Annotated in this window: 42 protein-coding genes and 4 pseudogenes (1 of these 46 running past the window's edge); 25 read left to right on the top strand and 21 right to left on the bottom strand. The window is 61.9% G+C overall.

What is annotated here, in order from left to right; all coding sequences use genetic code 11:
* Positions 1-556 (top strand): annotated as a pseudogene (locus tag ACF8O8_RS06595) (IS110-like element ISPpu11 family transposase); the annotation flags it as partial.
* Positions 557-857: 301 nt separating this feature from the next.
* On the opposite strand, the gene ACF8O8_RS06590 reads toward ACF8O8_RS06595, so the two are convergent.
* Entirely contained in the window at positions 858-2,405 is a 1,548-nt protein-coding gene (locus ACF8O8_RS06590) for an AmpG family muropeptide MFS transporter (RefSeq protein ID WP_350298613.1), read from the bottom strand.
* 43 nt (positions 2,406-2,448) lie between these two features.
* A complete protein-coding gene (locus ACF8O8_RS06585) occupies positions 2,449-2,802 on the bottom strand; it encodes an MGMT family protein (RefSeq protein ID WP_010952470.1) in 354 nt (117 codons plus the stop codon).
* Between the two features lie 164 nt (positions 2,803-2,966).
* On the opposite strand from ACF8O8_RS06585, the gene ACF8O8_RS06580 reads away from it, so the two are divergent.
* The 5 genes from ACF8O8_RS06580 (at position 2,967) to groL (ending at position 7,546) form a co-directional block, all read left to right on the top strand.
* On the top strand, positions 2,967-3,977 hold the full coding sequence (locus ACF8O8_RS06580; RefSeq protein ID WP_049587343.1) for a DUF481 domain-containing protein: 1,011 nt from the start codon (positions 2,967-2,969) through the stop codon (positions 3,975-3,977).
* An 82-nt stretch (positions 3,978-4,059) separates the two neighbouring features.
* On the top strand, positions 4,060-4,791 hold the full coding sequence (locus ACF8O8_RS06575; RefSeq protein WP_049587345.1) for a HugZ family protein: 732 nt from the start codon (positions 4,060-4,062) through the stop codon (positions 4,789-4,791).
* Between the two features lie 65 nt (positions 4,792-4,856).
* Complete coding sequence (locus ACF8O8_RS06570; RefSeq protein WP_003251903.1) at positions 4,857-5,318, top strand: FxsA family protein; 462 nt, start codon at positions 4,857-4,859, stop codon at positions 5,316-5,318.
* Positions 5,319-5,562: 244 nt separating this feature from the next.
* A complete protein-coding gene (locus ACF8O8_RS06565) occupies positions 5,563-5,856 on the top strand; it encodes a co-chaperone GroES (protein ID WP_003251905.1) in 294 nt (97 codons plus the stop codon).
* Between the two features lie 49 nt (positions 5,857-5,905).
* A complete protein-coding gene (groL, locus tag ACF8O8_RS06560) occupies positions 5,906-7,546 on the top strand; it encodes a chaperonin GroEL (protein WP_010952474.1) in 1,641 nt (546 codons plus the stop codon).
* Between the two features lie 127 nt (positions 7,547-7,673).
* Here the strand turns inward: groL and pyk are convergent, their stop codons facing one another.
* Complete coding sequence (gene pyk, locus ACF8O8_RS06555) at positions 7,674-9,128, bottom strand: pyruvate kinase (protein WP_003251912.1); 1,455 nt, start codon at positions 9,126-9,128, stop codon at positions 7,674-7,676.
* A gap of 180 nt (positions 9,129-9,308) precedes the next feature.
* Here pyk and ACF8O8_RS06550 point away from each other — a divergent pair, with 180 nt between their 5' ends.
* From ACF8O8_RS06550 to sbcB, 3 genes are all read left to right on the top strand, one after another.
* On the top strand, positions 9,309-9,695 hold the full coding sequence (locus ACF8O8_RS06550) for a hypothetical protein (protein WP_003251914.1): 387 nt from the start codon (positions 9,309-9,311) through the stop codon (positions 9,693-9,695).
* A 123-nt stretch (positions 9,696-9,818) separates the two neighbouring features.
* Positions 9,819-10,178 carry a PilZ domain-containing protein gene (locus ACF8O8_RS06545; protein WP_012053641.1) on the top strand — a complete coding sequence of 120 codons (360 nt, stop codon included), beginning with the start codon at positions 9,819-9,821 and terminating at the stop codon, positions 10,176-10,178.
* A gap of 57 nt (positions 10,179-10,235) precedes the next feature.
* On the top strand, positions 10,236-11,669 hold the full coding sequence (gene sbcB / locus ACF8O8_RS06540; RefSeq protein ID WP_010952477.1) for an exodeoxyribonuclease I: 1,434 nt from the start codon (positions 10,236-10,238) through the stop codon (positions 11,667-11,669).
* A gap of 73 nt (positions 11,670-11,742) precedes the next feature.
* On the opposite strand, the gene mvaT is transcribed toward sbcB, so the two are convergent.
* On the bottom strand, positions 11,743-12,120 hold the full coding sequence (gene mvaT, locus ACF8O8_RS06535) for a histone-like nucleoid-structuring protein MvaT (protein WP_010952478.1): 378 nt from the start codon (positions 12,118-12,120) through the stop codon (positions 11,743-11,745).
* A gap of 283 nt (positions 12,121-12,403) precedes the next feature.
* On the opposite strand from mvaT, the gene purU reads away from it, so the two are divergent.
* Positions 12,404-13,255, top strand: coding sequence for a formyltetrahydrofolate deformylase (purU, locus tag ACF8O8_RS06530; RefSeq protein WP_003251921.1), 852 nt, complete (start codon positions 12,404-12,406; stop codon positions 13,253-13,255).
* 231 nt (positions 13,256-13,486) lie between these two features.
* On the opposite strand, the gene ACF8O8_RS06525 is transcribed toward purU, so the two are convergent.
* The 5 genes and pseudogenes from ACF8O8_RS06525 to ACF8O8_RS06505 form a co-directional block, all read right to left on the bottom strand.
* The gene (locus ACF8O8_RS06525) at positions 13,487-14,479 is read right to left on the bottom strand and encodes a lysylphosphatidylglycerol synthase transmembrane domain-containing protein (protein WP_392509407.1); all 993 of its coding nucleotides are present in this window, start codon (positions 14,477-14,479) and stop codon (positions 13,487-13,489) included.
* Positions 14,476-15,240 (bottom strand): DUF2334 domain-containing protein, encoded by a 765-nt coding sequence (locus tag ACF8O8_RS06520; RefSeq protein WP_392509406.1) that lies wholly within the window; start codon positions 15,238-15,240, stop codon positions 14,476-14,478. Before ACF8O8_RS06520 ends, ACF8O8_RS06525 begins: the two co-directional genes overlap by 4 nt.
* Positions 15,233-16,354, bottom strand: coding sequence for a glycosyltransferase family 1 protein (locus tag ACF8O8_RS06515; RefSeq protein ID WP_010952481.1), 1,122 nt, complete (start codon positions 16,352-16,354; stop codon positions 15,233-15,235). The genes ACF8O8_RS06520 and ACF8O8_RS06515 overlap by 8 nt, the downstream gene beginning before the upstream one ends.
* Before the next feature lie 168 nt (positions 16,355-16,522).
* A pseudogene (locus ACF8O8_RS06510) lies at positions 16,523-17,119 on the bottom strand (methyl-accepting chemotaxis protein); the annotation flags it as partial.
* A 261-nt stretch (positions 17,120-17,380) separates the two neighbouring features.
* Positions 17,381-18,397, bottom strand: a pseudogene (locus ACF8O8_RS06505) (cache domain-containing protein); the annotation flags it as partial.
* Positions 18,398-18,565: 168 nt separating this feature from the next.
* Between ACF8O8_RS06505 and ACF8O8_RS06500 the strand changes: the two are divergent.
* Positions 18,566-20,041 (top strand): helicase HerA-like domain-containing protein, encoded by a 1,476-nt coding sequence (locus ACF8O8_RS06500; RefSeq protein WP_392509405.1) that lies wholly within the window; start codon positions 18,566-18,568, stop codon positions 20,039-20,041.
* Positions 20,042-20,162: 121 nt separating this feature from the next.
* Here ACF8O8_RS06500 and ACF8O8_RS06495 read toward each other — a convergent pair whose 3' ends face one another.
* Together ACF8O8_RS06495 and ACF8O8_RS06490 are read right to left on the bottom strand one after the other, a co-directional pair.
* A complete protein-coding gene (locus tag ACF8O8_RS06495; RefSeq protein WP_003251935.1) occupies positions 20,163-21,635 on the bottom strand; it encodes an inorganic phosphate transporter in 1,473 nt (490 codons plus the stop codon).
* A 312-nt stretch (positions 21,636-21,947) separates the two neighbouring features.
* The gene (locus ACF8O8_RS06490; protein ID WP_392509404.1) at positions 21,948-22,148 is read right to left on the bottom strand and encodes a hypothetical protein; all 201 of its coding nucleotides are present in this window, start codon (positions 22,146-22,148) and stop codon (positions 21,948-21,950) included.
* A gap of 479 nt (positions 22,149-22,627) precedes the next feature.
* Here ACF8O8_RS06490 and pcaR point away from each other — a divergent pair, with 479 nt between their 5' ends.
* From pcaR to pcaC, 8 genes and pseudogenes are all read left to right on the top strand, one after another.
* Positions 22,628-23,503 (top strand): pca regulon transcriptional regulator PcaR, encoded by an 876-nt coding sequence (gene pcaR, locus ACF8O8_RS06485; protein ID WP_003251938.1) that lies wholly within the window; start codon positions 22,628-22,630, stop codon positions 23,501-23,503.
* 320 nt (positions 23,504-23,823) lie between these two features.
* Positions 23,824-25,170 (top strand): MFS transporter, encoded by a 1,347-nt coding sequence (locus ACF8O8_RS06480; RefSeq protein ID WP_020192010.1) that lies wholly within the window; start codon positions 23,824-23,826, stop codon positions 25,168-25,170.
* Between the two features lie 231 nt (positions 25,171-25,401).
* A pseudogene (locus ACF8O8_RS06475) lies at positions 25,402-25,497 on the top strand (CoA-transferase subunit beta); the annotation flags it as partial.
* Positions 25,494-26,699: a 3-oxoadipyl-CoA thiolase gene (gene pcaF / locus ACF8O8_RS06470; protein ID WP_392509409.1), complete on the top strand. Its 1,206-nt coding sequence runs from the start codon at positions 25,494-25,496 to the stop codon at positions 26,697-26,699. The pseudogene ACF8O8_RS06475 and the gene pcaF, both read left to right, overlap by 4 nt.
* Positions 26,700-26,886: 187 nt before the next feature.
* Entirely contained in the window at positions 26,887-28,176 is a 1,290-nt protein-coding gene (locus ACF8O8_RS06465) for an MFS family transporter (RefSeq protein ID WP_010952486.1), read from the top strand.
* 9 nt (positions 28,177-28,185) lie between these two features.
* Entirely contained in the window at positions 28,186-29,538 is a 1,353-nt protein-coding gene (locus tag ACF8O8_RS06460) for a 3-carboxy-cis,cis-muconate cycloisomerase (RefSeq protein ID WP_010952487.1), read from the top strand.
* An 11-nt stretch (positions 29,539-29,549) separates the two neighbouring features.
* Entirely contained in the window at positions 29,550-30,341 is a 792-nt protein-coding gene (gene pcaD / locus ACF8O8_RS06455; protein WP_350298620.1) for a 3-oxoadipate enol-lactonase, read from the top strand.
* Between the two features lie 10 nt (positions 30,342-30,351).
* Entirely contained in the window at positions 30,352-30,744 is a 393-nt protein-coding gene (gene pcaC / locus ACF8O8_RS06450; protein WP_010952489.1) for a 4-carboxymuconolactone decarboxylase, read from the top strand.
* A gap of 52 nt (positions 30,745-30,796) precedes the next feature.
* Here pcaC and ACF8O8_RS06445 read toward each other — a convergent pair whose 3' ends face one another.
* The 5 genes from ACF8O8_RS06445 to ttgA all read right to left on the bottom strand — a co-directional run bounded on the left by ACF8O8_RS06445 (position 30,797) and on the right by ttgA (position 38,861).
* On the bottom strand, positions 30,797-31,321 hold the full coding sequence (locus tag ACF8O8_RS06445) for a DUF962 domain-containing protein (protein ID WP_010952490.1): 525 nt from the start codon (positions 31,319-31,321) through the stop codon (positions 30,797-30,799).
* Between the two features lie 209 nt (positions 31,322-31,530).
* On the bottom strand, positions 31,531-32,787 hold the full coding sequence (locus ACF8O8_RS06440) for an OprD family porin (protein ID WP_064491136.1): 1,257 nt from the start codon (positions 32,785-32,787) through the stop codon (positions 31,531-31,533).
* A 312-nt stretch (positions 32,788-33,099) separates the two neighbouring features.
* A complete protein-coding gene (locus ACF8O8_RS06435) occupies positions 33,100-34,554 on the bottom strand; it encodes an AdeC/AdeK/OprM family multidrug efflux complex outer membrane factor (RefSeq protein WP_010952492.1) in 1,455 nt (484 codons plus the stop codon).
* Entirely contained in the window at positions 34,551-37,703 is a 3,153-nt protein-coding gene (gene ttgB / locus ACF8O8_RS06430) for a multidrug efflux RND transporter permease subunit TtgB (RefSeq protein ID WP_274145010.1), read from the bottom strand. The genes ACF8O8_RS06435 and ttgB overlap by 4 nt, the downstream gene beginning before the upstream one ends.
* Positions 37,704-37,706: 3 nt before the next feature.
* Positions 37,707-38,861: a toluene efflux RND transporter periplasmic adaptor subunit TtgA gene (ttgA, locus tag ACF8O8_RS06425; RefSeq protein WP_003251957.1), complete on the bottom strand. Its 1,155-nt coding sequence runs from the start codon at positions 38,859-38,861 to the stop codon at positions 37,707-37,709.
* Positions 38,862-39,118: 257 nt separating this feature from the next.
* On the opposite strand from ttgA, the gene ttgR reads away from it, so the two are divergent.
* Positions 39,119-39,751 carry an efflux transport transcriptional regulator TtgR gene (ttgR, locus tag ACF8O8_RS06420; protein WP_010952495.1) on the top strand — a complete coding sequence of 211 codons (633 nt, stop codon included), beginning with the start codon at positions 39,119-39,121 and terminating at the stop codon, positions 39,749-39,751.
* A 116-nt stretch (positions 39,752-39,867) separates the two neighbouring features.
* Here ttgR and ACF8O8_RS06415 read toward each other — a convergent pair whose 3' ends face one another.
* Positions 39,868-41,319, bottom strand: a complete 1,452-nt coding sequence (locus ACF8O8_RS06415; protein WP_392509403.1) for an MDR family MFS transporter — start codon at positions 41,317-41,319, stop codon at positions 39,868-39,870.
* A 382-nt stretch (positions 41,320-41,701) separates the two neighbouring features.
* Here ACF8O8_RS06415 and ACF8O8_RS06410 point away from each other — a divergent pair, with 382 nt between their 5' ends.
* Positions 41,702-42,571 (top strand): oxaloacetate decarboxylase, encoded by an 870-nt coding sequence (locus tag ACF8O8_RS06410; protein ID WP_003251963.1) that lies wholly within the window; start codon positions 41,702-41,704, stop codon positions 42,569-42,571.
* 232 nt (positions 42,572-42,803) lie between these two features.
* Here the strand turns inward: ACF8O8_RS06410 and ACF8O8_RS06405 are convergent, their stop codons facing one another.
* A complete protein-coding gene (locus ACF8O8_RS06405) occupies positions 42,804-43,712 on the bottom strand; it encodes a LysR family transcriptional regulator (protein ID WP_392509402.1) in 909 nt (302 codons plus the stop codon).
* Between the two features lie 183 nt (positions 43,713-43,895).
* Here ACF8O8_RS06405 and ACF8O8_RS06400 point away from each other — a divergent pair, with 183 nt between their 5' ends.
* Positions 43,896-44,510 carry an NAD(P)-dependent oxidoreductase gene (locus tag ACF8O8_RS06400; protein ID WP_064491132.1) on the top strand — a complete coding sequence of 205 codons (615 nt, stop codon included), beginning with the start codon at positions 43,896-43,898 and terminating at the stop codon, positions 44,508-44,510.
* A 19-nt stretch (positions 44,511-44,529) separates the two neighbouring features.
* Here ACF8O8_RS06400 and ACF8O8_RS06395 read toward each other — a convergent pair whose 3' ends face one another.
* Positions 44,530-45,405, bottom strand: a complete 876-nt coding sequence (locus tag ACF8O8_RS06395) for a LysR substrate-binding domain-containing protein (protein ID WP_014592244.1) — start codon at positions 45,403-45,405, stop codon at positions 44,530-44,532.
* A gap of 114 nt (positions 45,406-45,519) precedes the next feature.
* Between ACF8O8_RS06395 and ACF8O8_RS06390 the strand changes: the two genes are divergently transcribed.
* Positions 45,520-47,157, top strand: a complete 1,638-nt coding sequence (locus ACF8O8_RS06390; protein ID WP_392509401.1) for a 5-guanidino-2-oxopentanoate decarboxylase — start codon at positions 45,520-45,522, stop codon at positions 47,155-47,157.
* A 123-nt stretch (positions 47,158-47,280) separates the two neighbouring features.
* On the opposite strand, the gene ACF8O8_RS06385 is transcribed toward ACF8O8_RS06390, so the two are convergent.
* A complete protein-coding gene (locus tag ACF8O8_RS06385) occupies positions 47,281-48,201 on the bottom strand; it encodes an AraC family transcriptional regulator (RefSeq protein ID WP_010952503.1) in 921 nt (306 codons plus the stop codon).
* A gap of 202 nt (positions 48,202-48,403) precedes the next feature.
* Between ACF8O8_RS06385 and ACF8O8_RS06380 the strand changes: the two genes are divergently transcribed.
* Positions 48,404-48,697: a putative quinol monooxygenase gene (locus tag ACF8O8_RS06380; protein WP_010952504.1), complete on the top strand. Its 294-nt coding sequence runs from the start codon at positions 48,404-48,406 to the stop codon at positions 48,695-48,697.
* Positions 48,698-48,713: 16 nt separating this feature from the next.
* Positions 48,714-48,980 (top strand): hypothetical protein, encoded by a 267-nt coding sequence (locus ACF8O8_RS06375; RefSeq protein ID WP_010952505.1) that lies wholly within the window; start codon positions 48,714-48,716, stop codon positions 48,978-48,980.
* Here the strand turns inward: ACF8O8_RS06375 and ACF8O8_RS06370 are convergent, their stop codons facing one another.
* A protein-coding gene (locus ACF8O8_RS06370; protein WP_010952506.1) for a flavin reductase family protein crosses the window boundary here: on the bottom strand, positions 48,981-49,570 show its 3' portion. 16 nt of this gene lie beyond the right edge of the window; only the last 590 of its 606 coding nucleotides appear in the window; its start codon lies beyond the right edge, outside the window; the stop codon is at positions 48,981-48,983.

Here is a 49,570-nt window from a genome sequence, read left to right as displayed (position 1 = left end):
TGAGGATGCTTCCTTGCCTCTACCCGACCTGTTGCGCGAGTTGCTCGATGAGTTGCTGATGGACTGGTTGTCTCTAGGTGAACGCATAACGGCGCTGAGCCGCCGGCTCGAAGCGACTGCCCAAGAGGATAAAGTCGCTCAGCGGCTGATCACCATTCGCGGCGTCGGCCCTATCATTGCCACGGCGATCGTGGCGAAACAGACCGACCCCAGCCGCTTCGCCAGTGGCCGAATGTATTCCGCCTTCTTCGGTATCGTGCCCGATCAGCACAGCAGCGGAAACAAAATCAGATTGGGCAAGATGAGCAAGCGCGGTGACGGCTACATACGCAGCCTGATGATCCAGGGCGCGCATTCCGTCTTGAGCCAGCTAAGGCCTGATTCCGATCAGCCAGATGATCGCCGCCTCTTGCGCTGGCTATCCCGCCTTGGGCGCAAGGAGGCGGCGATCAGGCTGGCTAATCGAAATCTGCGGATTATCTGGGCCCTGTTACAAAGCGATCAGGTTTACCAACGCAAACCGAACGAAAAACCGGAGGCGGCTATGAGCCTCTGACCAACCGGGTAATGCCACCGGGGCGCTAGGCGCTCCAACCCCTGCTAGTGAACATTGACCCTAGGTAAGACCGTCGCAGACCGATGCCTCCGCTCCTACAGGCCTGATAGTGGCCTCAATGTAAACGGCACACTGCGAGCTCACCACGATGTTGGCCAGAAGCAAAAAGCTTCCTCGAACAGGCCTGATACATAGATGCAACCGGGTTCCTATGTTCAAAAAAGCAGCTAGACAGTGTGGGCGAGTCCATACATAGGAGCGGGTTTACCCGCGAAGAGGCCAGCACAGGCAATACAAAGCTTCAGGGCCGCTCAGCCACCGAGTGGTCGTCCGCCACCGGCGTCCCCCGCCCGGCTTCCTGATGCCACTGCAGGGCGATCAGGATCAGCGTAGGCACCCCCAGCAGCGCCGTGATCAGGAAGAAGTCGTGGTAGCCGAACTTCTCCACAATAACGCCCGAATACCCGCCAATCAGCCGCGGCAACAGCAGCATGATCGAACTGAGCAGCGCGTACTGGGTCGCCGAGAACTTCAGGTTGGTCAGGCTTGACAGGTAGGCGACAAAGGCCGAGGTAGCCATGCCGGAGCTGAAGTTGTCCAGTGAGATGGTCACCACCAGCATTTCCAGGTTCGGCCCCATGTCAGCCAGCATCAGGAACAGGATGTTGGTGCCGGCAGAGGCTACGCCGCCGATGAACAGGATGGGCATGATGCCGAAGCGTACGATCAGCAGGCCGCCAACCCCGGCGCCGACCAGGGTCATGATCAGGCCGAAGATCTTGCTGACGCTGGCAATCTGGTCCTTGGTGAAGCCCATGTCGATATAGAACACGTTGGCCATCACCCCCATCACCGTGTCCGACATGCGATAGGTGGCGATCAGGCCTAGCAGCAGCAGAGCCTGCCAGCGGTAGCGGGTGATGAAGTCGTTGATCGGGGTCAGCACGGGGGCCAGGCCGCGACGGCCGAGGCTCGACAGGCAGGCCCAGGACAGCAGCACGTAGAGGATCAGGCGCAGGAAGGCGCGGTCTTCCAGCAGCAGGTCGAGCGGCGTGGCATCACCGGAGATCACGCTGGACCAACCGGTATTGAACATCTGGGTGAAGCTGGCCGGTACCGAGACCAGCAGGATGATCAGCACGAACACCGAGGCCATCTGGTGCACCAGCCCGTAGCGCGCTGCCGATAGCTGGGTGCGCATGGGCACTGATGGTTCGCGCATGACCAACGTGGTGAACAGGGCGGGCAGCATCATCACCCCGAACATCACGTACGTGCCGGCCCAGGCCTTGTGCAGGTAGCTGAAGCCGGTAGAGCCGAACCACTCGGCGAAGAACAGGGCACCGGCCGTGGCGAGCAAGGCAGCCACCCGGTAGCCGGCCATGTAACTGGCTGCGAGCGCGGCCTGGCGCTGGTCATCAGCGATTTCCAGGCGGTAGGCGTCGACAGCGATGTCCTGGGTAGCCGAGGCGAAGGCCACCAGTACGGCCATGGCGATCAGCCAGGAGAGATGCTGTTGCGGGTCGCACAGGCTCATGCCGACCAGCCCGATCACCACCAGTGCTTGCGACAACAGCAGCCACGAACGCCGGCGCCCGAGGCCGCCAAGCAGCGGCAAGCGCCATTGGTCGAGCAGCGGTGACCAGACCCACTTGAAGGCGTAGGCCAAGCCAATCAGGCTGGCATAACCGATGGTTTCACGGGCAACGCCGGCTTCGCGCAACCATACCGACAGGGTCGAGAACACCAGCATGTAGGGTAGGCCGGCGGCGAAACCGAGTAGCAAAAGTACCAATGTTGACGGGCTGGCATAGGCAGCAAGCGCAGCGCGCCAGGTTTTACGGGGCATGGGCCAACATCTGCCTCAAGTTTTCGAAAACAAAGCGCGCACTCTAACCGCTGTGCTCCATTGGGCGCCAGCCATGGCGCGTCATATCCACACGATTGTTGCTTACATTCACACCTTCTGCGCGTAACCGCGCCCGTTGTTCATCGCCCGACGGGGTGCCCAGCGCCAGGCTCAGCCGGCCACCTGCACCAAGCACCCGGTGCCAAGGCAGGCGTGTGTCTGCAGGCAACTGCCCCAGGGTGCGCCCAACCCAGCGCGCCGCACGGCCAAGCCCGGCCAGTTCGGCCAGTTGGCCATAGCTCACGACCTTGCCGGGTGGCACTTGGCCCAGTACTGAATACAGCGCCGTTCGTCGGCCCTCGGCCGAATCGAGGGCGTGCTCATATCCATCAGACATCTCGCCCGCCTTGGGCTGCAGATGAAACCGGACCGGTGGTCTGGTAAATGAGAGTTGAACTCAACGGCATACTCCCGGTCTGTCCTTGCTCTGGTCGTGGGTATCTGGATAATGCCCGGCTTTTTCGTCAAATCGAACCCATAGTCCGCAAACAAAGCCCGTTTATGAATTCTAGATCCTTGTTGTGCCTTCTTGCTGTTTCCCTGTGTGCCTCTCCGGTGTGGGCCGACACTGTGTGGATGAAGAACGGTGATCGGCTAAGTGGCAAGATCAAGGTATTCGACGGCGGCAAGCTGCTGCTGGAAACCCCTTATGGCGGGTCCATCGCCCTGGACTGGAAACAGGTCCAGACGCTGGAAAGCGACCAGGAGATGCTGGTCAAGCAGGACGCCTACAGCGGAGAGAAAGCCAAGTCGCTCAAGGCGGCAGAGGCAGGCAAGGTTACCTTGGCCAATGGCGATTCACCGAAGACGGTGGCGCTGGCCAGCATCGAGCAGATCATGAAGCCCAAGCCGCTGGTCGAGGATTTCGTGTGGAAAGGTAATGTCGACGTGGCGCTGGACTACAAGCGCGCCGAGAACGACACCGACGATTATGACGTGGGCTTCAAGACCACTGCCCGCCATGGCCGCTGGCGGCACAACGCCGAGGGTGAGTACAACCGCGAGACCAAGGACGACGTCACCACCACCAACAACTGGAGCGCCGAGTACGCGCTGGACCGCTTCATTACCGATAAGTGGTTCTGGCAGGGGCGTGCGGAGTACAAGCGCGATCACATCGAAGACCTGGCCCGCCAGCGCACCGTGGGTACCGGCCCGGGTTACCAGTTCTGGGACGATGAGCTGGGTGCGTTCTCGCTGGGCTCACTGATCAACCGCACTGATTTCGAGTACCGGGACGGCGGCAAGGATAATTTCTATTCTGCGGCCGTGAAGTGGGATTACACCCGCTACCTGATCGGCAAGAACGTGCAGCTGTTCACCAACGGCGAGTTCGCCAAGCCGCTGGGTGGCGTGGCCGACTACTCGCTGGATGCCGAGGTTGGCCTGCGCTACAAGGTCACCGAGTGGGCCTCGCTGAACCTCAAGGCGGAGAAGGATATCATCACGGGCACGCGTGAGAGTGACCTGGACAAGACACGCTATACCGCGGGCTTTGGCGTTACCTGGTAAGGCGTCTGGATGCAGGTCAGTGGCACAGGCAGCTGATAATGCTTATCTTGTCCCCAACCCGTCCGCCAGGAGCCGCCCTCAAGTGAGTACCAACGCCATTCGCCCCGCCCGGGAACTGCTGCTCAAGGAATACCGCGGCGTGCTTTCGACACATTCCAGGTCGATGCCTGGCTACCCCTTCGGTTCGGTCGTGCCGTACTGCCTGGACGCCCAGGGCAACCCGCTGATCCTGATCAGCCGCATTGCCCAGCACACCCACAACCTGCAGAAGGACCCCAAGTGTTCGCTGCTGGTGGGGGAGCGCGAGGCTGAGGATGTGCAGGCGGTAGGGCGCCTGACGGTAATGGCCGAAGCGCACAAGCTGGTCGAAGAGGCCGTCATCGAGGCCGCCGCCGAACGCTATTACCGCTATTTCCCGGACGCGGCCAACTATCACAAGGCCCACGACTTCGATTTCTGGGTGCTGCAACCGGTGCGCCACCGCTACATCGGCGGCTTTGGTGCGATCCACTGGCTTGACCATGTCACCTTGGCCAACCCGTTCGCGGGCAAGGCCGAGGGGAGCATGATCGAACACATGAACAGCGATCACGCCAGTGCCATTGCCCACTACGTCGAATTGACCGGGTTGCCACAGCACGTACCAGCGCAGATGGTTGGGGTAGACAGCGAAGGCATGCACCTGCGCATCGGCCAGGCAGTGCACTGGCTGCCTTTCCCCACTACTTGCAACACGCCGACACAAGTCCGCGAGGCCTTGGTTTTGCTGGCTCGCGCCGACCATTGGCCGCTTGTGATGCAAGCCGAGGGTTGAAATCCGGAGCGCAGGCATCCATTTGAGGTCTTATTGGAAGGTTATCTTCCGTCGAGGAACCCTTGATGCGTGCTTTTCTACTGCTGTTTCTGATTTTTCCTGTGCTGGAGCTGTTCGTCTTCGTGAAGGTCAGCGCGGCTATCGGTTTCTTCCCGGCGTTGCTGCTGATCATCGCCGGCTCCGCCCTGGGCGTATTGGTCATGCGGGTGGCCGGCCTGGCGACTGCATTGCGCGCCCGTGAAAGCCTGCAGCGCGGTGAATTGCCCGCCGAGGACATGTTCCAGGGCATGATGCTGGCCGTGGGCGGTGGCCTGTTGTTGCTGCCCGGTTTCATCAGCGACGTGCTGGGTGTGCTGTGCCTGCTGCCATTCACCCGCCGCCTGGCGGCGCGCAAGATGCGCGAGCGTGCCGAGGCCCAGGCCATGCGCCAGCGTGCATTCCAGGATGACCCCTTCCAGGCGCAGCCGCGTGATGGCGGCCACCGCCCGAACGTGATCGAAGGCGAGTACGAGCGCCGCGACAAGTAAGAAGGACCGGGGCCGCGCAAGCGGCCCCGGTTTTTTTTTGGCCTGATGAAAAATTTTCTATCTCGAGCCTTGTAATCGGATGTGGCGGCCTCATGTATGTGGTCACCGCAAGGTTTCTGGTGGCAACACCAGACATTACACAGGTGGTTCGCTCACAGCGGGCCACCCCCGGCAACGCCGGACAGCATCAAAACCGCCGGTGTCGAACCGGCCGATGAAAACCACAATTTGGGAGAGATCGACAATGAAACTTCGTCCTCTGCATGACCGCGTAGTCATCCGTCGCAGCGAAGAAGAATCGAAAACCGCTGGCGGTATCGTCCTGCCGGGTTCGGCCGCTGAAAAACCAAACCGCGGCGAAGTTGTAGCCGTCGGCACCGGTCGCGTCCTGGACAACGGCGAAGTTCGCGCGCTGGCCGTGAAAGTGGGTGACAAAGTGGTTTTCGGCCCGTACTCGGGCAGCAACACCGTGAAAGTCGATGGCGAAGACCTGCTGGTCATGGCCGAGAACGAAATCCTCGCCGTTGTCGAAGGCTGATTTCCCCCGACTTCCCGTTACTCCAAAGTTTTTCAAGGATTAAACGATCATGGCTGCTAAAGACGTAAAATTTGGTGATTCCGCTCGTAAGAAAATGCTGGTTGGTGTCAACGTTCTGGCTGACGCGGTAAAAGCGACCCTGGGCCCGAAAGGCCGTAACGTGGTACTGGCCAAGAGCTTCGGCGCGCCGACCATCACCAAGGACGGCGTTTCCGTCGCCAAAGAAATCGAGCTGAAAGACGCTTTCGAAAACATGGGCGCCCAGCTGGTCAAGGAAGTTGCTTCCAAGGCCAACGACGCTGCCGGTGACGGCACCACCACCGCTACCGTTCTGGCTCAGGCCATCGTCAACGAAGGCCTGAAAGCCGTCGCTGCCGGCATGAACCCGATGGACCTGAAGCGCGGTATCGACAAGGCCACTGCTGCCGTCGTTGCCGAACTGAAGAACCTGTCCAAGCCATGCGCCGACTCCAAGGCCATCGCCCAGGTAGGTACCATCTCTGCCAACTCCGACAACTCCATCGGTGAAATCATCGCCGAAGCCATGGAAAAAGTCGGTAAAGAAGGCGTGATCACCGTTGAAGAAGGCTCGGGCCTGGAAAACGAACTGTCCGTCGTAGAAGGCATGCAGTTCGACCGCGGCTACCTGTCGCCGTACTTCGTCAACAAGCCGGACACCATGGTTGCCGAGCTGGAAGGCCCGCTGCTGCTGCTGGTCGACAAGAAAATCTCCAACATCCGTGAGCTGCTGCCAGTTCTGGAAGCCGTTGCCAAGGCCGGCCGCCCACTGCTGATCGTTGCCGAAGACGTTGAAGGTGAAGCGCTGGCTACCCTGGTAGTCAACAACATGCGCGGCATCGTGAAGGTTGCTGCAGTCAAGGCTCCGGGCTTCGGCGATCGCCGCAAGGCCATGCTGCAGGACATCGCTGTCCTGACTGGCGGCCAGGTCATCTCCGAAGAAATCGGCCTGTCCCTGGAAACCGCTACCCTGGAGCACCTGGGTAACGCCAAGCGCGTCATCCTGTCCAAGGAAAACACCACCATCATCGACGGTGCTGGCGCTGACACCGAGATCGAAGCACGCGTCAAGCAGATCCGTGCCCAGATCGAAGAAACTTCCTCGGACTACGACCGTGAGAAGCTGCAAGAGCGTCTGGCCAAGCTGGCTGGCGGTGTTGCCGTGATCAAGGTCGGTGCCGGCACCGAAGTTGAAATGAAAGAGAAGAAAGCCCGCGTTGAAGACGCCCTGCACGCTACCCGTGCAGCCGTTGAAGAAGGCGTGGTGCCTGGCGGTGGTGTTGCCCTGGTTCGCGCCCTGGCAGCCATCATCGACCTGAAAGGCGACAACGAAGACCAGAACGTCGGTATCGCGCTGCTGCGTCGCGCTGTTGAATCCCCGCTGCGCCAGATCACTGCCAACGCCGGTGATGAGCCAAGCGTGGTTGCTGACAAGGTCAAGCAGGGTTCGGGCAACTTTGGCTACAACGCCGCTACCGGTGAATACGGCGACATGATCGAGATGGGTATCCTGGACCCAGCCAAGGTCACTCGCTCGGCGCTGCAAGCTGCTGCTTCGATCGGCGGTCTGATGATCACCACCGAAGCCATGGTTGCCGACCTGCCGGAAGACAAGCCAGCTGCTGGCATGCCTGACATGGGCGGCATGGGTGGCATGGGCGGCATGATGTAAGCCAGCCTTACTCCCCGCACCATAAAAAAGCCCCGGTTCGCGAGAACCGGGGCTTTTTTTATTGCTGTGTCGGGGCCTCTTCGCAGCACAAGGCTGCGCTTGAGCCTTGTGCTGTGAAACGAGTGGATCAACCGACCAGCGGATCACCGACGTGCAGGATCTTCATGCCATTGGTGCCACCGATGGTGTGGTAGCTGTCACCCTTGGTCAGGATCACCCAGTCACCTTGCTCCACCAGGCCACGTTTGAGCAGTTCGTCGACCGCCGCCTGGCTCACCTTATCGGCCGGCAGCGCGGCCGGGTCGAAGGCAATCGGGTACACGCCACGGAACATCGAGGCGCGCGCCTGGGTGGCGCGGTGCGGCGACAGGGCGAAGATCGGTACATGCGAACGCAGGCGCGACATGATCAGCGGGGTGTAGCCGCTTTCGGTCAGGGCGATGATCGCCTTTACGCCCGGGAAGTGGTTGGCAGTGTACATGGCCGCCAAGGCGATGCTTTCGTCGCAGCGCTGGAAGGTGGTGTGCAGGCGATGGCTGGACTTCTGGCTGGTCGGGTGCTTTTCGGCACCCAGGCAGATGCGTGCCATGGCCTGGACAGCTTCGATCGGGTAGGAACCGGCGGCGCTTTCGGCCGACAGCATCACCGCATCGGTGTTGTCCAGCACGGCGTTGGCCACGTCGGACACTTCCGCGCGGGTCGGCATCGGGTTCTGGATCATCGACTCCATCATCTGGGTCGCCACGATCACGGCCTTGTTGTTGCGGCGGGCGTGCTGGATGATCTTCTTCTGGATAGCGATCAGCTCGGCGTCGCCGATTTCCACGCCCAGGTCACCACGGGCAACCATCACAGCGTCGGAGGCGGCGATCAGCTTGTCGAGGGTCTCGTCATCGGCCACCGCTTCGGCGCGTTCGATCTTGGCTACCAGCCAGGCGCTGCCGCCGGCTTCGTCACGCAGCTTGCGCGCGTATTCCATATCGCTGGCGTCACGCGGGAAGGATACGGCCAGGTAGTCCAGGTCCATTTCCGCAGCCAGTTTGATGTCGGCCTTGTCTTTTTCGGTCAGGGCCGGTGCGGTCAGGCCGCCACCTTTACGGTTAATGCCTTTGTGGTCCGACAGTGGGCCACCGATGATCACCACGCAGTGCAGGGCATCTGCAGTGGCGGTTTCGACGCGCATGACCACGCGGCCATCGTCGAGCAGCAGTTCGTCACCAACGCCGCAGTCCTTGACCAGGTCGGGGTAGTCGATACCGACGATGTCCTGGTTGCCTTCGGTCAGCGGGTGGGCGGTGGAGAAGGTGAACTTGTCACCGATCTTCAGTTCGATGCGCTTGTTGGCGAACTTGGCGATGCGGATCTTCGGACCCTGCAGGTCGCCCAGCAGTGCAACATGGCGGCCGTTCTTGGCGGCGATGTCACGGATCAGGCGCGCGCGGGCCTTGTGCTCGTCCGGCGTGCCGTGGGAGAAGTTCAGACGTGCCACGTCCAGGCCGGCGAGGATCAGTTGTTCGATCACTTCCGGCGAGTTGCTGGCGGGGCCAAGGGTGGCGACGATTTTGGTGCGGCGGATGCTCATGCACAGACTCCTATAGTGAAGCGCAGCGAAAGGCTACTCCTGAATCTCGCTGTAGTCATTGTTCCGTTGCACTACCTGCAACCAAGGCAGGGTGGCATTTGAACGGGGCAGGGTATCCTTGCAAAAGGGTGTGAAGATTTGCAGGCAAACGCCGATACACTGGCATCAAAGGAGATCCCCATGCGAGCCCTGATCGTTTTAGCCTTGGCCGCCAGCGCCGTCGGCTGTACCCGCTGGTCCATGGACCACCATCTGAACAATGCCTACCGCGCCTACGACCGCGGCGATTGCGCACGGGTCATGCTCGAACTGTCGCAGGTTGATCGCACCAGCCGTGCCCGGCCGTTCATCCACCCCGAAGTGTCACTGCTGCGCGGCCAGTGCCTGGAGCGCCAGGCGTTGTACGTGGACGCGGCGCAAACCTATCAGTACCTTATCCAGCAGTACCCGGGCAACGAATATGCCTATCGCGCCCGGGCGCGCCTGCAGACCCTGGAAAAACTCGGTCATTTGCGCGGTGCAGAAACGGCCGTGGCCAACCCGGTGACGACCGTACCTTGGCGCTAACACAAAGGTGTGGTTTATTTCACGAGATTTGCTGCGCGTGCTGCGCTAATCTGTAACTCAGCTGTTACAACAACCGCCAGTACCTTGTATTCCTGGCATCAGGTACGGAATACACTCGCGATCATGTTCAACAAGCGCCACATCGAACGTCATCAACTACCTTGTGTCCTCAAGGTGTTCAACCGCTTTACCGGTCAGGAGATCGGCCAGCTAGGCAATGCCTCTGAAAATGGGTTGATGGTCATCAGCCAGCTGCCCGTGTTGGTCGGGCCTGATTACGAGCTGCAACTGCGTATGCCCCTGCCTGGCGGCGGGCACCAGTTCGTCAACCTCACGGCCAGTTGCCTGTGGTGCCGCGAGGACCAGACGCCTGGGCACTACGATTCGGGCTTTATGCTGCTGCAGTCTCCGCGCGAGTACGATGATTTCGTACGTTCGTTGCGCGACTATTTCAGTTTCCGCCCCGCCAACGCTCCCGTCTGAACGTTCATTTTTCAGAATCGCGCTAGAATCGGGTCGACCTTGACACAGGACGACCCCGTGACCTCCAGCATTTTCTGGCACGACTATGAAACCACCGGCATCAACCCGCGCTGTGATCGGCCGCTGCAGGTGGCCGGCCTGCGCACTGACTTCGACCTCAACGAAATCGACGAGCCAATCAGCCTTTATTGCCGACCGTCGGACGACATCCTGCCGCACCCGGCGGCCTGCCTGGTGACAGGCATTACGCCGCAACTGCTGGCGGAGCAGGGCCTGTGCGAAGCCGAGTTCATGACTCGCGTGCACGCCCAGCTGGCGCAACCGGGCACCTGTGGTGCCGGCTACAACACCCTGCGCTTCGACGATGAAGTGACCCGCTACAGCCTTTACCGCAACTTTTTCGACCCCTATGCCCGTGAATGGCAGGGAGGCAATAGCCGCTGGGACCTGATCGACATTGTGCGCACCGCCTATGCCCTGCGCCCGGAAGGCATTGAATGGCCGCAGCAGGACGGGCGCACCAGCCTGCGTCTGGAGCTGCTGAGCAAGGCCAATGGCATTGACCACGGTCATGCCCACGAAGCGCTTTCCGACGTGCGGGCAACCATTGCCTTGGCTCGCCTGATTCGGCAGAAACAACCCAAGTTGTATGACTGGCTGTTTCAACTGCGCAGCAAGCATAAAGTGATGGAGCAGATCCGTCTGTTGCAGCCACTGGTGCATATATCCGGGCGTTTTTCGGCGGCGCGCAATTACCTGGGGGTCGTATTGCCACTGGCCTGGCACCCGCGTAATCGCAATGCACTGATTGTCTGCGACCTGCATCAGGAAACCCTACCGTTACTGCGGGAAAGTGCTGAAGTTTTGCGTCAGCGCTTGTACACCCGGCATGATGAATTGGCCGAAGGTGAATTACCGGTACCGCTCAAATTGGTGCAGATCAATCGTTGCCCGGTAGTGGCGCCGCTGTCGGTATTGCGCCCGGTCGATCAACAACGATTGGGCCTGGACTTGACGTTGTTACAATCGCGCGGCGAACAATTGGCCAATCAACAGGCGCAATGGCAAGAAAAGCTGGAGCACATCTATGGCAAGGACGAGTTCGCCCCGAGCGAGGACCCGGAACAGCAGTTGTATGAGGGTTTTATAGGTGACCGCGACCGGCGCTTATGCGAGCAAGTTCGTGCGCTGGAACCGGCGCAGTTGAGCCATGGCCAGTGGATGTTCGATGATCCGCGTTTGCCGGAGCTGTTGTTCCGCTACCGGGCACGTAACTTCCCTGAAACCTTGACCGGCGAAGAGCGGCAACGTTGGTATGGCTTCTGCCAACAGCGCCTGAGCGAACCGCAGTGGGGGGCGCCGAATACCTTGGGCGACTTCGAAAAGGCGCGCCAGCAAGCCTGGGAGGGCGCCGACGAGGCAGGCAGGCGCGTGTTGGAGGCCTGGCAACTGCATGCTCGACAATTGCAGGAACGCTATTCAATCGGCTGATGGCAGATAAACAAAAACGCCGGCAATGTGCCGGCGTTTTTGTTGTGCGAAGCAAGAGGGCGTATGCGGATAATCAGTCCAGCAGGGTTGCCCAGCTTTCAACCACGTCGCCGCCCCAAGTGGCTTTCCACTCTTTCAGGGTCTTGTGGTTGCCGCCTTTGGTTTCGATCACTTCACCGTTGTGCGGGTTCTTGTATTGCTTGACCTTGCGTGCGCGCTTGGTGACGGTAGTCTTGACCGAACCACGAGGTGCCTTGCTCAGTTTCGACTCTGGATCGAGCAGGGCAATCACGTCGCGCAGCGACTTGGAGTACTCGCCCATCAGTGTGCGCAGTTTGCCTTCGAACTCCAGTTCTTTCTTCAGCTTGTCATCCTGCGACAGATTGGCCAGGCGGGCCTGAAGTTCCTTGATGGCTTCTTCGGTGGCGCGGTACTCGTTGATCAGGGACATGGAGTGTTCCTTAATGCGTGTTCAGAAATGTGTGGGGCAATAATAGACAGCCCATACTCGCAAGTAAACATAAGATTGGGCAATTAACTGTTAATTAAGCTGTGACAGCATTTCTCTACGTGAACAAAATTTTACATATGCCCCGTGCGTTTCCTCTTGTCTGTCAGGCAGCGCCCGTGTGGCGTTTCGGGCTTGCATATGCCATCGCGGTAACGATCAATACTGCGTTTTTTCTGGCGGACCGCTAGAATAGGCGCCTTTGCGAAGTTCTGGAGTCTCATTCATGCGCACCTATCGTCTGGTGATCGCCTGCCCCGACCGTGTAGGCATCGTGGCGAAAGTCAGTAATTTCCTGGCCTTGTACAATGGCTGGATCAACGAAGCCAGCCACCACTCCGATGAGCAGAGCGGTTGGTTCTTCATGCGTCATGAAATCCGCGCTGAATCGCTGCCGTTCGGTATCGAAGCCTTCCGTGAGGCGTTTGCGCCGATCGCCGAAGAGTTCTCCATGACCTGGCGCATTACCGACTCGGCTCAGAAAAAACGCGTGGTATTGATGGCCAGCCGTGAGTCGCACTGCCTGGCAGACTTGCTGCACCGCTGGCACACCGATGAGCTGGACTGCGAGATCCCTTGCGTGATTTCCAACCACAACGACCTGCGCAGCATGGTCGAGTGGCACGGTATTCCGTTCTTCCATGTACCGGTCGACCCCAAAGACAAGGCCCCGGCCTTTGCCGAAGTGTCGCGCCTGGTGCAGGAGCATGCCGCCGACGTCGTGGTGCTGGCCCGCTACATGCAGATCCTGCCGCCACAACTGTGCCGGGACTATGCCGAGAAGGTGATCAACATCCATCACAGCTTCCTGCCGTCGTTCGTCGGCGCCAAGCCTTACCACCAGGCCGCCCTGCGTGGGGTGAAGCTGATCGGCGCGACGTGCCACTACGTCACCGAAGAGCTGGATGCCGGCCCGATCATCGAGCAGGATGTGGTGCGTGTCAGCCATGCCGACAGCATCGAGGACATGGTCCGCTTCGGCCGTGATGTGGAGAAGATGGTGCTGGCCCGTGGCCTGCGTTATCACCTGGAGGACCGCGTGCTGGTGCATGGTAACAAGACTGTGGTGTTCGACTGACACCGTCCGGCTTGCTGTGAGATTCCGGGCTGCTGCGCAGCCCTGTCACGACAGGGGCGCAGAGCGCCCCGGCAATCCTGGGTGAAACGGCAATGACCAAGCAACGCAACAACCCCGTCGCCTCACCTCCACCGATCCTTGGCGAAGGCTGCCTGGCCCGCTACGACCCTGAAGCCCTGGATGACACGGATGGCACCGACTTCCCCGGCGCCGCCGAACTCTGGCAACAGCTCAACCCGCCTGACGCCGCCAGCGCTCCAGCAACGGACGTCCCAGCAGGCACACAAACACCGGCCCCCCAGCCAGCAGATAAAAGTAATACGTAACCGCCCGCCATATCAGGATTGCCGCAGCTGCGGTCGAGCTGCCCACCAAGGGTGTCAACAGGCTGGCCGACGTCAGTTCGGCGGCCCCGGCGCCGCCAGGCAGCAGACTGAATTGGCCGGCGCTGAGCGACAGCATCTGCACCAGGAAGCTGGGAATCCAGTGCAGGTCTACCCCCAAGCCCCGCAGCACCAGGTACAAGACGCTGTAGCGCAGTCCCCAGTGGATGCAGGTCAGGGTGAACACCAGGCTCAGCCTGCGCTTGGGCAGGCGCCAGGTCTGCGCCAGTGCTGCAACGAAGTGCAGCAGTTTGCGCGCCCAGCGACGTTTGCGCGGCTGGCCCATCCCCATGCGCTGCAACAGCCTGCCGTTCATGCGCATTATCGGGCGCCGGTAGCGCAGCAGCCCGATCACCCCGGCCAACGCTGAGCACAGCAGTAACGCACTGCCAAGCAACATGCTTTCCTGGCTGCGGCCCAGGCTGTGGAACAGCGCGTAGCCGGCAATCGCCAGCATTGCGCAGAAGAAGAACACCAGGTCGTTCAACTGGTCCATGGCAAAAACGGCGCCGCTGCGCGCCGGGCGGATGCGGTCTCGCGCCAGCAGGGCCATCAGGGTCAGCGGCCCACCACTGCCGCCAGGGGTGGTGCAGATGGCAAACTCGGTGGCCATGACCACGCCGAGGCTGCGAGCATGGCTCAACTGTTTTGCCTGCTCACCCAGCAACAGGCGCAGGCGCAGCGTATTGATGACCCAGCACAACAGAATCATGCCCAGCAGCATGAGCAGCAGGTGCGGGTCGAACCGGCTCAGCCTCGGCAGCAGCTCGCTACCACCCAGCAACGCTGGCACCAGCGCTGCCCCCAGCAATGCCAGCGCCAGCCAGGCCCAGCGCTTCATGCTGCCCCCTGGCGCTCCAGCCAGGCAGACTTGGTCAGCGGTTCGCGGCCATCCTTCAACAGTCTCTCCAGCGTGCGCAACCAATAGTCACGGGATGAGCGATGGCGCATGTCTACAGGGTGCAGTCCCAAGCGCAACGTGCTCGCGCCCCGCCAGCGCTGGCATTGCCAGTCGCACAGCGTGCGGGACAGTTTGCGACGCCATGCGCTCCGGGCGCTCCAGACCAGGCCTGGCGCATCAATCGCCGTAAAGTCTGGCAAGCGGTACAGATGCTGAGGTGTACTGGTGTATTTCAGTGGCAGGCGGCACAGCGCTTGCCGCGTGCCCTGGCTCATGAGCCAGGCCGGTGCGACAAAGCCTGCCACAGGCCAACCTTGGCTCTCGAACTGCGCCAGGCCCTCCTGTAGCCGAGTAAGCGCTTCGTTCTCATCAAGGCTGTAGAACTCGCCTTCATGGGTATAAATGCGCCGCATGAAGTAGTCGACGGGGCTGCGCGGTACGGGGCCTTCGTCAGCATGGGCATAGCCGTGAAGCGCCAGTTCGTCGCCTTTGGCAAGGCGTTCGTCCAGCAGACGGCAGAACGAAGGTGACTGGTGCAGCGGATTGCGTCGATGGAAGTCCGGGACCACCAGCCATGTCATTGGCACGTGGCCCAGCGCGTCCACGGCCCCTACGAACGGTTCATAGTCCGGCCAGGTTTCCGGGGCAACATCATGCAACACCAGCATAAGGCTGCGTTGGCTGGCGGAAGGCTCAAGCATGGGCGCGCACCTGCGGCTGGTGGCCGAGCACGGCCTGGTAGTGCTGGAGCAGGCCAGCTACCACGTTATCCCATGAATAATGTTGCTCTACATGGTGGCGGGCCTGCACGCCGAGCTCGCGGATACCTGCTTCGAATGCCTCGCGCACGGCGGATGCCATGGCCCGGCCATCGTTGGGCGTGCACAGGCGGCCACACTGTTCGTTGATGATTTCAGGGAACGCACCGGCGCGCACGGCCACCACGGGTGTGGCGCTGGCCATGGCTTCGAGAATGACCAGGCCGAATGTTTCCTGGTCGCCAGCATGCACCAGCAAATCGGCGCTGGCGATCAGCCGGGCCACCTCTGCAGCCGGGCAGAAGTGATCGATGACGCTGACATTGTGCGGCACGCTGGCCGGCATGTTCGAGCCCACCAGTAACAGATGGTAGGGGTCGCCAAGTTGCTGCATGCAGTCAAGCAGCACCGGCAGGTTCTTTTCCCGCGAGCCGCGGCCGGCAAAGATCAACAGGCGGCTGGTGTCGGCAATGCCCAGTTCGGCACGTACATGTGGGTCGCGCCGGGAGGGGTGGAAAGTGGCAAGGTCAACGCCCAGCGGCTGCACATGGACATCGCGCACGCCCAAGCGGCGTAGTTTGTCGGCCATCACCTGGCTGGGGGCCAGTACCCGATCAAAATTGCCGTAGAGCTTGCTGACGTAGGCCTCGACATTGGGTGCGAACCAGTTGCCCATGCGGTTGCTGACCAGTAGCGGCAGGTCGGAATGGTAGAAACCGATCACGGGCACGTCGAGCTGGCGCCGCGCCTCCAGCGCCGCCCAGGCGGTCAGGTAGGGGTCGCCAACTTCGATCAGGTCCGGTTTGAGCGTGCGCAGTGTATTGCACCAGGGGGCCAGGCGTACCGGAAAGCGGTAACCCTTGCCAAACGGCAAGGGCGGCGCAGGTACCTGATAGATGCCATCGCCGTGTTGGGCGCTGGCACCGGGAATCAACAGGCTGTGGCGTACGCCTTGAATGGCGTCGAGACGGTGATGTTTGGCATCAAGATAGGTACGTACGCCACCGCTGGCCGGGGCGTAGAACATGGTGATGTCGGCGATGTGCACGATCAGCATCCCTCCGGGATCGTCTTCGGGTCTGTCATCCGGCGTTGAATTGCCGGCGATGAAATGCCTAAAGGTGGACCTATCAGAAGGATAGTTTGTTCGATCGGTTTGAGAGGAGGGGAGTGCGTAATGCCTGGCGCAGCGCAGAGGCTGCGCCAGGCGAATGTGTAGCCTCTATCAGATGCGGAAGCTGCCCACCAGGTGCTTCAGGCGGCCAGCCTGCTGCTCGAGGTCGGAGCAGGCGCGCAGGGTCGCTTGCAGGTTCTCCACGCCTTCCTGGTTGAGCATGTTGATCTCGTTGATGTCCATGTTGATCGCCTCGACCACGGCGGTCTGCTCTTCGGTGGCAGTGGCCACCGACTGGTTCATGCCGTCGATCTCGCCAATGCGCACGGTAACGCTGTCCAGTCGCTCACCCGCCTGGTTGGCAATCTGCATGCTGTCCTGGCTGTGGCGCTGGCTCTGCTCCATGGTGTCGACCGACTCGCGGGCACCGACTTGCAGCTCTTCGATCATGGTCTGCACTTGCTGCGCCGACTCCTGGGTGCGGTGCGCCAGATTGCGCACCTCATCGGCGACCACGGCAAAGCCACGCCCGGCCTCACCGGCGCGGGCCGCTTCGATGGCGGCGTTCAGCGCCAGCAGGTTGGTTTGCTGGGAAATGCTGGTGATCACTTCCAGGATCTGGCCGATATTCACGGTCTTGCTGTTCAGTGTTTCGATGTGCGCGCTGGAGGTGACGATCAGGTCGGACAGGCGGTTCATCGCGGCAATGTTGCGCTCGACCACTTGCTGGCCTTCTTCGGCCAGCAGGCGCGCTGAGCTTGCGTGCTGCGAAGCCTGGGCGGCGTTGCCGGCGATTTCCTGAGCCGCAGCGCCCAGTTCGTTGATGGCGGCTGCGACACTGTTGGTGCGGTTGGACTGCTCGTCGGAGTTGGTCATCGACGAGTTCGAAGCGCTGATCACCCGCAGGGCCACTTCGTTGACCTGCTCGGTGGCTGAGGACACTTCGCGAATGCTGCTGTGAATGCGTTCGACGAAGCGGTTGAAGGCGTTGCCGAGGACACCGAATTCGTCGTGGCTGTGGATGTGCAGGCGCTTGGTCAGGTCGCCCTCACCTTCGGCGATGTCTTCCATGGCGCGGGTCATGGTGTGCAGCGGTTGCATCAACACGCGGATCAGCAGGCCGAGCAGGCCGATGATGATCACCACTGCCACTACCGTGGCGATCACCGCAGAGGTGCGGAAGGTGCTGAGCATCGAGAAGGCCTTGTCCTTGTCCACCGACAGGCCGATGTACCAGTTCGCCGACGGCAGGCCGGTAATCGGGCTGAAGGTCAGCAGGCGGGTCTGGCCATCGCTTTGCACTTCGGTCAGCTCGCCGGTCAGTTTCGGCGTGTGCTGCGGGAACAGGTCCGACAGCGACTTCATGACCAGATCCTTATCCGGGTGCACCAGGATCTTGCCCTGGTCGTTGACCAGGAAGGCGTATCCCATGCCGCCGAAGTTCAGCGAGTTGATGATCTGCACCAGGCCGTCCAGGGCCAGGTCGCCGCCGACCACGCCAACGCTGCTGGAGACCTTGCTGAGGATGCCGATGACCATCTTGTTGGTGGTCATGTCGATGTAGGGTTCGGTCAGCGTCGCGCCGCTGGCGTTCATGCCGTCCTTGTACCAAGGGCGGGTGCGCGGGTCGTAGCCGTCGGGCATCTTCGCGTCCGGGCGCACGCTGAAACCGCCGTCGACTTTGCCCAGGTAGACCGTGAGGAAGCTGGATATCAGCGCATTCTGACCCATCAGGGTTTCGGCGTTGGCCGGGTCCTGGGCAATGTTCTGCGCCAGGTTTTCCACCAGTTTTATCCGGCCCTCGAACAGGTTGCGAATGTTGGTCGACGTGGAGGCGCCCATTTCAGCCAGATAGTTTTCCAGGTCCTCGCGGATCGCATTACGCTGGAGGTAATCGTTGTAGAGGGTGAAAAGGCTGAAGGCGAGTATCACGATCAGTGATGCCGCCAAAAGAATCTTGTGGCTGAAACGAAGGCTTTTGTTCATGGCGTAATCGGTTCCGCTAAGGTTTTATATCAGGCGTTCGCACGAGTGGAGCCGTAGGTTGTGCAACATCCCGAAAAGTCCCTTTTCGGCTGTTCCTCTCTATTAAGGCGAATAACACCCACAGGTATCGGCCGAATTAAGCTAAAGCTTGAGCAGAGGATTAAAGAGATGTCGGAATTTTCGACCATCGTTGTAGGCGCGGGCCCGGATGGCCAGCCAGTCGGGCAAGCAATGCGCCTGGCCAACCGCCACGGTCTGGTGGCTGGCGCAACCGGTACTGGCAAGACCGTCACCCTGCAGCGCCTGGCGGAGGTGTTCAGCGACGCAGGGGTGGCGGTGTTCGCCGCGGATGTCAAAGGCGACCTTTGTGGCCTGGGTGCTGCCGGTGCGCCACAGGGCAAGGTGGCTGAGCGCATCGCCGGCATGCCGTGGCTGGGGCATACGCCCAGGGCTTACCCGGTGAGCTTGTGGGATGTCGCCGGGCAGTCTGGCCACCCGCTGCGCACCACCCTCAGTGAAATGGGGCCGTTGTTGCTGGGCAACTTGCTGGAACTGACCGACAGCCAGCAGGCGGCGCTTTATGCAGCATTCAAGGTGGCCGACCGCGAAGGCCTGCTGCTGCTGGACCTCAAAGACCTCAAGGCCCTGCTGGCGCATCTGAAGGACAACCCACAGCTGCTCGGCGAAGACAGCGCGCTGATGACCACGGCCTCCACCCAGGCTTTGTTGCGCCGGCTCGCTACCTTGGAGCAGCAGGGCGCCGAGGCACTGTTCGGCGAGCCGGCATTGCAACTGGAGGACCTGCTGCGCCCTGATCCGGATGGACGTGGACGTATCCACCTGCTCGATGCCAGCCGATTGGTGCACGAGGCACCCAAGGTGTACGCGACGTTCCTGTTGTGGCTGCTGGCCGAACTGTTCGAGCAGTTGCCCGAGCGCGGTGATGCCGACAAGCCGGTGCTGGCGCTGTTCTTCGATGAAGCACACTTGCTGTTCAACGGCACGCCAAAGGCGCTGCAGGACCGTCTCGAGCAAGTGGTCCGGTTGATCCGCTCCAAGGGGGTGGGGGTCTATTTCGTTACCCAGTCGCCGGGTGACTTGCCCGACGCGGTACTGGCCCAGTTGGGCTTGCGCATTCAGCACGGCTTGCGGGCGTTCACGGCCAAGGAGCAGAAGTCGCTGCGGGCGGTAGCCGATGGTTTTCGTCCCAACCCAACATTCGAAACCCTGGCGGTGCTTACCGAACTGGGTATTGGCGAGGCGCTGGTGGGGACGTTGGAAGAAAAGGGCACTCCGGCGATCGTGCAGAGGGTGCTGGTTGCACCGCCGCAGTCGCGTATCGGGCCACTGGGTGCGGCTGAGCGCAGTGCGCTGATTGCGGCTTCGCCATTGGCCGGGCGCTATGACAAACCGGTGGACCGTGAGTCAGCCTATGAAATGCTGAGCCAGCGTAAGGGCGAGCCGGTGGAACCGGCGCCGCAACCGAAGGCGGATGAAGAGAGTTTTGCCGACAAGGCGGGTGAGTTCTTGCAGAGTGCAGCGGGGCAGGCGATCAAGTCGGCAGTGCGCCAGGCCGCTAACCAGTTGGGGCGGCAGTTGGTGCGCGGGTTGATGGGGTCGTTGTTAGGGGGCAAGAAAAGGTAGTCTTCCTGCGCCGCGCCATACCCTTGGTAGCACAAGCCCGCTCCGGCAAAGAACAAGGTGGCGTAGGCATAACGGCTATGAAAAAGGCGCCCGAGGGCGCCTTCATTCATTGCGGTGTCACTCAGCCAATGGCTTTGGACGCCAGCCAGAACAGGCCGGCCGCCAGGCCCATCGAGGCAGGCAGGGTCAGGACCCATGCCAGCAGGATGGTTTTCACAGTGCCGCCTTGCAGGCCACTTTTGTTGGCGACCATGGTGCCGGCCACGCCGGACGACAGCACGTGGGTGGTCGACACCGGCAGGGCGAATACGTTGGCCATGCCGATGGCGCAGGCTGCGGTGATCTGTGCCGACATGCCTTGGGCATAGGTCATGCCTTGTTTGCCAATCTTCTCGCCCACCGTCAACACCACGCGCTTCCAGCCAACCATGGTACCCAGGCCAAGGGCCAGTGCGACGGCCACGATCACCCAGAACGGGGCGTATTCGGTGGTGGCGGTGAGGTCTTTGCGCAGTTTTTCAAGGTCGGACTTTTCACGGGCGTCCAGGCCTGGCAGCTTGCCAACCTTCTTCGCCGTGTCATCCAGGCACAACAGATAGCGGCGCACTTCAACGCGCTTCTCGGCATCGAGGCTGTGGTAGTCCGTCACGCCCTTCAGCGAGGTCTGCAGCGCAGCAATGGTCGGCTCGGTCTGCTGCGGGTTGCAACTGAACTGCTCCGGCAGGTCGCTGGCCTTGGCCTTGCCCAGTGCCAGGAACTCGCCCAGGGTGGCGGCGTTACGCTGGTAGAACTGGCTCATGTGCAGGGTGGCGTCGCGAGTACGTTCGATCTGGTAGGTGGTGCTGTTCAGGTCGAGTACGAACTTGGCCGGGACAATACCGATCAGCACCAGCATGATCAGGCCGATGCCTTTCTGGCCGTCGTTGGAGCCGTGCACGAAGCTCACGCCCATGGCGGAAACCACCAGGACCAGACGGTTCCAGAAGGGCGGGTGCTTCTTGTCGTCGAGCTTGCGGCGCTGTTCCGGGGTTTTGTGCATCTTCGACAGCGGGCGCCACCATTTCAGGCCGATCAGCACCAGGGCAGCAACGGCGAAGCCGGCCATTGGCGAGACCACCAGCGACATGGCGATATCGATCGCTTTCTGCCAGTTGACGCCGTCGCCCAGCGGAATGTCGTTGATCAGGGCGTTGGCCAGGCCAACACCGAGGATGGAGCCGATCAGCGTGTGCGAACTGGAGGCGGGGATGCCAAAGTACCAGGTGCCCAGGTTCCAGGTGATGGCCGCAGCCAGCAACGAGAAGACCATGGCCAGGCCGTGGCCGGTGTTCACATTGATCAGCAGCTCTACCGGCAACAGGTGCACGATGGCATAGGCCACCCCTACGCCGCCGAGCAGAACGCCAAGGAAGTTGAACACGCCGGAGAAGAACACGGCGAGGTGCGGCGGCATGGCTTTGGTATAGATGACGGTAGCTACCGCGTTGGCGGTGTCATGAAAGCCATTGATGAACTCGAAGGCGAGTACGAAGGTCAAGGCGAGCAGCAGGCTCACCAACACCCAGGCATCCAGTCCGCTGAATAAATCGATCATGAAGGTTGTCTGGCGGGTCTTAGGGGGGCGGGATTATGCCAGAAAACCTTGGCAATCGATGCACCTGTAACAGGCAGATGACAGTCTTCATGGTGCAAGCGTGTCATGCAGAGGGGGGCGGTACGGGAGGTAAATAGCGGCTAAAAATCACAAAGTAGGGCGAAAAAAGGCCGAAATCTTGAGAAAAATCCATTCCGCAAAAATTCAAACGACTGTATGAAATTTGTGTGATTCCATTTCATCATCGGCCAGACAGTAAAGATCGAGCTCGCCCGGGTAGGCCGGGCGACGACGCGCAGAGGGCCCCGAGGCTCAGGGATTGTCGCTGCGCAGTTCTTTTTCGATGCGTTCCAGTTCCTGGCTGAAGGCCTGGTCGCGAACGCTGGCACGCTTGCGCCAGGGTTTGCGTTCCGGATCCGGTTGTGCGGCGTATGTGGTGACTTCGCCACCATAAACATCCTTGTAACGTTCAGCCTGGCGCTTGAGTTCCGCGCGCAGTTCATCTTTCGTCACGTGCAGTACCTGAAATAAGTGTAATGACTGTTGTCATGCATTGTGCAACATGCATTTTGCCTTGCTGGCCGCAACGGCTTGATAAAGCGGAAGGTTCAACGACCACGGTAAGCGGAGGGCCTGCGCAATCGATTATAGCAACCGATAATTCGCCGAACATCGATAATTTACGCAACCCCGACATCATCTGGCGTAAGTAGCAGATTGTGCCCGCGAACAGTTGGGACCTTTCGTACAAAGTTTGAAAGGAATGGCGGATAGAAGTTCGTTGCAATGTCAGGGCGGGCCGTAATGAAAAACGGCCTCGCCGAAAGGCGAGGCCGTTGCCTGGGGACTTCTACGGTGGGTACCTGACCAGTCTCTCCAAAGAAGCCACAAGTGGCATGGGAAAGGTATAAGCAAAAGTGTCGGCGGTCAATTGCGATTATCGGCCGTTTGTTCGATAATCGCACGAACCGGTGTTTTTTTTGAGGTGTGCGATGAGTGACGAAACCCTGGGCAACGATTCCGGCAATGCTGAGGTGGCGCGACCTGCTTCGGCTGCCATGGCGCCGCCGATCGTGGCTTCCCCGGCCAAGCGCATCCAGGCCTTTACCGGTGACCCGGACTTCATGACCTCACTGGCACGTGGCCTGGCCGTGATCCAGGCATTCCAGGAGCGCAAGCGCCACCTGACCATCGCCCAGATCAGCCACCGTACCGAAATCCCTCGCGCGGCGGTGCGCCGTTGCCTGCACACGTTGATCAAACTGGGTTACGCCACCACCGACGGGCGTACCTATTCGCTGCTGCCCAAAGTGCTGACCTTGGGGCATGCCTACCTGTCGTCGACGCCGCTGGCAATTTCTGCACAGCCGTACCTGGATCGCATCAGCGACCAGCTGCATGAGGCGGCCAACATGGCCACCCTCGAGGGCGACGACATCCTTTATATAGCCCGTTCGGCCACGGTCGAGCGGCTGATCTCGGTCGATCTGTCGGTGGGCGGGCGCCTGCCGGCCTATTGCACGTCGATGGGGCGCATTCTGCTGGCGGCCATGGATGACACCAGCCTGCGTGAGTACCTGGAACGTGCCGACCTCAAAGCGCGCACCAGCCGCACCCTGAATGACCCCGAATCGTTGTTCGCCTGCATCCAGCAGGTGCGCGCACAGGGCTGGTGTGTGGTAGACCAGGAACTGGAACAGGGGCTGCGATCGATTGCCGTGCCGGTGTATGACGCTTCGGGGCAGGTGTTGGCTGCGCTGAACGTCAGTACCCATGTCGGGCGGGTGACCCGCAGTGAACTGGAGCAGCGGTTCTTGCCGATTTTGCTGGCAGCCAGCCGGGACCTTTGCCACCAGTTGTTTGGTTGAGACCGCAGGGAGCACTTTGCGGCCCCGGATCAGAACAGGCAAAACCGTTTCCTGTGCGATAAACGCACAGTGTCGTGCCGGGTGAATTGCGTCACCTCGGCCGGCTGATTAATGTCTCTCGCAACGGTCGGCTAGCCGACCGAACAAGAAAAACACTAGAGGCACTCACTCATGAATACTGTCACCTCGCTGCTGCGGCCGCACCCGCATGCAGTATCGTTATATCCAGGCTGACCCAGGCCATATACCCCAATCATCGCCCTTGTACCGGATGCCCGCGTGCAATGGCCTGACTGTGCCCCACATTCTGGATAACAATAATGAACCAAGCGCAAACCAACGTCGGCAAAAGCCTCGACGTTCAGTCATTCATCAATCAGCAGCCGCTGTCCCGCTATCAGTGGCGGGTCGTGCTGCTGTGCTTCCTGATCGTCTTCCTCGACGGCCTGGACACCGCTGCCATGGGGTTCATCGCCCCTGCACTGTCGCAAGAGTGGGGGATCGACCGCGCCAGCCTTGGGCCGGTCATGAGTGCCGCGTTGATCGGCATGGTGTTCGGCGCCCTGGGCTCCGGGCCGCTGGCTGACCGTTTCGGCCGCAAAGGCGTGCTGGTGGGGGCGGTGCTGGTGTTCGGTGGCTTCAGCCTGGCCTCGGCCTATGCCACCAACGTCGACCAGTTGCTGGTACTGCGCTTCCTGACTGGCCTGGGCCTGGGTGCAGGCATGCCCAACGCTACCACGCTGTTGTCCGAATACACCCCGGAGCGCCTCAAGTCGCTGCTGGTGACCAGCATGTTCTGTGGCTTCAACCTGGGCATGGCGGGTGGTGGCTTCATTTCCGCCAAGATGATCCCGGCCTACGGCTGGCACAGCCTGCTGGTCATCGGTGGCGTGCTGCCGTTGCTGCTGGCGCTGGTGCTGATGGTCTGGCTGCCGGAGTCGGCGCGGTTCCTGGTGGTGCGCAACCGCGGCACCGACAAGGTGCGCAAGACCTTGTCGCCAATCGCGCCGCAAGTGGTGGCCGAGGCAGGCAGTTTCAGCGTGCCTGAGCAAAAGGCGGTGGCTGCGCGCAACGTGTTCGCGGTGATCTTCTCTGGCACCTATGGCTTGGGCACCGTGTTGCTGTGGCTGACCTATTTCATGGGCCTGGTGATCGTCTACCTCCTGACCAGCTGGCTGCCAACCCTGATGCGTGACAGCGGCGCGAGCATGGAGCAGGCGGCGTTCATCGGCGCGCTGTTCCAGTTTGGCGGCGTGCTAAGTGCAGTCGGCGTGGGTTGGGCCATGGACCGTTTCAATCCGCACAAGGTGATCGGCATTTTCTATCTGCTGGCCGGGGTGTTCGCCTACGCAGTTGGGCAGAGCCTGGGCAACATCACCTTGCTAGCCACGCTGGTGCTCGTTGCCGGTATGTGCGTGAACGGTGCGCAGTCGGCAATGCCATCGCTGGCGGCGCGCTTCTATCCCACCCAGGGCCGGGCCACAGGCGTATCGTGGATGCTGGGTATTGGCCGCTTTGGTGCGATTCTCGGCGCCTGGAGTGGTGCAACGCTGCTGGGCCTGGGCTGGAGCTTCGAGCAGGTGCTGACGGCGTTGCTGGTACCGGCGGCGCTGGCGACCGTGGGAGTGGTCGTCAAGGGGCTGGTCAGCCACGCCGACGCAACCTGAGGGCGAGGGCCGCGTTGCGGCCCATTCACAGCGTAACGCCGCTCCCGCAGGGGCGGCGTTGTGCTGCAATCAGGGCGCACAGTTGCCCTGCGCGTGGGGTGGATAGTCGTGCAACAAATGGTTCGTTAATCGCACAAATAGTCGATTATCGGATTGTAAGGTGCCCACCAGTCTCCTTAATCTGGGTTCATCGAAGCACCCTGACCAGGAGCCTCCAAATGCCACGCGCAGACCATTTCCGAACCCACCCAAATCGAGCTGTCCGCCATGCGTGACCTCGACGCCCGTACCGCCGCTGACCATGGCCAGCTGGCAGGAGAAGCCTGATGCACGACGTATTCATCTGTGATGCCATCCGTACCCCGATCGGCCGCTTCGGCGGCGCCCTGGCCAGCGTGCGGGCCGACGACCTGGCAGCCGTGCCGCTGAAGGCGCTGATCGAGCGCAACCCTGGCGTGCAGTGGGACCAGGTAGACGAAGTGTTCTTCGGCTGCGCCAACCAGGCCGGTGAAGACAACCGCAACGTGGCCCGCATGGCACTGCTGCTGGCCGGCCTGCCGGAAAGCATCCCGGGCGTCACCCTGAACCGTCTGTGCGCGTCGGGCATGGATGCCGTCGGCACCGCGTTCCGCGCCATCGCCAGCGGCGAGATGGATCTGGTGATTGCCGGTGGCGTCGAGTCGATGTCGCGCGCCCCGTTCGTCATGGGCAAGGCTGAAAGCGCCTATTCGCGCAACATGAAGCTGGAAGACACCACTATTGGCTGGCGTTTCATCAACCCGCTGATGAAGAGCCAGTACGGTGTGGATTCCATGCCGGAAACCGCCGACAACGTGGCCGACGACTATCAGGTTTCGCGTGCTGACCAGGACGCTTTCGCCCTGCGCAGCCAGCAGAAGGCTGCCGCCGCACAGGCTGCCGGCTTCTTTGCCGAAGAAATCGTGCCGGTGCGTATCGCTCACAAGAAGGGCGAAATCATCGTCGAACGTGACGAACACCTGCGCCCTGAAACCACGCTGGAGGCGCTGACCAAGCTCAAGCCGGTCAACGGCCCGGACAAGACGGTCACCGCCGGCAATGCCTCGGGCGTGAACGACGGTGCTGCGGCGATGATCCTGGCCTCGGCCGCAGCGGTGAAGAAACACGGCCTGACTCCGCGTGCCCGCGTTCTGGGCATGGCCAGCGGCGGCGTTGCTCCACGTGTCATGGGCATTGGCCCGGTGCCGGCGGTGCGCAAGCTGACCGAGCGTCTGGGGGTTGCGGTAAGCGATTTCGACGTGATCGAGCTTAACGAAGCATTTGCCAGTCAAGGCCTGGCGGTGCTGCGTGAGCTGGGTGTCGCTGACGATGCACCACAGGTAAACCCTAATGGTGGCGCCATTGCCCTGGGCCATCCGCTGGGCATGAGCGGTGCACGCCTGGTGCTGACTGCGCTGCACCAACTGGAGAAGAGTGGTGGGCGTAAAGGCCTGGCGACCATGTGTGTGGGCGTTGGCCAAGGTCTGGCACTGGCCATCGAGCGGGTTTGACCTGTACCGGCCGCTTCGCGGGCAAGCCCGCTCTTACAGGGATCCACGCAATCACCTGTGGGGGCGGGCTTGCCCGCGAAGAGGTCTGTCCTGTGAGACACAAGGCCAATTGCCAGCCAGATAGCGGAACGAGTGTGTTACTAGGTATGTCTAGACTTACCTAGGACCCTCCAGGAGTGAAACCCTCATGACCTCAACCTATTACACCGGCGAAGAACGCAGCAAGCGCATCTTCGCTATTGTCGGTGCCTCGTCAGGCAACCTGGTGGAATGGTTCGACTTCTACGTCTACGCCTTCTGCGCGATCTACTTTGCCCCGGCCTTCTTCCCCTCTGACGACCCCACCGTGCAGTTGCTGAACACGGCAGGTGTATTCGCCGCAGGCTTCCTGATGCGCCCCATTGGTGGCTGGATCTTCGGCCGCCTCGCCGACCGCCACGGTCGCAAGAACTCCCTGATGATCTCGGTGCTGATGATGTGCTTCGGCTCCCTGATGATCGCCTGCCTGCCCACCTATGCCAGCATCGGCACCTGGGCCCCGGCGCTGCTATTGCTGGCCCGCCTGATCCAGGGGCTGTCGGTAGGGGGCGAATACGGCACCACGGCCACCTACATGAGTGAAGTGGCACTGCGTGGGCAGCGCGGCTTCTTTGCTTCGTTCCAGTACGTCACCCTGATCGGCGGCCAGTTGCTGGCGGTATTGGTCGTGGTGATCCTGCAACAGCTGCTGACTGAAGATGAACTGCGGGCCTGGGGCTGGCGCATTCCCTTCGTGGTGGGCGCCATCGCCGCCCTGATCTCGCTGATGCTGCGCCGTTCGCTGCACGAGACCAGTAGCGCCGAAGCCCGCAATGACAAGGATGCAGGTTCGATCGGAGGTTTGTTCCGCAATCACGCAGCGGCGTTCATCACGGTACTGGGCTACACCGCGGGTGGCTCGCTGATTTTCTATACTTTCACCACCTATATGCAGAAGTACCTGGTCAACACCGCGGGCATGACCGCCAAGAACGCCAGCTACGTGATGACCGGGGCGTTGTTCCTGTTCATGGTGGTGCAGCCGTTCTTCGGCATGCTGTCCGACCGTATCGGCCGGCGCAATTCGATGCTGCTGTTCGGCGGCCTCGGTACCCTGTGCACCGTGCCGCTGCTGATGGCGCTGAAAACCGTGACCAGCCCGATCATGGCCTTCGTGCTGATCAGCCTGGCCCTGTGTATCGTGAGTTTCTACACCTCGATCAGCGGTCTGGTGAAGGCCGAGATGTTCCCGCCGCAGGTGCGTGCACTGGGTGTTGGCCTGGCCTACGCGGTGGCCAACGCAGCATTCGGCGGTTCGGCCGAGTATGTGGCCCTGGGCCTGAAAACCCTGGGGATGGAAAACACTTTCTATTGGTACGTGACGGCGATGATGGCGATTGCCTTCCTGTTCAGCCTGCGCCTGCCGAAGCAGGCGGCGTACCTGCACCATGATGATTAAGGACGCTGCATGAGCAACCAACTGTTCGACGCCTATTTCACCGCGCCGGCCATGCGCGAGATTTTCTCCGACCGAGGCCGCCTGCAGGGCATGCTGGATTTCGAAGCCGCGCTTGCCCGAGCCGAAGCCTCTGCCGGTTTGGTCCCGCACAGCGCGGTAGCGGCCATCGAGGCGGCATGCCAGGCCGAGCGCTATGACGTTGGCGCGCTGGCCAATGCCATCGCCACCGCGGGCAACTCGGCCATTCCGCTGGTGAAAGCGTTGGGCAAGGTGATCGCCACCGGCGTGCCAGAGGCTGAGCGCTATGTGCACCTTGGGGCCACCAGCCAGGATGCGATGGATACCGGTCTGGTTCTGCAGCTGCGCGATGCCCTCGATTTGATCGAGGCCGACCTCGGCAAGCTGGCCGATACCCTGTCGCAGCAGGCCTTGAAGCACGCCGATACGCCCTTGGTGGGTCGTACCTGGTTGCAACACGCCACCCCGGTGACCCTGGGCATGAAACTGGCCGGTGTACTGGGTGCTTTGACCCGCCACCGTCAGCGCCTGCAGGAACTGCGCCCGCGCCTTCTGGTCCTGCAGTTCGGCGGTGCCTCGGGCAGCCTGGCGGCGCTGGGCAGCAAGGCGATGCCGGTGGCCGAAGCGCTGGCCGAACAGCTCAAGCTGACCCTGCCCGAGCAGCCCTGGCACACCCAGCGCGACCGCCTGGTGGAGTTTGCCTCGGTATTGGGCCTGGTTGCCGGCAGCCTGGGCAAGTTCGGCCGTGATATCAGCTTGCTGATGCAAACCGAGGCGGGGGAGGTGTTTGAGCCTTCTGCGCCGGGTAAGGGTGGTTCTTCGACCATGCCACACAAGCGCAACCCGGTGGGTGCCGCCGTGTTGATCGGTGCCGCGACCCGCGTGCCGGGCCTGCTGTCGACGCTGTTCGCAGCCATGCCTCAGGAGCACGAACGCAGCCTGGGCCTATGGCATGCCGAGTGGGAAACCCTGCCGGATATCTGCTGCCTGGTCTCTGGCGCCCTGCGCCAGGCTCAAGTGATTGCCGAGGGCATGGAGGTGGATGCCGCGCGCATGCGCCGTAACCTCGACCTGACCCAAGGCCTGGTGCTGGCCGAAGCGGTGAGCATCGTCCTCGCCCAGCGTCTGGGTCGCGACCGTGCCCACCACCTGCTGGAACAATGCTGCCAACGCGCGGTGGCCGAACAGCGGCACCTGCGTGCCGTGCTGGGTGACGAGCCGCAGGTCAGCGCCGAGCTGTCTGGCGAAGAACTCGATCGCCTGCTCGACCCTGCCCATTACCTGGGCCAGGCCCGCGTCTGGGTGGCGCGCGCCGTGTCCGAACATCAACGTTTCACTGCCTGAAGGAGACCGCTGTGGCGCACTTGCAACTGGCCGATGGCGTTTTGAATTACCAGATCGATGGCCCGGATGACGCCCCGGTGCTGGTCCTGTCCAACTCGCTGGGTACCGACCTGGGCATGTGGGACACCCAGATTCCGCTCTGGAGTCAGCACTTCCGGGTGCTGCGCTATGACACCCGTGGTCACGGCGCATCGCTGGTCACTGAAGGCCCTTACAGCATCGAACAGCTGGGCCGCGACGTGCTGGCCCTGCTCGATGGCCTGGACATTCAAAAGGCTCACTTCGTCGGCCTGTCGATGGGCGGCCTGATCGGCCAGTGGCTGGGTATCCATGCAGGTGAGCGCCTGCACAGCCTGACCCTGTGCAACACGGCCGCCAAGATCGCCAACGACGAGGTGTGGAACACCCGTATCGACACGGTACTCAAGGGCGGCCAGCAGGCCATGGTCGACCTGCGCGATGCCTCCATCGCCCGCTGGTTCACGCCAGGCTTTGCCCAGGCACAGCCGGAGCAGGCCCAGCGTATCTGCCAGATGCTGGCGCAAACCAGCCCACAAGGCTACGCAGGCAACTGTGCAGCGGTACGTGACGCGGATTATCGTGAGCAACTGGGCCGCATCCAGGTGCCCGCGCTGATCGTTGCCGGTACGCAAGACGTGGTTACCACCCCTGAGCATGGCCGCTTCATGCAGGCCGGTATCCAAGGTGCCGAGTACGTCGACTTCCCGGCGGCGCACCTGTCCAACGTCGAGATTGGCGAGGCCTTCAGCCGCCGCGTGCTCGATTTCCTGCTGGCTCACTGAGGACAACGCCATGGACGAGAAACAACGTTACGACGCTGGCATGCAAGTGCGCCGCGCAGTGCTGGGTGATGCCCACGTGGACCGCAGCCTGGAGAAGCTCAACGACTTCAATGGCGAGTTCCAGGAAATGATCACCCGCCACGCCTGGGGTGACATCTGGACCCGCCCGGGGCTGCCGCGCCATACCCGCAGCCTGATCACCATCGCCATGCTGATCGGCATGAACCGCAACGACGAGCTGAAGCTGCACCTGCGTGCGGCGGCCAACAATGGCGTGACCCGCGACGAGATCAAGGAAGTGCTGATGCAGAGCGCGATCTACTGCGGCATTCCGGCGGCCAATGCCACGTTCCACCTGGCTGAGTCGGTGTGGGATGAACTTGGCGTAGAGTCTCGCCAGTAAACCGTGATCACGGGCAGGCCCCTGCAACAGGGCGCTTGCCCGCGAATGGCCTTTACACCGATGCCTTTTTTTGCCGCATGGCAATCGGGCCGGCGTTGGCTTCCACGGCGCGCTTCAGGGTCGGGCACAGGCCCAGCATGAACGCAGCTTCCGCCACCACGAACAGTGGCCCGATGATCAGGCCGCTCACGTCGTCGACAAATGCCGGTTTGCGGCCTTCGTAGTAATGGCCGATGAACTGGATGATCCAGCCCACCACGAACGCCCCCAGCCCGGCGCCGAGCCATAGCGTTGTCGACTGCACTGCCAGCGCCTCACCGACCCACAGGCACAGGCCCAGCAACAGCCCCATCACCAGCCCGAAGCGCAGGTCCAGGCGCAAGTAGAACCACACAGATGCCGCCGCTGCCAGCAGGGCAGGGGACAGCCACATGCCAGCTATCTCCCAGCCTGGGCGTGAAAGCAGGATGGTGACTGCCAGCACGATCATGGGGATGCCGACGAAGTGGGTGGCGATGTTGCGTGGATCGCGGTGGTAGTTGGCGTATTGGCTCAGGTGGTCGACGAGGGTTTTCATTGTTGTGCCTCCCTGTTCTGCTTTGTTTCACCTGTACCTGATAGTGATCAGGATAGCCTGCAGTCACCACCATCATCAGCTCAGCGAATGGCGGCAGCTCGCACTGGGCAATTCATGGCAGGGTTTTCATCACGCTGTTGCCAATGATGCCTTCAAAAGGGAGGGCGTCTGGCCTCTTCGCGGGTTTATCCGCGAAGAGGCCAATTGAGTCACAGAAGATTCAGCGGATAACTCACAATCAAGCGGTTCTCATCGAACGCGTTGGTGCTGAAGTCGCGACGCATGGTCGAGTTGCGCCATTTCAGCGACAGGTCCTTGAAGCTGCCCGACTGCACCACATAGGCCAGCTCTGTTTCCCGCGCCCATTCCTTGCCATCGTCCACGCTGCCCACGGTGACGTTGTCACCCTTGATATAGCGGTTCATCAGGGTCAGCCCGGGTACGCCGACGGTGGCGAAGTTGAAGTCATGGCGAACCTGCCAGGAACGCTCCTTGGCATTGTCGAAGCTTGAATTGTAGCTGTCGTTGGCCAGGGTACCGCCACTGGTGCCATTGACCCGCATCCAGGCATCGTCGCCGCTGACCTTCTGCAGGCCAACGTAAAAGGTGTGGCCTTGGTAGCGCGCCGAAAGCAAGGCGGAGGCGGTGCGGTTGTCCAGCTTGCCGGCCCGTTCGGCGCCATCTTCCTTGCCGATGAAGTAGCCCAGGTTGGCGCCCAGCGTCCAGTCGCCCAGCGGCTGGCTGTGCGTCAGGTTGAGGTATTGCTGGCGGTAGATGTCCTTGAGCTGGGCATCCCACAGGCCGATCATGGTGCGCTTGTCGTTGAAGGTGTACTCACCGCCGCCGAAGTTGAAACGGTCGGAGGTGAAGGCGGCTTTACCGTTGAGCGACATGTCTTCCATGCTGGCATCGTTGCGCGGGCTGTTGCCGCGGAACTGGCCGGCGTACAGGGTCAGGCCGGCGATTTCCCTGGAGGTCAGCTGGCCACCGCGGAATGTTTGCGGCAGTGAGCGGCCATCGTCCGAACGCAGGATTGGCAGTACCGGCATCCATTCACCGACTTTCAGCTCGGTTTCGGACAGCTTGGCCTTCAGCGCCACACCCAGCCGGCCAAAGTCATCGGCCGGGCGGCCGTCGTCATGCACGGGCAGCAGATGAGTGTTGGTGGTGCCTTTACCGCCGTCGAGCTTGACCGAGTACAGGCCCAGTACGTCCACGCCGAAACCGACCGTGCCCTGGGTGAAACCGGAGCGGGCATCGAGGATGAAGCTTTGTGTCCATTCCTCGGCCTTGCCCTGTGGGTGGGCCGGATCGACGAAGTTACGGTTGATGTAGAAGTTGCGCAGGTTGAGGGTGGCCTTGGCGTCCTCGATGAAACCACCTTCGTTGGCGGCGAATGCGGGGAGGGCGCAGGACATGGCCAACAGGCCAGGCAGCAGCTGACGTGCGGGTAGCGAAATGCTCATCTGTCGTGGATCTCTTGTTTTTATGGTCGAGCCGGTGCACTGCGGGATCGGGCCTGCAGGTGCGGGTGTTTTTGATGAACTTGAGTAACGTTGCGTGGGGGGATGGTGCGGGGTAGTGCGGGGGTGAGGCAATTCGCCGCAAACGGAACGGGGCGATAATCGAACGGAATGTTCCGGTTGGTTAATAACTCTTCTGGGGCGGCCTCTTCGCGGGTAAACCCGCTCCTACGACGGCTTGCGCCCAGCCGGCACAGGCAGTAAAAACAAAGCCCACCGATAAGGGTGGGCTTTCTGCTTTTGCAACAAGGCCGATCAGCCTTTCGGTGTTTCCACCGATGCCTGCTGGTTGGCCTGCCCTGTCTGCTCGTACCAGCCACCGCCAAGCGCCTTGTACAGGTTGACCTCGCTGGTCAGCTGCGACAGGCGGTCTCCGATCAGCGCTTGCTGGGCACTGAACAGGTTGCGTTGGGCATCGAGGAAGGTCAGGTTGCTGTCAATCCCGATGCGGTAACGGCGTTCGGCCAAGCGGTAGTAGTCCTGGTTCGCCTGCACCAGGTCGCGCTGGGCCTGCAACTGCTCTTCGAAGGTCTTGCGAGCCGCCAGGCCATCGGAGACTTCCTGGAAGGCCGTCTGGATGGTTTTTTCGTACTTGGCGACGTTGATGTCCTTCTGGATTTTCGAGTAGTCCAGGCTGGCTTTCAGGCTACCGGCGTTGAAGATCGGCAGGTTGATCTGCGGCTGGAACAGCCAGGTGCCCTGGCCGCCCGAGAACAGGTGGCCCATGTCGGGGCTCAGGCTGCCGGCGTTCGCGGTCAGGCTGATGCTCGGGAAGAACGCTGCGCGGGCTGCACCAATGTTGGCGTTGGCAGCCTTGAGCAGGTGCTCGGCTTCCTGAATGTCCGGGCGACGCTGAAGGATATCCGATGGCAGGCCGGCCGGTACTTCGGCCAGTTGGTCGGCATCAAGCTCCAGCGGCTTGGCCAGGTCGGCAGGAATGCCGGTGCCCAGCAGCACGGTCAGGCTGTTGACGTCCTGGGCGACCAGGCGCTGGTACTGCGAGTACTTGACCCTGGCGCCTTCCACGGCGGTACGCGCCTGGCTGACGTCCAGGGCCGAGGCCACGCCGACTTCGTTGCTGCGACGGGTGAGGTTGTAGCTTTCCTCGTAGGTCTTCAGCGTTTCTTCGGTCAGCTTGAACAGGGCCTGGTCGGCCTGCCAGGTGTAGTAGGCGTTGGCCACGCTGGCTACCAGGGCGATTTGCGTGGAACGACGCGCCTGCTCGCTGGAGAGGTAGGTTTCCAGGGCCTGCTCGGTCAGGCTGCGCACGCGGCCGAACAGGTCCAGCTCGTAGGCGCTGACGCCCAAGGTGGCCGAGTACTGGCTGGTGATGCCAGATTCGCCCGTTTGCGACATGTTCGCCGGGACACGCTGGCGGCTGCCGCTGCCGGTGGCCGAAACCGCCGGGAACAGGTCGGCGCGCTGAATGCGGTATTGCGCACGGTAGGCGTCGAGGTTCAACGCCGCGACGCGCAGGTCGCGGTTATTGACCAGCGAGGTCTGGATCAGCTGTTGCAGCGCCGGGTCGTGGAAGAACTGGCGCCAGCCCTGTTCAGCAGCGGCAACATCCGCCGATTGCGTCGGCGAGTAAGCAGGGCCTTGCGGCCACTGCGCAGCCACCGGCGCCTCCGGGGTCTGGTAGTCAGGGATCAGCGAGCAGCCGCCAAGAATGAAAGCGGTTACCGCCAGGGACAACAAAGACTTGGTCATTGCCCAGCCTCATAACGTGGATTTTCAGGGGTGACGTCTTTTTCCGGCTCTTTGCTGCCGAACAGCGACGACACTGCGACGAAGAACAGCGGTACCCAGAAGATAGCCAGCACGGTCGCACTGATCATGCCGCCGATCACGCCAGTACCGATGGCGTGCTGGCTGCCGGCGCCGGCGCCGCTGGCGATGGTCAACGGTACCACGCCCAGGATGAACGCCAGCGAGGTCATGATGATCGGGCGCAGACGCATGCGGCACGCCTCGATCGCTGCGTCGTACAGGCTGCGGCCTTGTTCGTGCAGCTCCTTGGCGAATTCCACGATCAGAATGGCGTTTTTCGCCGCAAGACCGATGGTGGTCAACAGGCCAACCAGGAAGTACACGTCGTTGGACAGGCCGCGCAGGCTGGTGGCGATCAGCGCACCGATGATACCCAGCGGTACTACCAGCACCACAGCGATCGGGATCGACCAGCTTTCGTACAGGGCCGCCAGGCACAGGAACACGAACAGCACCGAGAGGGCGAACAGCGCCGGCATCTGCGAGCCGGAGAGTTTTTCCTCGTAGGACATGCCGGTCCAGGAGAAGCCGATACCGCTCGGCAGCTCGCCTGCAATGCGCTCGACCTCGGCCATGGCTTCACCGGTACTGTAGCCAGGCGCCGGTGCACCGAGGATTTCCATCGCTTCGACACCGTTGTAACGCGACAGCTTCGGCGAACCGTAGGTCCATTCGCCTTTGGCGAAGGAGGAGAACGGCACCATCTCCCCTGCGCCGTTGCGCACGTACCATTTTTGCAGGTCTTCCGGGCTCATCCGCGCGCTGGGTTCGCCCTGGATGTACACCTTCTTGACCCGGCCACGGTCGATGAAGTCGTTGACGTAGCTGGCACCCAAGGCAATCGACAGGGTGTTGTTGATGTCGGCAATGGTCACGCCCAGGGCGCTGGCACGTTCGTCATCAATGGTCAGCTGGTACTGCGGTTCATCGTTCAGGCCGTTCGGGCGCACGGCGCTGAGGATCTTGCTCTGCGCAGCTTTGGCCAGGAACTGGTTGCGCGCCTCCATCAACTTCGCGTGGCCGACACCGCCGCGGTCCTGAAGGAACACGTCGAAGCCGGTGGCGTTACCCAGTTCAAGCACCGCTGGCGGGGCGAAGGCGAACACCATCGCATCACGGAAGGTAAAGAAGTGCTGCTGGGCACGCTGGGCCAGGGCGAACACGCTGTTTTCCTTCGAGCGTTCATCCCAGGGTTTGAGCATGATGAAGGCCATGCCCGAGCTCTGGCCGCGGCCTGCGAAGTTGAAACCGTTGACCGTGAACACCGACGATACGGTATCGGCTTCGTCCTTGAGCAGGTATTCACGCATCTGGTCGACCACGACCTGCGTGCGTTCGGCACTGGAGCCGGCCGGGGTCTGCACCTGGGCGAACAGTACGCCCTGGTCTTCTTCTGGCAGGAACGCGGTAGGGATGCGGGCGAACAGCCAGATCATGCCGACCACGATCAGCGCATAGGCCAGCAGGAATGGCACCTTGTTGCGCAAGATGGCGCCTACACTGCGCTCGTAGCCGTTGACGCTGCGGTCGAAGTTGCGGTTGAACCAGCCGAAGAAGCCACCTTTGGCGGTGTGGTGCTCGCCCTTCTTCAGCGGTTTGAGCATGGTTGCGCAGAGCGCCGGGGTGAAGATCAGCGCAACCAGCACCGACAGGCCCATGGCCGAGACGATGGTGATGGAGAACTGCCGGTAGATCACACCCGTGGAGCCGCCAAAGAACGCCATGGGCAGCAGTACGGCCGAGAGCACCAGGGCGATACCCACCAGGGCGCCCTGGATCTGTTCCATCGAGCGTTTGGTCGCTTCCTTGGGCGGCAAGCCTTCCTCGGACATGACCCGCTCGACGTTCTCCACCACGACGATGGCGTCGTCCACCAGCAAGCCGATGGCCAGAACCATGGCGAACATGGTCAGGGTGTTGATGCTGAAGCCCGCGGCGGCAAGGATGCCGAAGGTACCCAGCAATACCACCGGTACGGTCATGGTGGTGATGATGGTGGCGCGGAAGTTCTGCAGGAACAGGTACATCACCAGGAACACCAGCACCACGGCTTCGATCAGGGTGTGGATCACGCCGCTGATCGATTCGGTGACCACTGGGGTGGTGTCATACGGGAATACCGCCTTGACTCCCGGCGGGAAGAACGGTTCCAGGCCTTTGATGGTCTCGCGCAGTGCCTTGGCGGTGTCCAGCGCGTTGGCGCCGGTTGCCAGTTTTACCGCCAGGCCGGAAGCCGGCTTGCCGTTGAACTGGGCGCTGACGGCGTAGTTTTCACCCCCCAGGCCTACTTGGGCGACATCGCCCAGACGCACCTGTGAACCGTCTTTGTTGACCTTGAGCAGGATACTCTCGAACTGCTCGGCGGTTTGCAGGCGGGTCTTGCCGATGATGGTGGCGTTCAGCTGGGTGCCCGGCAGGGCTGGCAGGCCGCCGAGCTGGCCGGAAGACACCTGCACGTTCTGTGCGGCCACAGCGGTCTTGACGTCGACCGGGGTCAGCTGGAACTTGTTCAGCTTGGCCGGATCGAGCCAGATACGCATGGCGTACTGCGCACCGAACACCTGGAAGTCACCTACACCCGCGGTACGCGAGATCGGGTCCTGCATGTTCGAGACGATATAGTTGGCCAGGTCGTCCTTGGTCATGCTGCCGTCTTCGGAGACCAGGCCGATCACCAGCAGGAAGTTCTTCACTGCTTTGGTGACGCGGATACCTTGCTGCTGCACTTCCTGCGGCAGCAGCGGGGTGGCCAGGTTCAGCTTGTTCTGTACCTGTACCTGCGCGGTGTCGGGGTTGGTGCCCTGTTCGAAGGTGGCGGTAATGGTCATGCTGCCGTCGGAGTTACTTTCCGACGACACATAACGCAGGTTGTCGATACCGTTGAGCTGCTGCTCGATCACCTGCACCACGGTGTCCTGCACGGTTTGCGCCGAGGCGCCCGGGTAGGTCACGGCGATGGCGATGGCTGGCGGCGCGATACTGGGGTACTGGTTGATCGGCAGCTTCAGGATGGACAAGGCCCCGACCAGCATGATCACCAAGGCGATCACCCAGGCGAAGATCGGGCGATCGATAAAGAACTTCGACATGGTTTACTCCGCTTTGGCGTCTGCTTTCGCCGCGTTGGCCTGATCAGGACCGGCCGGCTTCTTGACGTTGGTGGCATCGCTGACCTTCACCTCGACGCCTGGGCGCACGTACTGCAGCCCTTCGGTGATCAGGCGGTCACCCGGGTTGAGGCCTTCCTCGATCAGCCAGTCGCTACCCAAGGTACGGCTGGCCTTGAGCTGGCGCAGTTCGACCTTGTTCTCCTGGTTGACCACCAGGGCGGTGGGTGCGCCCTTGAGGTCGCGGGTCACGCCTTGTTGCGGTGCCAGGATGGCGTTGGCGTTGACCCCGGCCTTGAGCCGCGCATGCACGAACATGCCTGGCAGCAGGGTGTGATCGGGGTTGGGGAACAGGGCGCGCAGGGTCACCGAGCCGGTGGTCTCGTCCACCGCGACTTCGGAGAATTCCAGGCGACCTTCCTGCTTGAACAGGCTGCCGTCTTCCAGTACCAGCTGAACCGAGGCGGCGTTGTCGCCGGCCTTCTTCAGCTGGCCGCTTTCCAGGTCACGGCGCAGCTTGAGCAGCTCGGCGGTGGACTGGGTAACGTCGACATAAATAGGATCGAGCTGCTGGATGGTGGCCATGGCGTCGGTCTGGCCATTGCTCACCAGTGCACCCTCGGTGAACGAAGAGCGACCGATACGGCCGCTGATTGGCGCCAGAACCTTGGTGTAGCGCAGGTCGATCTGTGCGCTCTTGAGCGAAGCCTCAGCCTGCAATCGTTTGGCATTGGCGTCGTCGTATTCCTGTTTGGAGACGGCCTGTTCGTCAATCAGTTGCTTGTAACGTTCGGCCAGTGAGCGTGTAGCCAGCAGGTTGGCCTTGGCATTGGCCAGGGTGGCTTCGTACACGGCAGGGTCGATCTGATACAACTGCTGGCCTTCCTTGACCTCACTGCCTTCCTTGAACAGGCGCTTGAGGATGATGCCGTTGACCTGCGGGCGCACTTCGGCGACGCGGTAGGCACTGGTTCGCCCCGGCAATTCCGAGGTGAGGGTGAAGGCTTGCGGCTGGATGGTCACGACGCCGACCTGAGGAGCCTGCGCCGCTGGCGCTGCTTCTTCTTTCTTACAGCCACTGAGCAGGGTTGCCAGGGCGACGGCGGAAACCAGAGCGGTAACGGCTGGCTTGAATTGCATGAGGATCCTCGGGTCGCTGGAGCAGGGAGACGCTCAAGAGTAATGGAAGAGATCTTGATCTGGAAAAAATGCTATCCGGTGGATAAATAGCTTGCTAAGGAATATACTTACATTCATGGTTGTTTGTAAATACTGCTGGGTGGTACTCAGGTACAGCCTCAGCGCTTGATTAGCTTATCCGAGAGGCCCCGGCAGAGGTGCCCCCGGAGCGTTCCCCGCACGCGCTGCGCGTTCGGGCCAGATGAGGTTGTACTGCCATGGTCCGTCGAACCAAAGAAGAAGCCCAGGAAACCCGTGCCCAGATCATCGAGGCGGCGGAAAGGGCCTTCTACAAGCGCGGGGTTGCGCGAACCACCCTGGCCGACATCGCCGAACTGGCGGGTGTGACGCGGGGGGCGATCTACTGGCACTTCAACAACAAGGCCGAGCTGGTGCAGGCGTTGCTCGACAGCCTGCACGAGACCCATGACCATTTGGCGCGCGCGAGCGAAAGCGAGGATGAACTCGACCCGCTTGGCTGCATGCGCAAGCTGCTGTTGCAAGTGTTTAACGAGCTGGTGCTCGATGCCCGAACCCGTCGTATCAATGAAATCCTGCATCACAAGTGCGAGTTCACCGATGACATGTGTGAAATTCGCCAGCAGCGCCAGAGTGCGGTGCTGGATTGCCACAAGGGCATCACCCTGGCGCTGGCCAATGCCGTACGCCGGGGCCAGTTGCCTGGCGAGCTGGATGTCGAGCGCGCGGCGGTGGCCATGTTTGCCTATGTCGATGGCCTGATCGGGCGCTGGCTATTGCTGCCTGACAGTGTCGATCTGTTGGGTGATGTCGAAAAATGGGTCGACACCGGGCTGGATATGCTGCGCTTGAGCCCGGCTCTGCGCAAATGACACTTTGTTAAGGATTGTGAGGGAGTGTTTCCCCTTTGTGTTAAGGGGGTATTAAGGGCATGGCCGCCCGCGGCTGTTCGCAGCACAAGGCGGCTCTTGCAGCGAGTGCGTAGCCTTCAGCGGCCGCGCAATTGCCGGTCGGGCAAGGCCAGTGCCGCAAGCAGTCCCAGCACCGCGACGACCGCACTCCCCATCAGCAGCTGCCGGAACGTTTCCAGCAACCGCCCCTGCGTCCCCGGGTCCACCTCTGCGGCCTTCAAGCTCCCCAGCAACGGATTACCCGACAGTTCGAAACCACCCTGATGCAGCAGTGCCAGCAACAAGCTGGACATGCACGCCACGCCCATGGCTCCACCCAACGAACGGAACAGGTTGGTGGTGCTGGTGGCCACGCCGATGTCCTTGCTGGCCACCGCGCTTTGTGTGCCCACCAGTGAGGTCGGGAATTGCAGCCCGCAGGCTATGCCGGTCAGCAGCATGAATAGCGCACTGAGCAACGCTGATTGCGGCGGGGTCAGTGCCATCGCGAAAATGGCCACTGGCATCAGCAGTGCACCGGCCAGGATCTGTGGCTTGTAGCGCCCGGTCCGGCTGGTCATGCGGCCTCCTGTGAAGGCGCCCATGGGCAGCCCCATGGCCAGCGGCAGCAGATGCAGGGCGGCGCTGTCGGCACCGGCGCCGGTAATGCCCTGGTAACGCAGGGGCATGAGCATGGTCAGCGAAATGGACTGGAAGCTGGCGAAGAAGATCACCGCCCAGCACAGCACTGCCACACGGTTGCCGAACAGGCTGAGCGGCAGCAGCGGCTCCGGGCAGCGGCGTTCGTGGGCGATGAATAGCGCCAGGCCCAGCAGGGCGCAGCCGAACAGCGCCAGCACGGCCGGGTCGGCCCAGGCGTGGCCCTGGCCCACCAAGGTGATGCCCAGCAGCAGGCTGCCAAGGCCGAGAATCAACAGCATGGCGCCAAGGTAGTCCACCTGTGCCTCACGACGCTGCACTGGCATGTCGCCGAGCGCACGGCGAATGGCCCACAAGGCGACCAGCCCCAGCGGCAGGTTGATCCAGAACACCCAGCGCCACGACAGGTACTCGGTCAACCAGCCGCCCAGCACTGGCCCGGCCACGCTGGCCGCGGCGTACATGCTGCTGAAGTAGCCCTGGTAGCGGCCGCGTTCGCGCGGGGGCACGAAGTCGCCAATGATTGCCTGGCTCACCGAGACCATCCCGCCTGCGCCGATACCCTGCAGTACCCGGGCCAGCACCAATTGCGGCATGTCCTGGGCCATGGCGCAGGCAATGGAGGCCAGGGTGAACAGGCTGATACCGGTGAGGATCATCCGGCGCCGGCCGTAAAGGTCGCCCAGTTTGCCGTAGATCGGCACGGCCACGGTCATGGCCACCATATAACCGGAGATGACCCAGGCCAGCAGGCCGACATCGCTGAACTGCGCCGAGATGGCGGGCAGCGAGACAGCGACGATGGTCTGGTCCAGTGCGCCGAGGAAGATGGCCAGCATCAGGGCGGTGAGCACGTTGCGCAGGGCGGTGGGGGGCAGGGCGGCGGTCACGGGAATACCTTGTTTTGTCTATGGCGGCCCCTTCGCGGGCAAGCCTGCTCTCACAGAAGCCCTCGGATTGTAACCTGAGTTAGGTAGCTTCCTATGTACTATCTGCATCCCCTATGCAAGATCGGCATTGGCGCATTCATCCAGTGCTGCATGGCTGCGTGATATCGTTGGTATGCCACAGAGGCTGAAATCCGGGGCTTGCACCAGGTTGGTGCAGCATATTGCCGCAGGTTTTTCAGTCCGCTGTCTCCCACACCTTTTATTCCTCTGCCTGCATGTCGAGCATGACCGCCCAGATGGCGACGGTTGGAACAGGTCAGGTAGACCCGATTACAGGGGTCGGTAGTTACCGTTCAAATTTCAACTTTTTTGCGGAGTGATCATGCCCAAGGCTTCCCACCAAGATCTGCGTTTTGCCTTCCGCGAGCTGCTCGCTTCAGGTTCCTGTTTCCACACTGCCTCGGTGTTCGACCCAATGTCGGCACGCATTGCCGCAGACCTGGGCTTCGAAGTCGGTATCCTCGGCGGTTCGGTCGCTTCGTTGCAGGTACTGGCTGCTCCGGACTTCGCTCTGATCACCCTCAGCGAGTTCGTCGAGCAGGCCACCCGCATTGGTCGGGTCGCGCAACTGCCGGTACTGGCCGACGCCGACCACGGCTATGGCAACGCACTGAACGTGATGCGCACGGTGATCGAACTGGAGCGCGCCGGTGTGGCCGCACTGACCATCGAGGACACCCTGCTGCCTGCCCAGTTCGGGCGCAAGTCCACTGACCTGATCCCGGTCGAGGAGGGCGTTGGCAAGATCCGCGCGGCGCTGGAGGCACGAGTCGATTCGTCCCTGTCGATCATTGCCCGTACCAACGCGGGCGTACTCAGCACCGAAGAAATCATCGTGCGTACCCAGAGCTACCAGAAGGCGGGCGCTGATGGCATCTGCATGGTCGGGGTCAAGGACTTCGAGCAGCTTGAGCAGATTGCCGAGCACCTGACCGTGCCGCTGATGCTGGTCACCTATGGCAACCCGAACCTGCGCGATGACGAGCGCCTGGCGCGTTTGGGCGTGCGCATCGTGGTCGATGGCCATGCGGCTTACTTTGCCGCGATCAAGGCCACTTACGACTGCCTGCGGCTGCAGCGTGGTCGGCAGAACAAGTCGGAAAACCTCAGTGCCACCGAGCTCTCGCACACCTACACCCAGCCAGAAGACTACATTCGCTGGGCCAAGGAATACATGAGCGTCGAAGAGTGATCGGCAGGGCGCCGTTCATTCAACGGACGGCGCTCAAGGTTGCACTGTGAGGCACGCAATGTGCCTGCTCGCAGCTATTGGCGACGCTGGGCTGGCTGCGTAGCAGTTCGGCGCGCCAGCAGGCTGAGCCATACAGCGCTGTAACTGCGGTAAGGGCCATGACAAGGGCGACTCTTCTTGACTTGATGCCCATGGTGCTCACCTCCTGTGACAGCGATAGGGGTGTACGCCACTAGTATAGATCCCGATCCCACTCCGGCTCGTCCTTGAAACGCTGTACCAGGAAATCCAGCATGCTGCGCAAGGTCGCCGGCATGTGTTTGCGCGACGTATACACCGCATTAAGGTTCAGTTCACGCGGTTTGGCCTCGGGCAGCAGACGCACCAGTTCACCCCGGCGTATGGCGTCTGCGGCCTGGAAGGTTGGCAGCATGGCGATACCTGCGCCAGCCAGCGCGGCCCTCTGCAGGGTCATCACCTCATTGGCACTGATGTTTCCCGATACGGGGACGGCGACCTGCTGGCCGGCTACCGCGAAATGCCACAAGCTGTGTCCGAAATAGGCATGGGTCAGGCAGTTGTGCAGGCTCAGTTCCTCAACCCGTTGCGGCGTGCCTCGCTCATTCAGGTAGGCCGGTGCCGCGCACACGACCGAGCGGCACACGCTCAGGCGCCGGGCGATGAGGCTGGGGTCCACGTCATTGCTGGTGCGAATGGCCAGGTCGATGCGCTCGTCCACCAGGTTGACAGTGCGGTCGAGCATCTGCAGTTCTACCTTCACGTCAGGGTAGCGCCGCACATAGGCGGCCACTGCATCCACCAGCTGTGCCTGGCCGAATGAGGTACTGACGCTGATACGCAGCGCCCCCCTTGGCGCGTCTTCCGGCTGCTGCACGGCGGCCTGCAGGTCGCCGGCCAGTTCCAGCAGTTGCCGGCAGCGAGGCAGGGTTTCCTGGCCGGCTGCCGTGAGGCTGAGCTTGCGCGTGGTTCGCTGCATCAGCCGCGTGCCAACCCAGTCTTCCAACTCTGCCAGGTAGCGCGACACGACCGGCCGCGATAATTGCAGATAATCCGCCGCCGCCGACTGGCTGCCCAGGTCGATGACTGTGACGAATACACGCATGGCGTTGAGGCGATCCATGATTTGCCCGATTTCAGAAACAAACTATGTCTGAGCATCGCATTTTTTGTGACGAATCGGGTAACTAAGCTGTGCGCATTGTTTGCCGGAAGGCGTTATCCGAAGCCGGCAGACGAGAGCCCTGGCGCTGGCGGCGAAGGTCGCCAAGGGCAGTCATTTCGTTCAACTGATGGAGAGTATTTCATGAGCAAGATCGCAATCATCGGTGCCACTGGCCGCGCTGGCAGCCAGTTGCTGGAAGAGGCCCTGCGCCGTGGTCACCGTGTACTGGCCATTGCCCGCGACCCTTCCACGCTTGAAGGGCGGGAGGGTGTGACCGTCAAGTCGCTGGATGCCACGGATAGCGCGGCCCTGCAAGCAGCCGTCGCAGGTATGGACGCTGTGTTGAGTGCCGCGCATTTCTCGACAATGCAGCCGCACGCCATCATCGAGCCGGTGAAGCGCGCCGGGGTCAAGCGCCTGCTGGTGGTGGGTGGCGCCGGTAGCTTGTTGCTGCCGTCAGGGCATCGGGTGATCGACAGCCCGGATTTCCCGGAGGCGTATAAAGCCGAGGCCAGTGCCGGCGTGCGTTTTCTGGAGGCGCTGCGGCGCGAGCCGAACCTGGACTGGACCTTCCTCTCGCCTTCGGCTGAGTTCGTTGAGGGTGAGCGCAGAGGTCACTATGCGCTGGGCAAGGATCATCTGTTGATCGGTGCGGACGGCAAGAGCTGGATCACGTTTGCCGACTATGCGATTGCCATGCTGGATGAGCTGGAGAAGCCGAAACACTCGCGGCAACGGTTTACAGTCGGCTATTGAGTCGCCTGCGAAAGGGCCGTCACAGGCTGGCCTGGCCTTCCAGCCAGTCCAGCAGTTCCAGCAGCCCGGGCGGCAAGCTCCTGGCCTGGCTCACCAGGTAATACCCCTTGCCTGTCAGCACCTTCAGCGCAAACGGCATGCACAACCGCCCACCGCGCAGGTCATCGCCAATCAGCGACCAGTCACCGATCGCCACCCCAGTCCCCTGCGAGGCCATGGCCATCGCCATGTCGAGTGTCTCGAAATGCTGTTTGGGTCCATGCGTGGCCAGCGTCACTCCAGCCGCCTGCAACCACAACCGCCAGTCGTGTTCATCCCGCGAGGGATGCAGCAGCATGTGCCTGGCCAGGTCTTCCACCTGCTGCAACGGCACTGGCCCTTCTCGCAGTGACGGTGCGCACACCGGGGTCAGCTGCTCATCGAACAGCTTGCGCACCTGCAGCCCGTGGTTCGGCGCATCGCCATAGACCACTGCCGCATCGAAGCCCTCACGACGCAAATCCACCCCGTGCTGCACGGTCGTGGTCAGCTCCACCGGTACGTCCGGGCGCAGTGCCTGCCACTCCATCAGGCGCGGCAGCAGCCAACGCATCACGCAGGTGGGGGCCTTGAGCTGCAGGGTGGTGCTGTGCTCGCCCACCTCGCGCACCCCTTGTTCGATCAGGGCGAACACCTGCTGCACCCGCGGCAACCAGTCCAGGCCTTCACGGGTCAGGCTCAACCCACGCGCCTCGCGCTTGAACAGGGCATAACCGAGGTGTTCTTCGAGGGCTGCAATCTGGCGGCTGACAGCGCCCTGGGTGATGTGCAACTGCTGCCCGGCGCGGGTGAAGTTGCAGTGCTGGGCGGTGACCAGAAACGTGTGCAGGGCAGGCAGGGGCGGGAGACGTTTCATTGCAGTAAGCCATGATCAAAGGACATGGCTAGTATGTGTTTTTTTACATTGTGGCGATAGCCGTGGCTTGGGTCCAATAAGGGCATACCCTAACAAGATTCATGGTGATCCCTGATGGCAACCTGCGGCGAAGTACTGGTCAAACTCCTTGAAGGCTATGGCGTCGATCATGTCTTCGGCATCCCCGGTGTGCATACCGTGGAGCTCTATCGTGGCCTGGCGGGCTCTTCCATTCGCCACATCACCCCGCGTCATGAGCAAGGTGCCGGGTTCATGGCTGACGGCTATGCGCGCACCCGCGGCAAACCCGGGGTATGCTTCATCATCACTGGCCCGGGCATGACCAATATCACCACTGCCATGGGCCAGGCCTATGCCGACTCGATCCCGATGCTGGTGATTTCCAGCGTGCAGTCCCGTGACCAACTGGGCGGTGGCCGTGGCAAGTTGCACGAGCTGCCCAACCAAACCGCGCTGGTATCGGGGGTGGCGGCGTATTCCCACACCTTGATGAGTGCAGCCGACTTGCCGCAGGTGCTGGCCCGGGCATTTGCCGTGTTCGACAGTGCCCGGCCACGCCCGGTGCATATCGAAATCCCGCTCGATGTGCTGGTTGAGCCGGCCGACTTCCTGCTGCCGGGACGCCCTGTACGGGGTAGTCGGGCAGGGGCTGCACCGCAGGCCGTGGCGCAGATGGCTGAACGACTGGCCAGTGCACGTCGGCCGCTGATTCTGGCCGGTGGCGGGGCGTTGGCTGCGGGCGCTGCGTTGGCACGCCTGGCCGAACACCTTCAGGCCCCGGTGGCGTTGACCATCAATGCCAAAGGCTTGCTGCCAGCCAGCCACCCATTGCAGATCGGCTCGACCCAGTCGTTACCCGCCACACGGGCGCTGGTGGCCGAGGCCGACGTGGTGCTGGCGATCGGCACCGAACTGGCCGAAACCGATTATGACGTGACCTTCAAGGGTGGCTTCGAGATCCCGGGCAGTCTGCTGCGCATTGACATCGACCCGGACCAGACCGTGCGTAATTATCTGCCGGAGCTGGCGCTGGTGGCCGATGCCAAGCTGGCAGCCGAAGCGCTGCTCGGTGCCTTGCAAGCTCAGCCGCAGCCAGTGCACGAAAGCACTTGGGGCGTGGCCCGCGTGGCCGACCTGCGCAAGGTCCTGGCGGCAGACTGGGACCAGCCCACCCTGAGCCAGACGCGTTTGCTGAGCGCCATACTGGAGCGCCTGCCTAATGCGATTCTGGTGGGTGACTCGACCCAACCTGTGTACACCGGCAACCTGACACTCGACATGGAGCAGCCACGCCGCTGGTTCAACGCCTCGACCGGTTACGGTACCTTGGGTTACGCGTTGCCAGCAGCCATGGGCGCCTGGTTGGGCAGTGCCGAGCAAGCCGTCGAACGCGCTCCGGCGGTGTGCCTGATTGGTGATGGTGGTTTGCAGTTCACCCTGCCGGAACTGGCCAGTGCAGTGGAGGCGCAGGTACCGCTGATCGTGCTGCTGTGGAATAACCAGGGGTACGAGGAAATCAAGAAATACATGGTCAATCGGGCGATCGAGCCAGTCGGGGTGGATATCCATACCCCGGATTTCATCGGCGTGGCGCGGGCGTTGGGCGCAACAGCAGAGAACGTGGCCGATATCGCCCAATTGCAGGCCGCGCTCGGGCAAGCGGTGGAGCGCAAGGGGCCGACCTTGATTCAGGTGGACCAGAATCAGTGGCAGGCCGCGGTATTGGGTTGAAGCATTGCGATTGCCTGTATCGGCCTCTCGCGCCTGCAGGCAGCGCGCAATTTTCGCATCTGTGCAAAAACCTGTAGGAGCGGGTTTACCCGCGAAAGCGCCGGTGCAGGCGAATGTCGAGCTTCAGACCGCAGTAGCCCGCAACCGAGCCACATCGCGAATCGGCGGCGCGCCGTAAAGCCGGCTGTATTCACGGCTGAACTGCGACGGGCTTTCATAACCCACCCGATAAGCCGCCACCGCCGCCTCCAGCCCGTCGTTCAACATCAGCCGCCGCGCCTCCTGCAGGCGCAGCTGCTTCTGGTACTGAAGCGGGCTCATCGAGGTCACGGCCTTGAAGCGGTGGTGCAAGGTCGAGGTGCTGAGGTTGACCTCACGGGCCAGGTCCTCGATACGCAGCGGCTGTTGGAAGTTGTTGTTGAGCCAAGTGATGGCCTGGCAAACCCGGTGGGTCTGGCTGTTGGCCAAGGCAATTTCATACAGCCGGTAACCCTGCGGCCCACGCAGCAGGCGGTAGAGAATCTCGCGGCGGAACAGCGGCGCCAGCATTGCGATGTCGCGGGGGGTGTCCAGCAGCCGCAGCAACCGCAGCAGGGCATCGAGTAACGCGGCATCTGTCCTTTCCACATACAAACCACGGCCGGAAGGTCGATTGGGTACCAGCATTGGCCCGCTCTCGGCGATCAGTTGGCTGATCTCCGCCGGGTCCAGGTCCATGCGCAGGCCCAGGCTTGGGTTCTCGGGGCTGGCATCCAGCCTCACGGCGCTGAGTGGCAAGGTCACCGAAACGACCATGTAATGCAGTGGGTCGTAGGCGTACTGCTCGTCACCCAGGAACAGGCTTTTGCTGCCCTGGGCAAGGATGCACAGGGCAGGCTGCGCCAGGGTGGGTACAGAACGTACATTTTCGGTGTAACGCACCAGGTACAGGTCATCGATGGCCGATGCTGGACCAAAGGGCTCGCCCGCATGGCGGTTGATCAGCTCGGCCAGCTCCAGGCGCTGCAGTTCCAGGGTCGGTTCGGTGGACGTGGCGGTGGTCATGATGGCTTTCCTCTGATGACCGACGCAGCATAGGTTTGGGCAAAGACGGGCGCTAGTCGAAAGCTGCATGTGGATTGCCTGATCCTGCCGCGCTGCAGGATCAGGCAATCGACATGCAGTAATGGCCTAACGCGCCGCGCGGGTGAGCGCCTAACCTTGGCAGCCTGGCTTTTCCGTCCGCCTGCTTCAAGGAGATTGTGCAATGACCCTTAAACAACCGGTCACCCACCTTGCTTTCATCCGTGCCAGCAGCGGGCGCTCGGCAGAGCTGGGCGCGCGCCTGCGTGACCTGCTCGAGCCCTCGCTGCGTACACCGGGTTGCCTGAGTTTTACCGTGCAGCGTTCTCAGGCTGATGCTGACCTGTGGTTGCTCAGCGGAAGCTGGCAGGACCAGCAGGCGATGAGTGGTTACTTTGCTTCGCCGACACTGGAGGTGTTCGGTGAGCTGGTGCAGGCTCAGGTGGTCAGCAGCCTGGACTTGCATACCTTCGACTGAGCGTGGATGAGGTAAAGTGACGCTCTTGTTCAACAACCCGGACAGCAACATGGCACGTAGGGAATTCACTCATTTCGAAGCGGTATCGGCGATGGTGCCGGTGGAAGGTGGCGGCTATCACGCGGCCATCGCGGTCAAAGCCTTGGGCATGGGCGGCGCGCCGCGCTTTCACAAGGTTCTCGACGGGCAGGTGTTCAAGGGCGCCGTGGCCGCCGACGAGGCGGCCACCGCCGAGCTGCAACGCCTGCAGGGCGTCAGCGAAGAGGGTGAGCTGGTCTGGTGATCAGGCCGGCGGCCGGGCCATCTTGAACAGGTTGCCCAGCTCGAAATAATCCGCCGGGCCACCCCCACGCAGGATCGGCTCGGCGGCAGCGGTATCGTAGATGCCGTTGTTCAACAGGTGCTCGGCAATGTGCACCGCCACCACTTCTCCAAGGATCAGCCAGCTGGGCACCTGTTCCTGGTCGGCCCGCTTGAGCTGGACGATCTGGCTGACCTTGCACTCGAAGGCTACCGGCGTTTCACCCACGCGCGGCACCTTGACGATGCTAGACGGTGCGGCAGTGAGGCCGCTCAATTCGAATTCGTTCACTTCGGCAGCGACCGGTGCGCAGCTCAGGTTCATTTGCTCGGCCAGTGGGCGGGTGGCCAGGTTCCAGACGAACTCACCGGTCTGCTCGATGTTGTTCAGGCTGTCTTTGCGCCCGACGCTGCAGAAACCGATGATCGGCGGGATGTAGTTGAACGCATTGAAGAAGCTGTAAGGCGCCAGGTTCAGGCGGCCTTCGCGGTCCTGAGAGGAGATCCAGCCGATCGGGCGGGGACCGACGATGGCATTGAACGGGTCGTGCGGCAGGCCGTGGCCTTTGGCGG

Origin of the sequence: Pseudomonas sp. TYF_14 (assembly GCF_043105275.1) — a bacterium.
Lineage (GTDB): Bacteria > Pseudomonadota > Gammaproteobacteria > Pseudomonadales > Pseudomonadaceae > Aquipseudomonas > Aquipseudomonas alloputida.
This window is presented reverse-complemented; position numbering and strand designations above follow the sequence as displayed.

Coding starts and splice junctions, on each gene's coding strand:
- ACF8O8_RS06590 (WP_350298613.1), bottom strand. CDS start 2,405: ATGCCCCGTAAAACCTGGCGCGCTGCGCTTGCTGCCTATGCCAGCCCG.
- ACF8O8_RS06585 (WP_010952470.1), bottom strand. CDS start 2,802: ATGTCTGATGGATATGAGCACGCCCTCGATTCGGCCGAGGGCCGACGA.
- ACF8O8_RS06580 (WP_049587343.1), top strand. CDS start 2,967: ATGAATTCTAGATCCTTGTTGTGCCTTCTTGCTGTTTCCCTGTGTGCC.
- ACF8O8_RS06570 (WP_003251903.1), top strand. CDS start 4,857: ATGCGTGCTTTTCTACTGCTGTTTCTGATTTTTCCTGTGCTGGAGCTG.
- ACF8O8_RS06565 (WP_003251905.1), top strand. CDS start 5,563: ATGAAACTTCGTCCTCTGCATGACCGCGTAGTCATCCGTCGCAGCGAA.
- groL (WP_010952474.1), top strand. CDS start 5,906: ATGGCTGCTAAAGACGTAAAATTTGGTGATTCCGCTCGTAAGAAAATG.
- pyk (WP_003251912.1), bottom strand. CDS start 9,128: ATGAGCATCCGCCGCACCAAAATCGTCGCCACCCTTGGCCCCGCCAGC.
- ACF8O8_RS06550 (WP_003251914.1), top strand. CDS start 9,309: ATGCGAGCCCTGATCGTTTTAGCCTTGGCCGCCAGCGCCGTCGGCTGT.
- ACF8O8_RS06545 (WP_012053641.1), top strand. CDS start 9,819: ATGTTCAACAAGCGCCACATCGAACGTCATCAACTACCTTGTGTCCTC.
- mvaT (WP_010952478.1), bottom strand. CDS start 12,120: ATGTCCCTGATCAACGAGTACCGCGCCACCGAAGAAGCCATCAAGGAA.
- purU (WP_003251921.1), top strand. CDS start 12,404: ATGCGCACCTATCGTCTGGTGATCGCCTGCCCCGACCGTGTAGGCATC.
- ACF8O8_RS06525 (WP_392509407.1), bottom strand. CDS start 14,479: ATGAAGCGCTGGGCCTGGCTGGCGCTGGCATTGCTGGGGGCAGCGCTG.
- ACF8O8_RS06520 (WP_392509406.1), bottom strand. CDS start 15,240: ATGCTTGAGCCTTCCGCCAGCCAACGCAGCCTTATGCTGGTGTTGCAT.
- ACF8O8_RS06515 (WP_010952481.1), bottom strand. CDS start 16,354: ATGCTGATCGTGCACATCGCCGACATCACCATGTTCTACGCCCCGGCC.
- ACF8O8_RS06500 (WP_392509405.1), top strand. CDS start 18,566: ATGTCGGAATTTTCGACCATCGTTGTAGGCGCGGGCCCGGATGGCCAG.
- ACF8O8_RS06495 (WP_003251935.1), bottom strand. CDS start 21,635: ATGATCGATTTATTCAGCGGACTGGATGCCTGGGTGTTGGTGAGCCTG.
- pcaR (WP_003251938.1), top strand. CDS start 22,628: ATGAGTGACGAAACCCTGGGCAACGATTCCGGCAATGCTGAGGTGGCG.
- ACF8O8_RS06480 (WP_020192010.1), top strand. CDS start 23,824: ATGAACCAAGCGCAAACCAACGTCGGCAAAAGCCTCGACGTTCAGTCA.
- ACF8O8_RS06465 (WP_010952486.1), top strand. CDS start 26,887: ATGACCTCAACCTATTACACCGGCGAAGAACGCAGCAAGCGCATCTTC.
- ACF8O8_RS06460 (WP_010952487.1), top strand. CDS start 28,186: ATGAGCAACCAACTGTTCGACGCCTATTTCACCGCGCCGGCCATGCGC.
- pcaC (WP_010952489.1), top strand. CDS start 30,352: ATGGACGAGAAACAACGTTACGACGCTGGCATGCAAGTGCGCCGCGCA.
- ACF8O8_RS06445 (WP_010952490.1), bottom strand. CDS start 31,321: ATGAAAACCCTCGTCGACCACCTGAGCCAATACGCCAACTACCACCGC.
- ACF8O8_RS06440 (WP_064491136.1), bottom strand. CDS start 32,787: ATGAGCATTTCGCTACCCGCACGTCAGCTGCTGCCTGGCCTGTTGGCC.
- ACF8O8_RS06435 (WP_010952492.1), bottom strand. CDS start 34,554: ATGACCAAGTCTTTGTTGTCCCTGGCGGTAACCGCTTTCATTCTTGGC.
- ttgB (WP_274145010.1), bottom strand. CDS start 37,703: ATGTCGAAGTTCTTTATCGATCGCCCGATCTTCGCCTGGGTGATCGCC.
- ttgA (WP_003251957.1), bottom strand. CDS start 38,861: ATGCAATTCAAGCCAGCCGTTACCGCTCTGGTTTCCGCCGTCGCCCTG.
- ttgR (WP_010952495.1), top strand. CDS start 39,119: ATGGTCCGTCGAACCAAAGAAGAAGCCCAGGAAACCCGTGCCCAGATC.
- ACF8O8_RS06410 (WP_003251963.1), top strand. CDS start 41,702: ATGCCCAAGGCTTCCCACCAAGATCTGCGTTTTGCCTTCCGCGAGCTG.
- ACF8O8_RS06405 (WP_392509402.1), bottom strand. CDS start 43,712: ATGGATCGCCTCAACGCCATGCGTGTATTCGTCACAGTCATCGACCTG.
- ACF8O8_RS06400 (WP_064491132.1), top strand. CDS start 43,896: ATGAGCAAGATCGCAATCATCGGTGCCACTGGCCGCGCTGGCAGCCAG.
- ACF8O8_RS06395 (WP_014592244.1), bottom strand. CDS start 45,405: ATGAAACGTCTCCCGCCCCTGCCTGCCCTGCACACGTTTCTGGTCACC.
- ACF8O8_RS06390 (WP_392509401.1), top strand. CDS start 45,520: ATGGCAACCTGCGGCGAAGTACTGGTCAAACTCCTTGAAGGCTATGGC.
- ACF8O8_RS06385 (WP_010952503.1), bottom strand. CDS start 48,201: ATGACCACCGCCACGTCCACCGAACCGACCCTGGAACTGCAGCGCCTG.
- ACF8O8_RS06380 (WP_010952504.1), top strand. CDS start 48,404: ATGACCCTTAAACAACCGGTCACCCACCTTGCTTTCATCCGTGCCAGC.